This is a genomic window from Bradyrhizobium icense (assembly GCF_001693385.1).
Classification (GTDB): Bacteria; Pseudomonadota; Alphaproteobacteria; order Rhizobiales; family Xanthobacteraceae; genus Bradyrhizobium; species Bradyrhizobium icense.
The window spans coordinates 2,207,037-2,262,434 of the sequence record NZ_CP016428.1; the positions used below are offsets into that span (position 1 = coordinate 2,207,037).

General features: G+C 62.2%; 54 protein-coding genes and 2 pseudogenes (2 of these 56 running past the window's edge). 31 read left to right on the forward strand and 25 right to left on the reverse strand.

Translation table 11 applies throughout. The features are described 5' to 3' along the window. Positions 1-65, forward strand: the end of a protein-coding gene (locus tag LMTR13_RS10400) for a phosphodiesterase (protein WP_065727788.1). It extends 775 nt beyond the left edge of the window; the window shows 65 of its 840 coding nt (coding positions 776-840); its start codon lies beyond the left edge, outside the window; it ends in the stop codon at positions 63-65. 223 nt (positions 66-288) lie between these two features. Here LMTR13_RS10400 and LMTR13_RS10405 read toward each other — a convergent pair whose 3' ends face one another. After that, positions 289-561, reverse strand: a complete 273-nt coding sequence (locus tag LMTR13_RS10405; RefSeq protein WP_065727789.1) for a hypothetical protein — start codon at positions 559-561, stop codon at positions 289-291. Between the two features lie 678 nt (positions 562-1,239). On the opposite strand from LMTR13_RS10405, the gene LMTR13_RS10410 reads away from it, so the two are divergent. After that, positions 1,240-1,974 (forward strand): Crp/Fnr family transcriptional regulator, encoded by a 735-nt coding sequence (locus LMTR13_RS10410; RefSeq protein WP_065727790.1) that lies wholly within the window; start codon positions 1,240-1,242, stop codon positions 1,972-1,974. A gap of 15 nt (positions 1,975-1,989) precedes the next feature. Here LMTR13_RS10410 and LMTR13_RS40535 read toward each other — a convergent pair whose 3' ends face one another. The 10 genes and pseudogenes from LMTR13_RS40535 to LMTR13_RS10460 form a co-directional block, all read right to left on the reverse strand. After that, positions 1,990-2,160 (reverse strand): cyclase family protein, encoded by a 171-nt coding sequence (locus tag LMTR13_RS40535; RefSeq protein WP_156795545.1) that lies wholly within the window; start codon positions 2,158-2,160, stop codon positions 1,990-1,992. Positions 2,161-2,245: 85 nt separating this feature from the next. Next, positions 2,246-2,608, reverse strand: a pseudogene (locus LMTR13_RS43640) (cyclase family protein); the annotation flags it as partial. A gap of 104 nt (positions 2,609-2,712) precedes the next feature. Next, positions 2,713-4,002 (reverse strand): TRAP transporter large permease, encoded by a 1,290-nt coding sequence (locus LMTR13_RS10425; RefSeq protein WP_065727793.1) that lies wholly within the window; start codon positions 4,000-4,002, stop codon positions 2,713-2,715. A gap of 5 nt (positions 4,003-4,007) precedes the next feature. After that, positions 4,008-4,529, reverse strand: coding sequence for a TRAP transporter small permease (locus tag LMTR13_RS10430; protein ID WP_065727794.1), 522 nt, complete (start codon positions 4,527-4,529; stop codon positions 4,008-4,010). Between the two features lie 94 nt (positions 4,530-4,623). Further along, complete coding sequence (locus LMTR13_RS10435) at positions 4,624-5,625, reverse strand: TRAP transporter substrate-binding protein (protein WP_065727795.1); 1,002 nt, start codon at positions 5,623-5,625, stop codon at positions 4,624-4,626. Positions 5,626-5,670: 45 nt separating this feature from the next. Next, entirely contained in the window at positions 5,671-6,414 is a 744-nt protein-coding gene (locus LMTR13_RS10440; RefSeq protein WP_065727796.1) for a GntR family transcriptional regulator, read from the reverse strand. A gap of 125 nt (positions 6,415-6,539) precedes the next feature. Continuing rightward, on the reverse strand, positions 6,540-7,247 hold the full coding sequence (locus tag LMTR13_RS10445) for a molybdate ABC transporter substrate-binding protein (RefSeq protein ID WP_065727797.1): 708 nt from the start codon (positions 7,245-7,247) through the stop codon (positions 6,540-6,542). Beyond that, a complete protein-coding gene (locus tag LMTR13_RS10450; protein WP_065727798.1) occupies positions 7,247-9,385 on the reverse strand; it encodes a xanthine dehydrogenase family protein molybdopterin-binding subunit in 2,139 nt (712 codons plus the stop codon). Before LMTR13_RS10450 ends, LMTR13_RS10445 begins: the two co-directional genes overlap by 1 nt. Further along, positions 9,382-9,852 carry a (2Fe-2S)-binding protein gene (locus tag LMTR13_RS10455; protein WP_065727799.1) on the reverse strand — a complete coding sequence of 157 codons (471 nt, stop codon included), beginning with the start codon at positions 9,850-9,852 and terminating at the stop codon, positions 9,382-9,384. The genes LMTR13_RS10450 and LMTR13_RS10455 overlap by 4 nt, the downstream gene beginning before the upstream one ends. Positions 9,853-9,879: 27 nt before the next feature. Beyond that, positions 9,880-10,857: a Bug family tripartite tricarboxylate transporter substrate binding protein gene (locus tag LMTR13_RS10460; RefSeq protein WP_065727800.1), complete on the reverse strand. Its 978-nt coding sequence runs from the start codon at positions 10,855-10,857 to the stop codon at positions 9,880-9,882. 148 nt (positions 10,858-11,005) lie between these two features. Here LMTR13_RS10460 and LMTR13_RS10465 point away from each other — a divergent pair, with 148 nt between their 5' ends. From LMTR13_RS10465 to LMTR13_RS10480, 4 genes are read left to right on the forward strand one after another with little or no spacing between them, the layout of a single operon-like run. Beyond that, on the forward strand, positions 11,006-12,094 hold the full coding sequence (locus LMTR13_RS10465) for a hypothetical protein (RefSeq protein ID WP_065727801.1): 1,089 nt from the start codon (positions 11,006-11,008) through the stop codon (positions 12,092-12,094). Between the two features lie 22 nt (positions 12,095-12,116). Further along, positions 12,117-14,891, forward strand: a complete 2,775-nt coding sequence (locus tag LMTR13_RS10470) for a xanthine dehydrogenase family protein molybdopterin-binding subunit (RefSeq protein WP_065727802.1) — start codon at positions 12,117-12,119, stop codon at positions 14,889-14,891. Further along, positions 14,888-15,412: a (2Fe-2S)-binding protein gene (locus tag LMTR13_RS10475; RefSeq protein ID WP_065727803.1), complete on the forward strand. Its 525-nt coding sequence runs from the start codon at positions 14,888-14,890 to the stop codon at positions 15,410-15,412. The genes LMTR13_RS10470 and LMTR13_RS10475 overlap by 4 nt, the downstream gene beginning before the upstream one ends. Positions 15,413-15,431: 19 nt before the next feature. Beyond that, the gene (locus tag LMTR13_RS10480) at positions 15,432-16,052 is read left to right on the forward strand and encodes an Isoquinoline 1-oxidoreductase subunit (RefSeq protein WP_065727804.1); all 621 of its coding nucleotides are present in this window, start codon (positions 15,432-15,434) and stop codon (positions 16,050-16,052) included. A 296-nt stretch (positions 16,053-16,348) separates the two neighbouring features. On the opposite strand, the gene LMTR13_RS42340 is transcribed toward LMTR13_RS10480, so the two are convergent. Then, complete coding sequence (locus LMTR13_RS42340) at positions 16,349-16,555, reverse strand: hypothetical protein (RefSeq protein WP_236843340.1); 207 nt, start codon at positions 16,553-16,555, stop codon at positions 16,349-16,351. A gap of 31 nt (positions 16,556-16,586) precedes the next feature. On the opposite strand from LMTR13_RS42340, the gene LMTR13_RS43085 reads away from it, so the two are divergent. The 4 genes from LMTR13_RS43085 (at position 16,587) to LMTR13_RS10500 (ending at position 20,166) form a co-directional block, all read left to right on the forward strand. Then, the gene (locus LMTR13_RS43085) at positions 16,587-16,967 is read left to right on the forward strand and encodes an SDR family NAD(P)-dependent oxidoreductase (protein ID WP_250637232.1); all 381 of its coding nucleotides are present in this window, start codon (positions 16,587-16,589) and stop codon (positions 16,965-16,967) included. After that, entirely contained in the window at positions 16,873-17,208 is a 336-nt protein-coding gene (locus LMTR13_RS43090) for an SDR family oxidoreductase (RefSeq protein ID WP_250637233.1), read from the forward strand. The genes LMTR13_RS43085 and LMTR13_RS43090 overlap by 95 nt, the downstream gene beginning before the upstream one ends. After that, on the forward strand, positions 17,205-19,313 hold the full coding sequence (locus LMTR13_RS10495; protein ID WP_065727806.1) for a molybdopterin oxidoreductase family protein: 2,109 nt from the start codon (positions 17,205-17,207) through the stop codon (positions 19,311-19,313). The genes LMTR13_RS43090 and LMTR13_RS10495 overlap by 4 nt, the downstream gene beginning before the upstream one ends. 70 nt (positions 19,314-19,383) lie before the next feature. Then, positions 19,384-20,166, forward strand: a complete 783-nt coding sequence (locus LMTR13_RS10500; RefSeq protein WP_065727807.1) for an enoyl-CoA hydratase/isomerase family protein — start codon at positions 19,384-19,386, stop codon at positions 20,164-20,166. A gap of 42 nt (positions 20,167-20,208) precedes the next feature. Here the strand turns inward: LMTR13_RS10500 and LMTR13_RS10505 are convergent, their stop codons facing one another. Beyond that, positions 20,209-21,309: a hypothetical protein gene (locus tag LMTR13_RS10505; protein ID WP_156795546.1), complete on the reverse strand. Its 1,101-nt coding sequence runs from the start codon at positions 21,307-21,309 to the stop codon at positions 20,209-20,211. 1,544 nt (positions 21,310-22,853) lie between these two features. On the opposite strand from LMTR13_RS10505, the gene LMTR13_RS10510 reads away from it, so the two are divergent. The 6 genes from LMTR13_RS10510 (at position 22,854) to LMTR13_RS10535 (ending at position 29,963) form a co-directional block, all read left to right on the forward strand. Next, positions 22,854-23,900, forward strand: a complete 1,047-nt coding sequence (locus LMTR13_RS10510) for a DUF7146 domain-containing protein (protein ID WP_065727809.1) — start codon at positions 22,854-22,856, stop codon at positions 23,898-23,900. Between the two features lie 376 nt (positions 23,901-24,276). Beyond that, positions 24,277-25,215: a DUF2493 domain-containing protein gene (locus LMTR13_RS10515; RefSeq protein ID WP_236843341.1), complete on the forward strand. Its 939-nt coding sequence runs from the start codon at positions 24,277-24,279 to the stop codon at positions 25,213-25,215. A gap of 624 nt (positions 25,216-25,839) precedes the next feature. After that, positions 25,840-26,283 carry a DUF2384 domain-containing protein gene (locus LMTR13_RS42345; protein WP_065727810.1) on the forward strand — a complete coding sequence of 148 codons (444 nt, stop codon included), beginning with the start codon at positions 25,840-25,842 and terminating at the stop codon, positions 26,281-26,283. Next, positions 26,284-26,979 (forward strand): RES family NAD+ phosphorylase, encoded by a 696-nt coding sequence (locus LMTR13_RS39035; RefSeq protein WP_083218973.1) that lies wholly within the window; start codon positions 26,284-26,286, stop codon positions 26,977-26,979. Between the two features lie 1,108 nt (positions 26,980-28,087). Further along, positions 28,088-28,399 (forward strand): DUF736 domain-containing protein, encoded by a 312-nt coding sequence (locus LMTR13_RS10530; RefSeq protein ID WP_065727812.1) that lies wholly within the window; start codon positions 28,088-28,090, stop codon positions 28,397-28,399. 367 nt (positions 28,400-28,766) lie between these two features. Then, complete coding sequence (locus tag LMTR13_RS10535) at positions 28,767-29,963, forward strand: DUF932 domain-containing protein (RefSeq protein WP_065727813.1); 1,197 nt, start codon at positions 28,767-28,769, stop codon at positions 29,961-29,963. Positions 29,964-30,206: 243 nt separating this feature from the next. On the opposite strand, the pseudogene LMTR13_RS43310 reads toward LMTR13_RS10535, so the two are convergent. Further along, positions 30,207-30,311, reverse strand: a pseudogene (locus tag LMTR13_RS43310) (hypothetical protein); the annotation flags it as partial. Between the two features lie 300 nt (positions 30,312-30,611). On the opposite strand from LMTR13_RS43310, the gene LMTR13_RS10540 reads away from it, so the two are divergent. From LMTR13_RS10540 to LMTR13_RS42355, 4 genes are all read left to right on the forward strand, one after another. Beyond that, the gene (locus LMTR13_RS10540; RefSeq protein WP_065727814.1) at positions 30,612-30,893 is read left to right on the forward strand and encodes a helix-turn-helix transcriptional regulator; all 282 of its coding nucleotides are present in this window, start codon (positions 30,612-30,614) and stop codon (positions 30,891-30,893) included. A gap of 264 nt (positions 30,894-31,157) precedes the next feature. Further along, a complete protein-coding gene (locus LMTR13_RS10545; protein WP_065727815.1) occupies positions 31,158-31,622 on the forward strand; it encodes a DUF2840 domain-containing protein in 465 nt (154 codons plus the stop codon). Further along, complete coding sequence (locus tag LMTR13_RS10550) at positions 31,619-32,131, forward strand: S26 family signal peptidase (protein WP_065727816.1); 513 nt, start codon at positions 31,619-31,621, stop codon at positions 32,129-32,131. Before LMTR13_RS10545 ends, LMTR13_RS10550 begins: the two co-directional genes overlap by 4 nt. A 339-nt stretch (positions 32,132-32,470) precedes the next feature. Beyond that, positions 32,471-32,884 carry a lytic transglycosylase domain-containing protein gene (locus LMTR13_RS42355; protein WP_065727817.1) on the forward strand — a complete coding sequence of 138 codons (414 nt, stop codon included), beginning with the start codon at positions 32,471-32,473 and terminating at the stop codon, positions 32,882-32,884. A 157-nt stretch (positions 32,885-33,041) separates the two neighbouring features. Here the strand turns inward: LMTR13_RS42355 and LMTR13_RS42360 are convergent, their stop codons facing one another. After that, on the reverse strand, positions 33,042-33,752 hold the full coding sequence (locus tag LMTR13_RS42360) for a hypothetical protein (protein ID WP_236843342.1): 711 nt from the start codon (positions 33,750-33,752) through the stop codon (positions 33,042-33,044). On the opposite strand from LMTR13_RS42360, the gene LMTR13_RS10560 reads away from it, so the two are divergent. Beyond that, positions 33,741-35,471, forward strand: a complete 1,731-nt coding sequence (locus LMTR13_RS10560; RefSeq protein ID WP_236843343.1) for a DUF3363 domain-containing protein — start codon at positions 33,741-33,743, stop codon at positions 35,469-35,471. The genes LMTR13_RS42360 and LMTR13_RS10560 overlap by 12 nt on opposite strands. Before the next feature lie 203 nt (positions 35,472-35,674). On the opposite strand, the gene LMTR13_RS10565 is transcribed toward LMTR13_RS10560, so the two are convergent. Further along, positions 35,675-36,172 carry a hypothetical protein gene (locus tag LMTR13_RS10565; protein ID WP_236843344.1) on the reverse strand — a complete coding sequence of 166 codons (498 nt, stop codon included), beginning with the start codon at positions 36,170-36,172 and terminating at the stop codon, positions 35,675-35,677. Positions 36,173-36,350: 178 nt separating this feature from the next. On the opposite strand from LMTR13_RS10565, the gene LMTR13_RS10570 reads away from it, so the two are divergent. Further along, positions 36,351-36,587: a helix-turn-helix domain-containing protein gene (locus tag LMTR13_RS10570; protein WP_065727819.1), complete on the forward strand. Its 237-nt coding sequence runs from the start codon at positions 36,351-36,353 to the stop codon at positions 36,585-36,587. Between the two features lie 214 nt (positions 36,588-36,801). Here the strand turns inward: LMTR13_RS10570 and LMTR13_RS10575 are convergent, their stop codons facing one another. The 3 genes from LMTR13_RS10575 to LMTR13_RS10585 form a co-directional block, all read right to left on the reverse strand. Further along, positions 36,802-37,230 (reverse strand): GlcG/HbpS family heme-binding protein, encoded by a 429-nt coding sequence (locus LMTR13_RS10575; RefSeq protein WP_065727820.1) that lies wholly within the window; start codon positions 37,228-37,230, stop codon positions 36,802-36,804. Positions 37,231-37,258: 28 nt separating this feature from the next. Then, the gene (locus tag LMTR13_RS10580) at positions 37,259-40,201 is read right to left on the reverse strand and encodes an FAD-binding and (Fe-S)-binding domain-containing protein (protein ID WP_065727821.1); all 2,943 of its coding nucleotides are present in this window, start codon (positions 40,199-40,201) and stop codon (positions 37,259-37,261) included. A gap of 99 nt (positions 40,202-40,300) precedes the next feature. After that, positions 40,301-41,050, reverse strand: coding sequence for a GntR family transcriptional regulator (locus LMTR13_RS10585; RefSeq protein ID WP_065727822.1), 750 nt, complete (start codon positions 41,048-41,050; stop codon positions 40,301-40,303). A 134-nt stretch (positions 41,051-41,184) separates the two neighbouring features. Between LMTR13_RS10585 and LMTR13_RS10590 the strand changes: the two genes are divergently transcribed. From LMTR13_RS10590 to LMTR13_RS10600, 3 genes are all read left to right on the forward strand, one after another. After that, on the forward strand, positions 41,185-42,387 hold the full coding sequence (locus LMTR13_RS10590) for a pyridoxal-phosphate-dependent aminotransferase family protein (RefSeq protein ID WP_065727823.1): 1,203 nt from the start codon (positions 41,185-41,187) through the stop codon (positions 42,385-42,387). Positions 42,388-42,528: 141 nt separating this feature from the next. After that, positions 42,529-43,728 carry a pyridoxal-phosphate-dependent aminotransferase family protein gene (locus tag LMTR13_RS10595; protein ID WP_065727824.1) on the forward strand — a complete coding sequence of 400 codons (1,200 nt, stop codon included), beginning with the start codon at positions 42,529-42,531 and terminating at the stop codon, positions 43,726-43,728. A gap of 36 nt (positions 43,729-43,764) precedes the next feature. Beyond that, positions 43,765-44,562, forward strand: coding sequence for an enoyl-CoA hydratase/isomerase family protein (locus LMTR13_RS10600; protein ID WP_057844561.1), 798 nt, complete (start codon positions 43,765-43,767; stop codon positions 44,560-44,562). 26 nt (positions 44,563-44,588) lie between these two features. On the opposite strand, the gene LMTR13_RS10605 is transcribed toward LMTR13_RS10600, so the two are convergent. Next, positions 44,589-44,939: a hypothetical protein gene (locus tag LMTR13_RS10605; protein WP_236843345.1), complete on the reverse strand. Its 351-nt coding sequence runs from the start codon at positions 44,937-44,939 to the stop codon at positions 44,589-44,591. Between the two features lie 27 nt (positions 44,940-44,966). Continuing rightward, a complete protein-coding gene (locus LMTR13_RS41625) occupies positions 44,967-45,338 on the reverse strand; it encodes a hypothetical protein (protein WP_083218974.1) in 372 nt (123 codons plus the stop codon). Positions 45,339-45,644: 306 nt separating this feature from the next. On the opposite strand from LMTR13_RS41625, the gene LMTR13_RS10610 reads away from it, so the two are divergent. Then, the gene (locus tag LMTR13_RS10610; protein WP_418219790.1) at positions 45,645-46,592 is read left to right on the forward strand and encodes a Bug family tripartite tricarboxylate transporter substrate binding protein; all 948 of its coding nucleotides are present in this window, start codon (positions 45,645-45,647) and stop codon (positions 46,590-46,592) included. 8 nt (positions 46,593-46,600) lie between these two features. On the opposite strand, the gene LMTR13_RS10615 is transcribed toward LMTR13_RS10610, so the two are convergent. Then, complete coding sequence (locus tag LMTR13_RS10615) at positions 46,601-47,251, reverse strand: class II aldolase/adducin family protein (protein WP_065727826.1); 651 nt, start codon at positions 47,249-47,251, stop codon at positions 46,601-46,603. Positions 47,252-47,342: 91 nt separating this feature from the next. Here LMTR13_RS10615 and LMTR13_RS10620 point away from each other — a divergent pair, with 91 nt between their 5' ends. From LMTR13_RS10620 to LMTR13_RS10635, 4 genes are read left to right on the forward strand one after another with little or no spacing between them, the layout of a single operon-like run. Then, a complete protein-coding gene (locus LMTR13_RS10620; protein WP_065727827.1) occupies positions 47,343-48,218 on the forward strand; it encodes an S-methyl-5'-thioadenosine phosphorylase in 876 nt (291 codons plus the stop codon). Continuing rightward, positions 48,215-49,318: an S-methyl-5-thioribose-1-phosphate isomerase gene (gene mtnA / locus LMTR13_RS10625; protein WP_065727828.1), complete on the forward strand. Its 1,104-nt coding sequence runs from the start codon at positions 48,215-48,217 to the stop codon at positions 49,316-49,318. Before LMTR13_RS10620 ends, mtnA begins: the two co-directional genes overlap by 4 nt. Positions 49,319-49,378: 60 nt before the next feature. Beyond that, positions 49,379-49,921: a tripartite tricarboxylate transporter TctB family protein gene (locus LMTR13_RS10630; protein WP_065727829.1), complete on the forward strand. Its 543-nt coding sequence runs from the start codon at positions 49,379-49,381 to the stop codon at positions 49,919-49,921. 36 nt (positions 49,922-49,957) lie between these two features. Beyond that, complete coding sequence (locus LMTR13_RS10635; RefSeq protein WP_065727830.1) at positions 49,958-51,469, forward strand: tripartite tricarboxylate transporter permease; 1,512 nt, start codon at positions 49,958-49,960, stop codon at positions 51,467-51,469. A 131-nt stretch (positions 51,470-51,600) separates the two neighbouring features. Here the strand turns inward: LMTR13_RS10635 and LMTR13_RS10640 are convergent, their stop codons facing one another. From LMTR13_RS10640 to LMTR13_RS10650, 3 genes are all read right to left on the reverse strand, one after another. After that, complete coding sequence (locus LMTR13_RS10640; protein WP_065732590.1) at positions 51,601-52,260, reverse strand: hypothetical protein; 660 nt, start codon at positions 52,258-52,260, stop codon at positions 51,601-51,603. A 15-nt stretch (positions 52,261-52,275) separates the two neighbouring features. Beyond that, positions 52,276-52,752 (reverse strand): type II 3-dehydroquinate dehydratase, encoded by a 477-nt coding sequence (locus LMTR13_RS10645; protein WP_065727831.1) that lies wholly within the window; start codon positions 52,750-52,752, stop codon positions 52,276-52,278. 83 nt (positions 52,753-52,835) lie between these two features. Then, entirely contained in the window at positions 52,836-54,029 is a 1,194-nt protein-coding gene (locus tag LMTR13_RS10650) for a CaiB/BaiF CoA transferase family protein (protein WP_065727832.1), read from the reverse strand. Positions 54,030-54,359: 330 nt separating this feature from the next. Between LMTR13_RS10650 and LMTR13_RS10655 the strand changes: the two genes are divergently transcribed. Next, a protein-coding gene (locus tag LMTR13_RS10655; RefSeq protein ID WP_065727833.1) for a M10 family metallopeptidase C-terminal domain-containing protein crosses the window boundary here: on the forward strand, positions 54,360-55,398 show its start. Its footprint extends 1,349 nt past the window's final position; the window shows 1,039 of its 2,388 coding nt (coding positions 1-1,039); its start codon is at positions 54,360-54,362; its stop codon lies beyond the right edge, outside the window.

Here is a 55,398-nt window from a genome sequence, read left to right on the forward strand (position 1 = left end):
AAGTCCCGATAGGCACTTTCGACGGCCCGCACCCGTTTTTTGGACCGGACGGGAAGCTGTTATAGCCGCTCGGCATTCCTCGGCCGGACCGATTGCATAAGCTGAAGATCGGGCGCCGTCTTCCCCAAATGACGGCTGCAATCCCGGCGGCAGTTCAACGGAAGAGCTGCGCGCCATGACGGGCGATCGGCTCGCGAAGTATGAGCGCGTGATCAGGGAAACGGGAATCGCCAAGGAATAGTTGCCGACCGATGCGCCACGGCGCCAGCGCCGGCAGCCTATTCGTAATCAATAGCAGGCGTAACGGCGGCCGTTGCGGCCGACATAGTAGTCTGCGCCCATTGCACAGGGACCGGCTCCCCACGCATAAGCTCCGCGAATCTGGTTACGCATCTGGTAGTCGCCCGTGTAGGGACTGTTAGGTCCCTTGTTCTGGCAATTTGCGTTCGGATAGAATTGTGCACAGTAGCCGGGATTGTAGATCACCTCCTGTGCGGCTGCCGGCGCTGCGGCCGCCGCGGAAAGCAGGGCTGCCGCGCCCAGTAACGCCAATTTCTTCATGAGTATTCTCCTCAAGGGCTGATCAAATCGCGCCGGCTCGAGCGTGTTCGGGCCGGTGCGCAGCTTGGTTCTCGACAGTTAGTTCGAGCCGTTAGTGCGACGTGTGCGAGGAAAGGTTCATCAGGGGATAAGCGCTGTGCCCCACGGCTAGGCTTGCGCGCTCGTTAGTTGCCTGCCGGCTCGCTAGGCTGCTTGCGTCGAGCTTCATAAGCTTCTTATTTCTTCTATGGTACTCGCCCTCGGCGTAGGCACGACGACAAAATGGTCGGAACATGCATTGGCGCTGGCCTAGAAGGCACGCGCACGTCGTGTAAACGTTTGTTTCTTGTTTGCTGGGGGCGACTATTTTTTGCTGCGATCGGACTCGGAGTGGCGTTTTCGAAGATCGATCGCAGGTCTCTTTCACACATGTCGAAAAAGTTGTCTCGGCGCCATCCGGCTATTTCTACGCGACGGGTTGCTATCGTATTCGCCGGCGGATGCTGCAGCAGCAGCGCCGAGACTCGACTTTTTATACTATCTTGTTGCAGGTTCCACGGTTATTGGAGCGTTAACGCTCGGCATCGTCTTCGCCTTCCGGCCGCCAAATCGACGCGTTTTGATGCTTTCCGGTTGAAAAGCTGGCCCGCGTTGATTACGGAAGGGCTGCAATCCCGTGTTCCCTGGAGTTTGACTGTCGTGCCTCAACGAAGGACGGGTGAAGCTCACGAATTTTCGAACGGCAAACTGTCGGTGCTGCGCAAGCATCCTTTTTTTGCCGACCTCGAGCCCGAGGCGTTCGAGCAGCTCTGCCGCTATGCCAAACATTCCACGTTGAAGCGGGGCGCCACGCTGTTCTCCAAGGGGGACCCCGGCAACAGCCTTTACGCGGTGATTTCGGGTACGGTGAAGATGAGTATTTCCTCGCCCGATGGTCGCAGCGCGATCCTGAACATTATCGAGCCTGGAGAAATCTTCGGCGAAATCGCACTGCTCGACGGCGGGGCTCGCTCGGCCGACGCCATCGCAAACTCCAATTGCGAGCTGTTCGTCATCGACAGGCGCGAATTCATCCCCTTCGTAAAGGAGCAGCCGGGGCTGGCGATGAAGTTCATCGAGTTGCTCTGCGGGCGGTTGCGGTGGACCAGCGATCAGGTCGAGCAGATTATCCTGCAGAATTTGCCCGGGCGGCTCGCCAGCGCATTGCTGCGCCTGTCCGAAAAACACAAACCTGCACAGCAGGGTCGAACCATCGCGATCACCCAGCAGGAGATCAGCGAGATGGTTGGCATGACCCGGGAGAGCATCAACAAGCAGTTGCGCGCCTGGGCGACCCGCGATTGGGTACGCCTCGAGCATGGTGCCATCGTTGTGTTGAATGCCGAGATGCTTCGTGAGCTGGCCGAAGCGGGATCCGGAAGCGAGGGCGAATAGGCCTTTCATTTTCCTTTACAGGTTGAACACCGCAACCGCGCGGATCGGCGACGCTGTCCCGCCGCGCCACTTCATCGGCAGGCCGATGAAGGTGAACTGGCCAAGCCCCAACAGCACTTCGAGATTGCACAGGCTCTCGATGTGGGTGATGTCGAGGTCGAGGCAGGGCCTTGTGGACGAGGGCATTCACCTTGCCCTCGGGTCCCGGCCGCATCGAGTCTATGCCGAAATGAACGACGCCTTGCTCAGCTAGCCACTCGGTGGCGGCGACGTTCACGCCGGAATTGTCGGTCGAATATTCCTTGTGGGGGAATGTCCGTTCGTGGTGACCGGTGCAGAGCAGGACGGTGCCGCCCCTCGGCACCGGCACGCCGGCCTTCGCCACCGCCGCCTTGAGATCGGCAGGCGTAATTTCGGCGCGCGGTGCAATGTGGCGCAGGTCGACGCAGATGCCCGGCACGATGCATTTCTCCAGCGGATATTCATCGATTGATATGCTGCTCGTGCCGAAATGCCGGGGCGCGTCGATGTGGGTGCCGGCGTGATCCACCATGGAGATGAACATCGAAGCCAGCCCGTGCACATTGCCCGATTCGGCGAAGGATTCTTCGTGGGTCTTCCAGACGCCATGCATGACGGAAGGGTGGCCCGGATAGCTTGGCGTGCGGTGATAGAGCTCTCGGCTGAGGTCGACGATCTTCACGTAAAAACTCCCCGCCGCGAGCTGCGGCGCCTGAACTAGAACCCGAACATCCTCGGCAGCGCCAGCGACAGCCAGGGCACATAGGTCACGATCATCAGCACCGCAAACATCACGTAGTAGAACGGCCAGATGCCGCGCATCACCTCATCGACCGAAACCTTGCCGATGGCGCACCCGACGAACAGCGTCGTCCCTACCGGCGGCGTCAGCAGGCCAATGCCGAGATTAAGCAGCATGACGATGCCGAAATGCACGGGATCGATGCCGAAGCTCTTCACCACCGGCAGCAGGATAGGGGTGCAGATCAGCACCAGTGGCGCAAGATCAAGCGCCGTTCCCAGGACCAGCAGCATGATGTTCAACCACATCAGCAACACGTATTTGTTGCTGGAGATTGCGACAAAGAACTCTGTCATTTTCGCTGGCATCTGCATCAGGGCGGCGACATAGCCGAAGCACGATGCGGTTGCGACCAGCGTCAGAACCATCGCCACGGTTTGCAGCGTCTTGTAGACCAGTAGCGGCAGTTCAGACCATTTGTAGTCGCGATAGATGAACATGGTGACGAAGAATGCCCAGACGCACGCGATCGCGCCCGCCTCGATCGGCGTGAAGACGCCGGTCAGGATGCCGCCCAGTACGATGGCCAGAGTTACGATTCCCCACATGGCATCGCCGAGCATCTTCACGGCCTGGCGGATCGGCACAGGCTCCCCCTTGGGATGCTTGTCGCGATAGGCGTAGAAGAGGCAGAGCACCATCAGCGAAAAGCCGAGCAGTAGGCCAGGGAGCACGCCGGCAAGGAAAAGGCTGGTAATCGACACCACACCGCCTGTCGCCAGCGAATAAATCACGGAATTATGGCTCGGCGGGACGATGATCGCCTGTAGCGAAGCACTGATGGTCACGTTGGTTGCGAAGACCCGCGGATAGCCCTTCGCCGCCATTTGCGGGATCATCACCGATCCGATTGCGGAGGTATCGGCGACCGACGATCCGGAGATGCCGCTCATGATCGTGGTCGCAAGGATATTAACCTGAGAAAGTCCGCCCCGTATGCGGGTAAACCCGACAACCACGGCTGCAAAATCGACCAGCCGTCTGGCCATGCCGCCTTCGGCCATGATGGCGCCGGCCAGCACGAAGAAGGGGATGGTCAGCATCGAGACCTTGCCGACGCCGCTGGCCAACTGCTGCATGACTGCGCCAATCGGCAAATCGATCCAGAGCGCGCCGACCAGCGATGATAGCGCCATCGCATAGGCGATGGGCATGCCGATCGCGAAGAAGAAGCACATGCTGAGAAGCAGAACGGCGATATCCATGGCAATCACTCGACCGGTACGTGGGCGTCAGCGCCATCCCGCGGCGGCGGGCCAATTGTTAGACGTTCGATGACGAACAGGAGCATCATGGCGCCGCTGACCACGATCGGAAGATAGGTGATCCCGACCGAGAGCCATGGAAACTCATCCACCGAATTATCCCAGGTGGTTCGAACGAGCCGCAGGCCCCAAATGACCATGAAGATTGCAATCACGCCCATCAATATTTCGCTGAGGAATAGGGAGGCGCGGCGCAGCAGTGGCGGCAGCAGATTGGTACCAACGGTCATGTTCATGTGGATGCGCTGGCGATAGCAGTTGGCCGAGCCGATGAAGGTGATGCCGACGGTGAGCAGCACGGCCGTCGGCTCGGGCCATGATGAAGCGCTGTTGAGAACGTAGCGGGTGTAGACGGCCCACGGGATCACCGCCGAGACCAGCACGAGCGCCACGCACGCGACCACGGCGCCGGTCCAGTAAACCGCATCGTTCAGACGCCGGAAAATTCCGGCCGCAGAATTGGACATTTTGACCTCGGAGAGTAGCGGCGTCCCAAATCGCCTCTAGCTCGGAGGGGGCCGCAACGGACGCCGTCCGGCCAGCCTCCGCTCGCGAGCGTGCCTATTGGACCGCTTCGATTCGCTTAACCATCGCGGCGTACTTCGCGCCGTACTTATTCCAGACCGGCTTGACCGCATCCTGGAACGGCTTCTTGTCGACGTCGGTGATGATCTCGGTGCCGGCCGCTTTCATTTTTTCGATTGCGGCATTCTCCGCTTCATACCAGAGCACGCGCTGTTCTTGCTGCGCTTCCTTCGAAAGTTTCTTCATCAAGGCCTGATCTTCCGGCGACAGCTTCTGCCAGGAGATGCGCGAGAAGACCAGGAGTTCCGGAATGATCAGGTGCTCGGTCATCGTGAAATACTTGGCCACCTGATAATGGTTCTGCGCTATGAACGACGGCGGATTGTTCTCCGCGCCGTCGACTACGCCTGTCTGCATCGAGCTGAACACCTGATCGAAGCCCAGCGCGACGCCGTTGCCGCCGAGCGCATTCATGGTGTCGACGAAGAGCGGATTGCCCATCATGCGGACCTTGAGGCCCTTGAGGTCGGCAATGGTCCGGATCGGCCGCTTGTTGTTGTAGACGTTGCGCGAGCCGGCGTTCATCCAGCACAGCGCGATCAGGCCGGTCTTTTCGTTCGCGGAAATCTTCGCCAGCAATTCGTCGCCAATCTCGCCGTCGATGACCTTCTCCATATGTTTGGAGTTACGGAAGACGAACGGCATGTTGAAGACGTTGACGTCGTCCACGACGGGGCCGACTGCGCCGACCGAAATACGGGCGATCTGCAGCGCGCCGAGTTGGGCCTGCTCGATCATTTCCTTTTCGCCGCCAAGCTGCATGGACGGGAACATCTGGATCGTCAGCCTGCCATTGGTGGCGGTTTCCAGCTTCTTACCCATTCGGACGACGGCTTCGACCGTCGGATAGCCCAACGGATGCACGTCCGATGCTTTCAGCACCATTTTGGCTTGGGCAGATGCCGATGACAGCGGCGTCGCGGCCGCCATGGTGGCCCCGAGCCCTGCGCTCAACTTGATGAAGTCGCGGCGTTTCATGTTGTCCCTCCTGACGTTTGTTATCGTTTGTGGACTTTCCAGACTCTACGGTCGCTCGTCGAAGTACTCCGGATTGATATGTTGAGTAGCCGAGATGTTCTCGAGAAGGTTTTCGAGGTGGATTTCCATTGCCCGCCTTGCGCCCTCCGAGTCATGTGCCTCGATGGCGGTCAGGACGGCCTCGTGTTCGACTATGACCTTTGCGATCCGCCCGCGTTGGGGCAGGGTCAGGCGTCGATAGCGATCGACGTGAACCTTCACTTGCTGGATATATTTCCAGATACCAGGATAGCCGGCGACATCGGCCACTGCAGCATGAAACATTTCATCGGCCTGATGGAACGTGTCGCTGTCTCCTGCGGCGCTCGCCTCGCGCTGACGTTCCAGGATCGACTGCAATGCCAGTATCTGGCTCGATGTGGCGCGTTCCGCGGCGAGCCGCGCGGTGGTTTCCTCCAACGCCTTGCGGATGATGATGGCCTCGGGGAGTGCTGCCACCGGAATGCGCGAAACGAAGATGCCGGACTGGGGATAGATCTCCAGCAGGCCTTCATCCGATAGCTTGAGGATGGCCTCGCGCACGGGAGTGCGGCTTACCCCGTAGGAGAGCGCGATCTGCGCCTCAGAGACCGCTTCGCCGGGGCGGCGCTGCAGCGATACCAGTTCGGCCCGAAGATCGGAATAGATCCTGGACGCTGCCGTCGCCGCGCGCGGCCTGCCGCTGCGGCGCGTGCCGGCGGCAATTCGGCGAACCTTTGCATCCGTCTTCTTCGATGCGCGAGCGGGCATGGCTGCTTTCTCGATTGATATATTAGTATATGAATTGGCATTGACAACTAAAAACTGTGCAGCGCCGGTTTGGCGCTGCGTACGGCTGCACAGGATCACCCAGAGATTGGACCGGTGAGGAGCGGCTAATTGGGGCCGCCGAGGAAGCCGGCGCGTGTCCGCTGTTCGTGTTGGTCCACACCGATCAACAGCTCGATCAGATGCTCGGCTTGTTGCGGATGGGCGGCGGCGATGGCGATGCCTGCCGTGTACATCGTTGCAAGCTCGCAGCCCGCTGGCAGCGAGCCGGACAAGGTTACGCCTTTGGTGCTGATGATCTCGGTCGATTGCGTGCACCCGATCGGCCGCCGTGCCTTGGACGCCGCCAGTTCGCGCATCGCTGTCGCGCCATTCGGGAAAATCCTGAGCCGGGCGGCGACCTCATCGGCGATACCGAGTTGCTGAAGCACATTTGCAACGTGAATTCCGGCTGTCGAAGCTTGGGTGTCCGGCACGAAGATCGCATCGGAGGCCAGCAAAACCTCGCGCAAGCCGGCGGCATCCTTGGCGACAGCCTGGGGATCGCCGGCGCGAACGGCGAGGGTAGTTTCGACCAGGCCGACATCGGCTATCGAGGCGGCAACAACCAGCTTCTCCCGCGCCAGTTTGGCGAGGAGTGCTGCGGTCAGGATAACGATGTCAGCCGGCGTGCCCTTGCGCAATTTGTCGGCCATGACGCCGACCGCGCCAAACTCGCCCGCGATATCGAGTCCAGTGCGGGCCTTGAAAGCAGGCGCCAGGCTTCCGACCAGGCCCTGTGCCGCGCCGCCGCTCAGGATGTTCAGGTTGCTCATCAGCTCAATTCCATCGCTGCGATGATCCTGTCACGCGTGATGGGCAAATCACGCACCCGCACGCCGAGCGCGTCGAACACCGCGTTGGCAATGGCCGCTGTAACCGGGCCGTGGGCAGCCTCGCCGGCGCCGACTGGATCCATATCAGGCCGCTGGATGATCTCCACCTCGACATCGGGCACTTCACTGAAGCGCAGGATGGGATATTCCGTCCAGCTCGTGCTGGTGATGCGCTCTCGGTCAAAGCGCATGCGCTCTTTCAATACCCAGCTCGTCGCTTGAATGGCGCCGCCCTCGATCTGGTTGATGACGCCGTCAGGATTGATCGCTTCGCCGACATCGACCGCCAGCGTCAGCTTCCTGACGCTGATCTCCTCGGCGCTCTCGATCTCGGCGATCGCAGCGCAATAGGCGCCGGTGTTCTTGTAGCGGCCAAAGCCTACACCGTGCCCAATGCCGGGCTGCTTGTCGGGCTTCCACCTCGCGCGCGTGGCCGCGGCGCGTATGACGTCCTTGGCCCGATCATCCCGCAAGTGGCGCAGCCGGAACGCGACCGCATCCTCGCCACGCTCGGTTGCGATTTCATCGAGGATGGATTCAATTGCAAACACATTGCCCTGCCCACCAAGCGTCCGCAGTGCGGAGGTCCGGATCGGCATTGTTGTCAGGCGGTGGCTTTCGATGTGCCAGGATGGAAAATCATAGAGCGGGATCGAGTTGCGATCGCCACCCCCGCCGTTGGCCTGCGGCGGATTGGTCGCGACCATGCGTGGAAATGGTTTCTCCAGTTCGAATGCTGCCAGCAAGGCGGGCTGCGCCGCGCGCCCCGGCCGCGCCGCATGCCCGTTGCTCCAGATTGAATGTCGCCAGTCGACAATTTCACCCCGCGCATCAAGATCCGCTTCAATCTCGATTGCCATGGCCGCCCCAAAGGGGGCGTCCGACATCTCGCCCTGGCGCGACCATTGGACCCGGACCGGCCGGCGGCCGGCTGATTTGGCGAGCAGTACGGCATCGAGCGCGACGTCGTCGGCGGCGTTGTGGCCGTAGCAGCCCGCGCCTTCCAGATGCTCAACGGTGATGTTCTCGACCGGCAGCTTGAGAACCAGCGCCAGATCGGCGCGCAGGAGATAGACGCCCTGGCTGTGCGTCCAGACATGAACGCGATCGCCGTCCCACTGCGCCATGGCACAGGAGGGTGCGATCGAGGCGTGCGCAATATAGGGGCGGGTATACTGCCGCCGGATGGTCCGCGCCACCGCGCCGGGTGCTGCGGCAGTTTTCTTGCCGATAACGGTGGATTCGGACGGTTGCGCTTTGAGAAAATTTGCCAGGTCGTTTTCGTCCGGCAGCGGCTCGCCGGCGGACCAGATCGCGCTCTTGCGCAACGCATTGAGGGCCGTTTCCGCACCATGCTCGGTTTCGGCGACGACCCCTGCAAAACTGCCGTGGCGCACGATGGCAACGAGACCGGCCACCGCACGGGCGCCATCCTCGTTCAATACCCTAAGCTTCGCTCGGGCACGCTCCGGACGCAGCACACGCCCGTGCAGCATTCCTGCCAACGCGCGGTCGTGGATGAATCGCGGCCGACCAAGAACCTTATCCGGAATGTCGATCCGCTGGACCGAATGGCCGGCCAGCGTCCGGCTAGTTGCGATCTTGGGCGTTACGCCCGGCGTGGCGTCGCGATCGAGCGAGACCTCATCGGCGAGCTCCCAGTAGCTGGTCCTGACATTGCCGGGGCCGGAAATCGTACCGTCTTCGATGTGGAGGGCGTCGATACCGACACCCAATCGTTCGGCGGCCTGCTGAAGAAAGATCTGCCGGACCTCGGCACAGGCGTGACGCAGTGCGCGGCCGGATTGCTGGATGGAAAGGCTGCCCGAGGTGACGCCCTCGTTGGGGCTGACGGCGGTCGATGCGCGGATCATCGTCACGCGAGATAGATCGACGTCGAGTTCGTCGGCGGCGATCTGCGCCAGCGCCGTCACGATGCCCTGTCCGATCTCCACCTTTCCGGGCGAGATCGCTACCTGTCCGGTGCTTGAGAATTTCAGCCACGACGAGAGTTTCGGGTTCGCTGCAAGGCTTGCCGGCAATGCGGGCGGGGAAGGAGCGGGCGCCGGCCGGTTCATCCTGCCGCCATTTCTTCCGCCGCGCGCAGCACCGCCCGCACCATGCGATTATGCGACCCGCAGCGGCAGAGGTTGCGATCGAGCGCTTCCTTCACCTCGCGGCTTGTCGGCGATGGATTTCGCTTCAGCAGCGCCGCCGCGCTCATCAGGATGCCGGAGACGCAATAGCCGCATTGCAGCGCCTGCTCAGCGATGAAGGCGCGCTGCACCGGGTGTGGCCGCTCGCTCGTTCCCAGGCCTTCGATGGTTGTGACATCCTTATCCGCCACCGACCAGAGCGGCGTATCGCAGGCTGACACCGCCCGATCGCCGATAATGACGTTGCAGGCGCCACACTCGCCGGCGCCGCAGCCGAAATGCGGCCCGGTCACGCCGAGCTGCCCGCGCAGAATATCCAGCAGTGAGCGGTCGGGATCGGCGTCAATTTCCAGCTCGAAGCCATTGAGGCGAAATCGAACGCTTGGCATCGAGGGCAGGCCTTCTCTGGTGGTATCTTATTGCGGCGGCTTGTCGAACTTCTTGACCACCTCCGCCCATTTCACGATATCGCCGCGGAGGAATTTGTCGAATTCGGCTGCAGTCATTGACATAGGGACGACGCCCTGCCGCATCCATAGTTTTACGATGTCAGGTCGCTTCACAATGTCGTTCACGGCCGCATTGAGTTTGTCGATGATCGGCTTTGGCGTACCCCCCGGCGCCATCAAGCCGAGCCAGATCGTGGCCTCATAGCCAGGAATGCCGGCCTCGATCGCCGTCGGCGCGTTGGGCAGCACGGTCGAGCGCGCCTTGCCGGTCGTAGCCAACGCGCGCACCTGATTTTCGGCGACGTTAGGGGCCATCGCCGGCACCGCGTCGATCATCATCTGAACCTGGCCGCCAATCACGCCGCTGCGCGCTTCGCCGCTGTTGCGATAGGGCACATGGACAAGGTCGATGCCGGCCATGGCTTTGAACAGCTCGCCGGCCATGTGGTAGGGCGTGCCCTGGCCGGAGGAAGCGTAGTTCAGTTTGCCGGGCTGCGATTTGGCGAGCGCGATGAATTCCTGCAGCGTCTTCGCCTGCACGGAAGGGTGAACCACGATCACGAGGTCGGAATAGTTGACCGGCGCGATCGGGGCGAGATCGCGCATCAGTTCGTATTTGCGCTGCGGCACCAGCGATTCATTCGCCGTTTGAGTGTTCGACATCATCAGCAACGTATAGCCGTCGGGCGGCGACTTGACGGCTTCCTGCGTGCCGATCACGCCGCCGGCGCCGGTGCGGTTCTCGATCACGAAGGGCTGGCCAAAGCTTTCCTGCAGGATGCTGCCGATCTGCCGGGCGGTGACGTCGGCAGGCCCACCGGCGCCGAAGGGAACGATGACCTTCACCGGCCGCGAGGGATAGTCCTGCGCCAGACCGGGCGTAGCCAGAAGCGGCGGCGCCGCAACAATTGCTGTCAGCACGAGCGCCGTTCTCAAGCGCATCATATCGACCTCCCAACTTGGTCTTCTTTGCAACGGTCCGTTTACCGGCCTTGTGCCAAGTCTAGCTATCCGTGCACCGACCGCTAGTCCCCAGAATCAGATATTCGTCGGCGCTCGGCCCATACAATTTCAGGGTGACAAGGAACGCGACATGAGAATTGGCCCCGGTCTGGCCGTTGCTGCAATCATGTTTTCGGGCGGAAGCGTCGCCAGTGCCCAGACCCTTCCGGCCTATATGGCGCCGATTGCGGGCAAAGCCGCCGCTACGCCCTCTGAGATCGCGACCAAGGATATGCTGGCGCTCAACACCGGCATGTTCGAACTCTACGGCGATGCAGCAAAGATTTTCCAGAAGAACATTCTGAGCAAGCATCCAGTGATCCTCGGCCTGTTCTCGGGCGCGGGTGGTCGGATGATCCTTTACCGTCCGGGTATGGCGCCGATCGACGCGCCGCAAGTGCCTGTCGTATATCAATTGCTCAAGTCAGTCAGCCATAGCACGATGGCGCTGGTGCAGGTCGTCGGCCCCTATGTCGATAACCTCGACAACAAGTCCTGGCGTGGCGCGATGCTGGCCTATCGCAGCCGCATGCAATCGGCGCTGGACGGTCTCGATGCGACGCCGATGGAGCCGGGCTGGCGCGACAACAACCGCACCATCCTGCAGAACAATCTGGCCTTCATGGACGAATGTATCGCCAAGGGCGTCATTACTTTCAGCACGCTCGAGGCCTTCGGCAAGAAGCAGGCGCCGTACTTGGCCAAGAACGTCGCTTGGGCGGCCCAGACGCAGGTCGCGCACTGGATGACAGTGCTGGCCGAGTGGAAGGCGCAGCTCGGCGCCGACTGGGACAAGACCTATGCCGCAAGCAACACGATCTATGTCGCACGCCAGAACAACGTGCTGTTCAGCGTGCTGGTGCAATTCTTCGGTCCCGACGCCATCAATAGCCGCCTGCTGTTGATCGAGACGATTTCCTTCACGACCACGCCGGCCGACATGCTGGAGTCGCTCACCCGCATCATCGCCGACCGCTCAGTCGGGGCGTTGTTCTTCGGCAATTACCATTTGATGGATTACGAGCTGATGGGCGGCGATGCACGCGCCGCCATCATCGCCGAGACTGGCAAGCGCGGCATGACGCCGTTCCTGCCGCCCGCTGTTCCCTTCGGCTCGAAGCAATGGCCGACATTGGTTACGCCGGGGCAGGGACCCGCGACCATCGCCGATCTGAAGTAGTTCAAGCAAAAAGGCTGAGAGCATGCGACCCTCGCGGCGCGAGTTTCTGAATTGGGTGTCGGCGAGCGGCATCGCACTCAGCCTGTCGCGTCTGGGAGTGGCGGAAGCCGCCGGCTTGCCGCCGCGCACGTCGCTTCCGGGTCGCACGAACTGGAATCCGGCGGCCAATGGCGCGGGCCGGATCGACGGCGTTGCCAAAGTTACCGGCGCGAAGCTGTACGCTTCCGATTTTCGGGCTGCGGACCTTCCGGGTTGGCCAGCGACCACGTCGCATGCGATGCTCATCCGCACTTCGGATGCCACGCACGTCTACACCGGAATGGATCTCTCGCGGCTCAGCGGTTCGCTCAAGCCATCGGTGGTGGTGACCGCCGCCGATCTCGAAAGGATCGGCACGCGCGTTCCCGAATTCTACAAAGGCGACCTGTTCTGCCCAGTCGGCAAGACACCGCTCTATCTGGGACAGCCGGTCGGGCTGTTGATCTTCGAAACCTTCGATGCGTTCGATCAGGCGCGCCTCGCCTTGCGCGACGGTACTTTTGTGCGGTTCGGCGAGGAGACCGGCCCCGTCGCGATGCCGGCCTACGGCGCCTATCGGTTTACGCGCGTAGCCGGCGCAACGCCGGAGGCACCCGACGTCTATTCGCCGGTCCAGGCGGGCTGGGTCAGCCCGGGACGCTCACAGAACTCGCCGCTTCCGATTTGGTCGCCGGCCGCCAGAGACACCGAAGCTTCGTATGCCAAGGCAGCGGTCCATGGCGAAAAGATCCGTGACGAGCTTGCCGCCAAAAATCCAAAGCTGCTGGTGCTGGACCGCGAGTTCGAGACGCAGTCGGTCGATCCGATGTTTCTCGAGCCGGAATCCGGTCTCGCGTGGTACGACAGGAAGAGCGGCAGCCTCGAACTGGTGCTTGGCGTGCAGTCGCCCTACGAGGCGGCGGACTCGATCGCGCATCTGCTCGGCAACGCGCGCGCACCGTTCAAGCCGGCGCGGATCAACACCCAGTTCACCTATGTCGGTGGCGGGTTCGGCGGACGCGATCACACGCCGTTCGTGCTGTACGTCGCGCTGGCGGCGATGTTCTTCCCTGGCCGTCCGGTCCGGCTGGCGCATGATCGCTACCAGCAGTTTCAGGGCGGCATCAAGCGCCACGCCTTCAAGATGCGGTCGCGGATCGGCGTCGAGCGCTCGACCGGCAAGATCCAGGCCTTCGCCGCGGACCACGTCCTCGACGGCGGGGGCCTCGCGAATTTTTCACCCAACGTGGCTACCGTCGGCGCGACCGCCGCGATCGGCATCTATGATGTGCCGAAAGTCGACGTGACTACGGTCGCGCTGCATTCGCGCGGCGTGACCGCGGGCTCGATGCGCGGCTACGGCACGCTGCAGACCATGACGGCGCTGGAAGTGCTGGTCGACGAGGTGGCGACCGCCTTGCCTCTCGACCCCATTGAATTCCGACGGCGCAATGCGCTCGCGCCCAAGGGCCGGACCATGACCGGCAATCCCTACAACGTTTCGGTCCGCACGCCGGAAATTCTCGACAAGCTCGAGAAGCATCCGATCTGGCAGCAGCGCGCGCGGCACAAATCGGCCGCGCCACAGGGGATGCTCGTCGGCACCGGCGTTGCGTGTGTGACCAAGGATTACGGCTCAGGGGCCGATTGCTCGTTGGGGCGTGTCGAGCTTACTGCCGACGGCAAAATCACGATCTATTGCGACCACGTCGAGATGGGCAACGGCATCGGCACGGCGCTTGCGAACCGCGTCGCCACCCATCTCGGCGCAATTTCCGATGAAGTGTCGGTGGCGCGGGTCGATAGCTATGATGCGCTGGGGCTGGTCACATCAGGCGATCCCTACACCATGGACCAGAAGACGCAGGACGCCGCGGAGAGAAATCCGCGCTGGGTGCCGGCCATCAGTTCGGCGACCAGCGCGTCGATCGGTGCACATGTCGGCACCCAATCGGCTGCCGAGGCAGCGCGCGTCATCTTCCGTTTCGGTCTGTGGCCGGCCGCGCTGGACATCTGGCGTCTTTCGCCGAACGATTCTCGTGCCAAGGATTGGGCGAAAGCGCAGTGGAAGGACGGGCAACTCGTCATGCCCGGTCTTGCGCCGTTGCCGCTATCGGCACTGGCCGCGAAAGCGCATGCGCGGAATTTCGTCACTGGCGCGGTGGCGCACAGCTTCTCCCGCTGGGAATGGTCGCGTGCCCGCTTTCCCCTTTTTGGCGAACAATACCGCGCCGAGATCGATGCCCTGGCGCTGCGCAGGGGCAACGGCAAGTTCGAGCGCATCAACCGGGTCGGTGTCAAATTTCCGCCGACCGCCAACAACCGGATCGGTACCACCTATACCTCGATGTGCGGTACGCTGGTCCGTGTCGAGATCGAGCGTGCCACCAGTGCGCTGCGCATCGCAAAGGCCTACAGCGTGTTCGAATGCGGCAAGGCACTGGTGCCCGAGGTGGTGATGGGGCAGGCGCAGGGCGGTTTTGCGATGGGCGTCGGCTATGCCTTGCTCGAGACTTTGCCGCCCCTCGAAGGCGGTCCTGGCAACGGCCGGTGGAATCTAGGGCAGTATCTTGTCGCGCGCGGATCGGATCTGCCGCTGCATAACCTCGAAATCGAGATGCTGCCGCCGCTGACACCGGACGAGCCGCCAAAGGGCATGGCGGAAGTCGTCATGATTCCGGTGGTGCCTGCGATCCTGAATGCGATCTTCGACGCCACCGGCCGCCGCTTCCAATCCCTGCCGGTAACGACAAGCCTGCTCAAGGGAGTTCTGGCGTGACCAAATTGAACCTGACGATCAACGGCCGCGCGTATGGACCGGTTGACGTCCGCGACGAGCTTTCGATGAACGATTTTCTGCGCGAGTATCTCGGCATGACCGGCACCAAGTTCGGCTGCGGTGCCGCGCAGTGCCTGAGTTGCGCTGTGATCGTCGATGATCCCGATGGCACGAGTTACACCAGCCCGACCTGTGTCGCCTCGGCAGTAAGCTTTGACGGCAAGACCATCCGTACGGTCGAAGGACATGCCAAGGACGGCGAACTCTCGGCGCTGCAGAAGGCGTTCATCGCGCACTTCGCCTTCCAGTGCGGCTACTGCACCGCGGGCTTCCTCAATGAGGGACAGGTCTTGCTGGAGCGTCTGGCCAAGGCTCCTGTGAAACGCGCCGAGCTGGAGACGACCATAGCCGAGGCGCTCGATGGTCACATCTGCCGCTGCACCGGCTACATCAAGTATCACGAGGCCGTACGCGACGTGATCCTGGCGGATTCCAAACGCTATCTCGCAGCGAACCAGTGACCGGCCGGGAGAACGCGACATGAAATCCGAACTGCGGTTTCAGCTTGCAGCCGCCGTGGTCGCGGTCGCGACGAGCATGTTCGCGGGCTATGCCGTTTCCCAAACCGCGCCGCCGCACACGCTTGCAAGCCCGGAAAGCTTCGCCTCAATTACCGATCCCAACGTGCGGTCGGCGGCGATGTTTACCGAGCTGGGTAAAGTGCTCACTCATCCGCGTTGCACCAATTGCCATCCCGCAACCGATCGGCCGCGGCAAGGTGACGAGGGTCGGTTGCATCAGCCGCCGGTGACGCGCGGTCCGGATGGCCACGGCCTTGCTGCGATGCGCTGCTCGATTTGCCACAAGCATGCGAACTTCGAACCCGCCCGCATGCCGGGCCATCCGGAATGGCACCTCGCGCCGCGCGAAATGGCGTGGGAAGGCAAGACGATTGCCGAAATCTGCGCGCAACTCAAAGACCCCGCACGCAACGGCGGGCGCAAGCTCGAGGAACTCATCCATCATATCGGCGAAGACACGCTGGTTGGTTGGGCTTGGGCCCCGGGCGGAGGCCGCAGCCCCGTGCCGGGCACGCAGAAGCAGGCCGGTGCGCTGGTCGATGCCTGGGTGAAAACCGGCGCTGCCTGTCCCGGGCAGTAACACTTGGGCGTAGCTCCGCGCTGTCAACGAGGGACAGCGGGCCATCCATAGGAATAATGCACGGGCTCAGGGGTGCCAAACTTCGCCAACAAGCGCGGGGAACGAAAACATGAGACGCCCGGGGATTTCACGCCGCCATGTGCTGGCCGGCACCGGTGCCGCAGGCGCAGCATTTTCCACGCGCGTCATGGCTGCTGCGCCGCCGCCGGAAGCGGTCATACCCGCGCTGATCGAAGCGGCGAAGAAGAAAGGCGAGGTCATCTACGACACCTCGACCGACTTGCCGGTCGGAGAAGCTAGCCAAGGCGTTCGAGGCGAAACATCCGCGCATTGCGGTGCGTGTCGAGCGCACCGGCGCAGGTCGCAATATCGGCCGCGCGATCGCACAGACGCTGGCGGGGGGGGGGTGTGCATCTATCGTCGTGAACGCGCGCGGTAATCGCGCCGAGGCGGACGCCGTCGCGCGCGAGATCGAGGCCGGCCGCCGGCAGCAAGGCCCTCATTCATATCGGCGACGTTGCCGACACCGGTGAGGTGCAGGCGATGGCGGATGCCGCCATGCAGCAATTCGGCTGTATCGATATCCTCGTCAACAACGCCGCGTTGCGCCGCGAAAAGCCATTCGCCGAGATGGACTATGCAGCGTGGCGCGAAATCCTCGATGTGACCCTCGATGGCGCGTTCCACTGCGTGAAGGCCTGTCTGCCCGCGCTGCGGAAATCCGCCGCGGGAACCATCGTCAATATCGGCGGCCTCAGCGCACACACAGGGGCGAAAAATCGTGCGCAATGTGGTGACGGCGAAGGCGGGCATCATCGGTTTGACCCGCGCGCTGGCGCACGACCTCGCTGCCGACGGCATCACCGTGAACTGCGTGGTTCCCGGCCTGATCGGCACGCCCCGGCCGAAAGATAAGCCGGAGCCGGCGCATCACTTGACCCATCAGACCATCACCGGCAATCGGGGACTGCCGGAAGACGTCGCCGCAACCGTGCGGCTCCTGTGCGGACCCGGCGCTCGCTACGTCAGGCGATCCACGCCAATGGCGGCGCCTATTTGGGCGGCTGATGCATGGCTAAAGGCCGTTTTTGCAGACGTACTGCCGGAAAAAGCCCCTCGGCGACCGCGGCGTTTGATGTTACCTAGAAACGCATGAACCAGCATGCCAAGGTCGACATCCGCCACTCCACCTGTCCGCACGATTGCCCGTCAGCCTGTGCGCTCGACATCGAAGTGATCGACGATCGCTCGATCGGCCGGGTCCGCGGCTCCAAGCAGCAGACCTATACGGCGGGCGTGGTCTGCGCCAAGGTCGCGCGCTACGCCGAGCGCATTCACCATCCCGACCGGCTGCTCTACCCGATGCGCCGCACCGGACCGAAAGGCTCCGGCCAGTTTGCGCGGATTTCCTGGGATGAAGCGCTGGACGAAATCGCTGCGCGCTTCGATCAGGCAGAACGCGAATTCGGCGCTGAATCGGTCTGGCCCTATTACTATGCCGGCACCATGGGGCTCGTCATGCGCGACGGCATCAATCGCCTGGCGCATGTAAAAAAATATTCGCGCTACTACTCGACGATCTGCGCCAACATCGCGCGCGTCGGCTTCGCCATCGGCACCGGCAAAATCGCCGGCGTCGATCCGCGCGAGATGGGCGTCTCCGATCTCGTCGTGATCTGGGGCACCAATCCGGTGAACACCCAGGTCAACGTCATGACCCATGCCTCGCGCGCCCGCAAGGAGCGTGGTGCCAAGATTGCGGCGATCGACGTCTACAACAACGACACCATGAAGCAGGCGGATATCAAGATCCTGCTGCGACCGGGGACCGACGGCGCGTTCGCCTGCGGCGTCATGCACGTGCTGTTCCGCGAGGGCTACGCGGATCGCGCTTATATGGATCGTTATACCGACTGCCCGGACGAACTGGAGACGCATCTGGCGACACGCACGCCGGAATGGGCTTCGAAGATCTCGGGCGTCCCGGTCGAAGAGATCGAGGCTTTCGCGCGGCTGGTCGGCCAGACCAAGCGTACGTTCTTTCGCCTCGGCTATGGCTTCACCCGCAGCCGCAACGGTGCAACGCAGATGCATGCGGCGTTGTGTATCCCGGCGGTGACCGGTGCATGGCAGTATGAAGGCGGCGGCGCATTCTTCAACAATGCTTCGATGTGGCAGTTCAACGAATCCATCATCGAGGGCCACGATGCGATCGACCCTACGACACGCTGGCTCGACCAGTCCCAGATCGGGCGCATCCTGACCGGCGATTCCGAAGCCTTGAAAGGCGGTCCACCGGTCAAGGCAATGCTGATCCAGAACACCAATCCGGTGACGGTTGCCCCCGAACAGGCGCTGGTGCGCCAGGGTTTTGCGCGCGAGGACCTGTTCGTCGCGGTGCACGAGCAGTTCATGACCGAGACGGCTGCGGTGGCCGACATCGTGCTCCCCGCCACCATGTTCATGGAACATGACGATCTCTATTACGGCGGCGGCCACCAGCATATTTCGGTGGGCGCGAAGCTGATCGATTCGCCCGGCGAGTGCCGTTCGAACCACGAAGTACTGCAAGGCCTCGGTCGCCGCCTCAATGCCGTGCATCCCGGATTTGAGATGACGCCGCGCGAACTGATCGATGCGACGCTGAAGAAGAGCGGCCACGGCGATATCGAGACGCTGGAGGCTGATCTGTGGCGCGATATTCAGCCGGATTTTCGTACCTCCCACTACCTCGACGGTTTCGCGCACCTGGACAAGAAGTTCCACTTCAAGGCCGACTGGGCGAATCCTCCATGGGGTAAGCCCGGACTCGGTCCATGGGAGCAGATGCCGTCGCTGCCGGATCACTGGACGGTCATCGAGGAGGCGGATGAGGCGCATCCGTTCCGGCTCGCCACCAGTCCGTCGCGCAGCTTCCTCAATACCAGCTTCAACGAAACGCCATCGTCGATCGCGCGCGAGGGCAGTCCGACCGTCATGATCCATCCCGAGGATGCGGCGTCGCTCGGGATTGCCGACGGCGATGCTGTCACGCTCGGCAACATGCGCGGCGAAACGACATTGACCGCGCGGCTATTCCACGGCCTGCGCCGCGGCGTGCTGATCGCGGAATCCATTCATCCCAACAAGGCCCATATCGGCGGCCGCGGCATCAACATGCTAACCGGTGCCGAAATCGTCGCTCCGGTCGGCGGCGCCGCGTTTCATGACAACAAGGTCTGGGTGAAAAAGGTGATGTCAGCCAGTGGGCGCAAGAGTTAGATCGCTCTTGCAGTTTACCGTCATCCTGCCGCAAATGCTTGTCAGCATTTGACCAAGAGGCGAGTGGGACATGACTGACACGAACAGCGTGATACGCGAGAAGCGCGGGCAGGCGCTCTGGATTACCATCAACCGGCCGGACAAGCGCAACGCCATCAATGCCGACGTGGTCGCCGGCATCGCCCGCGGCTATCGTGACGCGCATGACGACAAGGACGTCCGAGTTATCGTGCTGACGGGAGCGGGCGATAAGGCGTTTTGCGCCGGCGCCGACCTGCAGAACAGCGGCGCCGCCTTTGCGATGGATTATTCGCGACCGAATGTGGATTACGCCGATCTGTTGCGGCTGTCGCAAAATGCCACCAAGCCTGCGGTTGCGCGGGTGGGGGGCGTCTGCATGGCCGGCGGCATGGGCTTGTTATGCATGACGGACATGGCAGTCGCCGCCGATAACGTTATCTTCGGTTTGCCGGAAGTGAAGGTTGGCGTGTTTCCGATGCAGGTGCTGAGCCTGCTGCAGTCGATCGCGCCAAAACGGCTGGTCAGCGAGTGGTCGCTGACCGGTGAGCCGTTTGATGCGCACGCAGCGCAGGCCGCCGGGCTCCTGAACTACGTGGTGCCGGCGGCCGAACTGGACGCCAAGGTCGACTGGCTGATCAACCGCATCGTCGACAAGTCGCCGACCGCGATCCGCCGCGGCAAGTATGCGATGCGCGCGATCGCCTCGATGTCGTTCGAGGAGAGCATCGCCTATACCGAAAGTCAGATTGCGCTGTTGGCGATGACGGAAGACGCCAAGGAAGGCCTCAAGGCTTTTGGGGAGAAGCGCAAGCCTTCCTGGACAGGCAAATAGCTCGCTTGCAGACAACGTGAGCTGCTCCAGATTCGACGCCCATTAAGTGTCATTCCAAGTCGAGATGACGGCAACTTTTGTTCGTTCCTCACGACGCTTCTTGGAGCCCGAGATCAACTGTTTCCGGGTGCGCTTGGCGTAGGTAGGTAACTGGCGTGTTGATCGATGGCGGGATGCCGCGCGTAACTCTGCATCTGTGAGGTCGCTATCGGCACCTTCCGTAAAGCCGCCATGACGGAATGAGGTAAATGAGAGTTCAGTTCGAATTCCAGCCGCGACAACAATCTTTCTTACAACGCGTCGGAGATATCGCAGATCCTTGCGCGCCGTAATCCATGGGAGCGGCGTACGTGACCTGCGATGCTCATGGTCGCGCCGAAACATCAGTCCCGAGACGATCGCTTCCTTGATCGCGTCGAGCTCTGCCATCAATTCGGGGAAAAGAGGCTCACCGGTTTCGTCAAATAGCGGCCACCATGCTTCCTCGCCATTCTTCGGATGAACAATTTTCACGCTATTCGGCCGCTCTTTGGGGCGATAGTGCGAAATTTCAAAGGCGCCGAACACGTGTTCCTCACGCTGCAACCATTCCCAAGTCAGCAGTGCCGCCGTTCCCACTGAGTTATATCCGAGCTTCTTTGCGGACATTCTAAAGGCAACGAGCTCGTCCCAAGTCGCTGTCGGTGTTTCACGCGCAGGCCGACCGGGCGCGTGTGCTTTTAGACCCATCCGAGAGAATGGGTTGATCGCCGGCACTTTCGTTTCTTGGGCCCGCTGGCCAACAAACCAAGCGCGCCGGCAAGCGGTCATAGCTGCATTTGCATAGCGGCGCCGCTCCCGCTTGACGATGTTGCCATGCGCGTCTTCGGCTTCGACGATTAGCAGTTTCGCGTAAATTGCGTCGACGAATGCCTTCGTGAAGTCAGAAATCTGCTTCGAGCCCGCGCGGCTACCATCCTTCAGGATGTGGTTAGCAAAAAGTGCCAATCCTTGCTCGTACAAGCGCTGCGTCTTGTGATCGATCTCTTTCCATTTTTGGTGAGCCCTGAATATGCTGACCAGCCAATCAAAGGTGCCCGGCACAGGAGAAGGTGGAACCATATCGGTCAATCCTCTTGAGCGCCAGCTGTCGAATGCGGGCAACAGAACATTCTTGGTTCGGTCGACGGCGGCTAGGTGTTCCCGCCCTAGTGCTTCAGCTTTGACGTGGCAGCCCTGTTTGCGAGCCCAAGTCGGCGGCTCAAAGAAGTATGCCCATTGACCACTCTTCAATGGTTTTCGTCGGAAGTAGCGAGGAAATGTCATTGCCGTGACAGGTGGCTTCATACTAGAGAGGCCAAATCTCTTGTGGCCGTTCTATCTAGATCGGTAGCTTTGGCTGGTGTCGTGAGATCATCGATAACGGCTTTCGACCATACTGGCTCTCGAGAGCGCCCACTTCCGTGATAGCCGGTTGGCGGTGGTGCCTCCCCACGCGCCACGGCGCGTGCGAGTTCACCTGTGTCGCGGTAATCCAGGTAGGCGGCGGCCATGTCGGCGCGCATCAGTGCAGGCCATGTGCCAATGGGTGGGTAACGCGCAGGAAGGGCAGACCGTGGTGACATGAGCGGTTTGTTTGTGCGTGTGCGTCACGCGAGATGTAGGACTAATGGCAGTGACGAATCCCTTCGATGAGACGCTGCCTTAGGCTAGAAAAACACTGACCGAGATAGTTCAGCTCGCGAATACCCATTTCATGCATACTCTCACCTTCACCTAACTGCAAAATATGGAACGGGAAGGTTTTATAGAAAAGCGGAGCCGAGACCTGATGGGGAAATCGGCTGGCATAGAGTGCAAATTGGTAGGTGATCCCAATCACAGGAGCGTGGTGCAACTCGCAACGGCAAACCTGGAAAGCGAGGTGAGCGCGGAAGATAGCACCGCTTCGGATGGCGAAAGATGATCGCAAGCAAGACTAGTAGATCGTAACGCGAGCGAGCAGTCGCCACCGGCACATTTGCATTGTGGCTATATACCGCTGGTCGAGAGGCATAGGATTCCAGTGGGTTATCAGCACTCAATCCGACAAGTCTGTCGCCGACGTTACATTGAACCGGCGATAATTCCTCCCTTTGTCGGAATTATAGGTCTCGCAGCAGATCGCGGCCACGGTTGGTACACGAGAATGCCGCTCCTGCTTTGCGAGTGGCAGATGATGGCGTGGCGTGCCCCGGCTATGGCATTTGGCGCGTCCGCTAGCCGCGGACCGGGCTCTCGTGCACCGAGCCGCAAGGCGTCTCGGCCATCCGGCTTCGAATCCCTCGCGCAATCATGAGTCGCTCGCCGGAGGCACTCGCCTTCGGAGCCCGCCGTCATTTCACTCCGGCGTCGCTATCACTGCCCCTCGGCGGGTGCCTTCTTAACCGGTCTCGCGACTGCAGTCGGTCCCGCGTCCCGCCGCGGCTTCCGCCGCGCCGGCGCTATGCTGACGCTCCTGCGGCTGCCTCTTTCTCCTGCCTGGCGATTGCTCCTGTTGTGGACGACAAGCTCTTCGGCCCGCCTTAGCCGCGGCGCGCCAGAGAGTGAGAGGAGGACGGCGCAATTCGTGGCGGGTTGGAGGTCGAGAGAGAGGCTCTCGGGCCAGCCGCTACGGAGAGTCCGATATGGCAAGCGCAGTTCAGAGTTCTATCGGGGGGCAGCCTGACATGCCCCACGATGCAGCGGAATTAACACAGTGCCTGGCACGGGAGGCCGAGGCGGTGTGCCGTCGCTATCTTTCCAATGGGCGACGGGTAGGAAACTACTGGCAGGTGGGCGACGTCAGAAACACGGCCGGCCGCTCAATGTTCGTACGTCTGAGAGGCGATGAATCCGGCAAACGCGTCGCCGGCAAATGGACTGATGCCGCCACCGGCGAGCATGGAGATTTACTCGACGTTATCCGCGAAAGCTGCGGCCTCGCCGATTTCCGCCAAGTCGCCGCCGAAGCACGACGATTCCTCAACCTGCCAAGACCTGAGCCAGACTCTAAACGGCAGCCACGTGCTTCAACGCCAACCGGCTCGCACGAGTCGGCACGGCGGCTGTTCGCGATGTCGCGTCCGATCAAAGGAACGATAGCAGAGAAATATCTACATGCCCGCGCCATCACAGTCCTTCCCGGCAGCGGAAGCCTTCGGTTCCACCCGCGGTGCTATTATCGTCCTGTTTCTTCTGAACCAGCCGAGACCTACCCTGCGATGATCGCTGCTGTGACCGATCTCGACGGTCGGATTACTGGCGTGCATCGAACTTACCTCGATCCCGAAGGGTTCGATCGTTCGGCCGGCGGCAAGGCCCCAATCGATACGCCACGCCGCGCAATGGGCCGTCTCCTCGGAAACGCCGTTCGCTTCGGTGTCGCTGACGACGTGATGGCAGCCGGGGAAGGGATCGAAACCATGCTGTCCCTCCGTTGCGTCTTACCTGAGATGCCGATGGCGGCAGCGCTTTCAGCGGCGCACTTGAGAGCCATTCTACTGCCGCCCAAATTGCGCCGCCTTTACATCGTTTGCGACGACGATCTCGCTGGCCGTAGCGCGATGGAGAGCTTGGGTGCACGCGCGCACACTAATGGTATCGAGGCGATCCCGCTGTCACCGCGCTGCGGCGATTTCAACGAGGACCTTCGCAGTTTTGGCGTGGATGCGCTTCGAGCTGCCGTGCGGGTCCAGCTCGCTCCGATGGATGTGGCGCGCTTCATGAAGTCGTGACACCACGCCGGTCGCGGGGAAGGAAATACTAGTCTTCGGCGTCCCTTGAGCCGGATCGCAGGCGTTTCCACGTGTTGTCGAAGAGGGCCGCACCCGGCCTTCTGAGAGGGCGACGCTGCGGCAAGCGGCTCGGCCACGCAATGGCGTTAGCCGGCTATTTTCCGTCGCGCCCGAGCTCACTCACCCATCGCGCGGAGCGCGAAGGGGACGTCGAGTGCGCGCTTTACATCGCGAAACAAAATTGCCTGCTCCCGCCATCCTCCGCTCTGCTCCGGCCGCATCGCTGCGCACCGCGGTGCAGGTCCGGTCCGCCCGCCGCCTTTTGGTCGCCATGAAGGCTGCGATGGGCGCGGCCGATCCAACAGAGGAAAACGCTATGACGACCAATCGCGACGAACAAATCTTCGATCGGCTGATCGGTACTTCTCCGACCGATCACGTACTCACCGAACTGCAGCTCCACGGCTATCGTCCCTTTCAGGACGAACCCGACCCGCGACCGCTGCCCGAAGCACGCACCATCGCCAATGCCGTTGCTGATATTTTCGACGCCCTCATTGCGACGCTCGGCGAGACCCGCCTCGAGCCCGATCTTGAGAATCTTTTGTGGTCGAGCGTCAACCTCTTTCATCGCGCCACCGAGCGGATCGAACACGACCTCGACGGCAACGAACTGGCGCAAAAGCGCGCCCAGAAGGATCAGGATGGCTCGGAAGTCCGCTCCGTCGAATTGGAACGCCTGATTGCCGAAGGCATGACCCTGATCGAACGCCGCAGCACCCTGGAGTTGTTCCGCGACCAGGCCGCCGAGCAGTTCGAGCGCCACACCGGATCAGCCTGGCGACCGCGCTCGGGATCTCTGGTGAACCACCGCACGCTGACCTCGGCCGTCATTGACAGCCGTGACTTCCTCGCCGCTACACGCCGCGTCGCCTTGGAGCCGCTGATGCCCAGAGGCACCAAGATCGCCTTTACCGGTGGGATCGACTGCAACGATCACCGCCTGATTTGGGACGCGCTCGACAAGGTCCGCACCAAATATCCCGACATGGTCTTGCTGCATGGCGGATCGCCGAAGGGCGCCGAACGCATCGCTGCCCGATGGGCCGATCACCGCAAGGTAATACAGATCGCTTTCAAGCCGGACTGGGTGCGGCATGCCAAGGCGGCACCGTTCAAGCGCAACGACCAGATGCTCGACGTTTTGCCCGTTGGGGTCATGGTTTTCCCCGGTACCGGTATCCAGGACAATCTCGCCGACAAGGCGCGAAAGCTCGGTATTCCCGTCTGGAGTTTCGGTCACGGCGGCGCGTAAGCGCCGCCACTTCCCGGCAACAGGCACATTTCCGTCAAGGCCGTGCCGAGACACTCGGCAAATTTCCAACGCGGCGAAGTGCGCTGACGGCGAGATTACTCCGATCAACTCGCGCCCTCGGCTAGACCGGACTGCGCCGTGGTGGTGGCGCGACCCCTTGCAACACCTGTCATGGGATCCATGGCCATGATCATCGGCATTCTTAATCTCGCTGGGCTACGTGCCGTCAGCTGGGCTTCGTTTGCGCTTGCGATCTAGGGGTGCCGTTCTTCCTCGGCAGGACCGCGGCGATGTAGACGTATTGAGTTGGAATGGGTCTGGTCGGTGCCATTGGCCTTGACTTCGTGGTCGGCGGGCTCGTTTGGCCGGGAAGTTTATCTTCTCTGTCGCGTTCTCCCGATGCGCTGCGGCTCTTGCGTAGGTCTGACGATCTTGCTGTTTCGCAGGACGGATAAGGGATCGTCGCAGCCTGGTCGACAGAGTGTTTTCGCTGCAGCCTTGTCCCGGCGCGATCCATCGTTGATTTTCTTAATTATCAATGACTTAACGTCTTTCCATCCTGGCGCCCTTGAAAATCTGCCAAATGGCAGTATATTTTCTGCCAAGTGGCGGAGGCCTGCTTCGATGAATCAAACAGCTCTTAGACCGGCGATAGACCCGTGGATGACGCAGTCAGCGCCAAACCTCTCGGATGTCTCTACGCGTGAACGACTGACGCCGTCTGCGGTCGACGGCATGGTTCGGCTTGCCGAAATCTGGCGTCTAACAGGGCCCGAGGTCTGCGCACTGCTCGGCGATGTGTCGGAACGGACTTGGTTCCGAATGAAGAAAGGTGAGTGGTCTGGCACGCTGTCGCAGGACACGCTGACCAGGATCAGTGCGCTTATCGGCATCTTCAAAGGGCTTCGTTTGTTGTTTTCTGAGCCGCTGTCGGACGAATGGGTGCGGCTACACAACAAGGGGCGGCCCTATGGCGGCCGACGTCCACTTGATACGATGATAGAAGGCGGCATTCCGAAGATGCTGGAAGTGCGCCGGCATATCGACGCACTACGCGGCGGTTTATGAATGCCCTTGCCACCAACGGTGAACCTGACACGGCACGACACCGTGCGGCTGATCTCAACCGGTCGGCTCAAAGACCCGGTGTTGCTTCCGCTTGCTGCCAATCATGGTGCGCTTGAAGATCTAGCCGCGCTCGAGAACGCTACAAACGGCCGCTTGGCCGCGCAGGAGACAGGGCTTCCGCAGCTCGATCCGCGCGAGCTCGTATTTGGTCGGGCCGGCTTTACGTTCATCAACGCTGCATTCACGCATACGCGCCCGGGTGGCAATCGTTTCAATGACGACGATCGAGGGGCCTGGTATTGCGCCTTCGATGCCGACACCGCGATTGGCGAGGTCTCCTATCACCTGACGCGCGAGCTCGAGGCCGTCGGCCGCTTTGAAAACGTCACCGACTATGCCGAACTCATTGCCGACTTCTTCGGCCCCTTTCACGATTTGCGCGAGGCCGGCGTCGACGTCGATCTCCTCCTGCATAAAGACCCGGCAATTGCTTATCCGGCTGGTCAGAGCCTGGCCCGACAGTTGCGGATCGATCACTCAAGCAATGGAATCATCTATCCATCAATTCGGCACGCTGGAGGTACTTGTCTTGTCTGCTTTCGACCCGACCTAGTCCAGAATTTGCGTCAAGGCTCTATATGGCGGCTTGAATGGCAAGGGACTCCCAAGCCAGCTGTGACGCGCCAAGGTCAATAGGCATTCTGAAAACTTGCGCCATGCTTGCCACGGTAACCCTCCGGGTTCGATAGCCGCGTGGCCTTGTTCGCCCATTGTGTCGCCCTGACCGTCAATACTGTCAAACTGCGGTGGGAGCGGCGGTCGCGCGCCTTGGCAACAGCCAACCTGCTCACAGAAGCCGTCTCACTCGACATGACCGGCGGTAGGCGTTATCTCGGTCGCGCCGCCAAGGCATATCCTGGAGGCAGTCTGCGAACGCGTGAGTGGCGAAACTGCCGAGCGAATGCGGATATGAAGAAGGGCGACGACTGGCCGCCTTCCTTGCCGGGGACGGCTAAAGCAGCAGGATCGGGCCGATCGCCGAACGAGGCACAAGGCAATGGTCCCTGTTCGCAGGCTTCGGAATGAGTTTTTGAGCCCGAGGTGGCGCGAGCGGCCCCGGCAAGTTCCAATCGAATCGCCTGCGCGCCTGAACGGCGCGCGGCCGATTCGATTGATGCAAGACAGCGTTTGGCCCATGGAAGCCCAGTTCGGATGAGGACCACGGTCCCTCCGATCTATACCGTCTGCGCGCAGCCAAGGGATTATTGTGTCGCATTGGGTTCGACCAAGGACGACGCGGTTACAGGCCGGACGCTTTGATCGTGCGATGATCGCGAGTTCTGTGGTCGGCTTCTGGCGGTTGGTTCCGGCCAGCCCTCGATCTGGCACGCAAAAACTGCGATTAGCACCCCTAGCGCTTCCCTGGAGTGCGTCTTCCCTACCGTTGATGCGCAAGCGTCAGATTGTGCCCGATCGATCCAGCTGTGTCCTTGTGCTGCGTCGTTGTCGGCCGCATGGTTGTCGCCGTCAGTTCGTTCATGGCGCGCGTCTAACGCAACCTCGAATGGGCTGATCAGGCCCAAGGGCCGGCCAAAGCCTCGATCGTCTTCCCGCAATGGCTATGCCTGCTTTTTTCCCCTGCCGCGAAGTGGCGGCATTCCTCGCGCGGAAGTCAAAAAAGCAGGCTTGTCGCCGTCCTCCGCTGGCGCTGCGGGCCTGAAGGCTGCGGGCCGATCGCTCCCCGGGCCAAGGATCGCCATCGAGGCTGCGATAGGCGCGGCCCGAGCAACAAAAGGAGACTACCATGGCTACCATCGGCACCTTCACCGCTTCGGACAACGGCTACACCGGCTGGCTCAAGACGCTGACGCTGAATATCAAGGCAAGGTTCGCCGCATCCGAGAAGGACAACGACAAGGCGCCCGATTACCGCATCTTCAACGGTGTGACTGAGTTCGGGGCGGCCTGGAAGAAAACCGCACGCGACAGCGATCGCGAATACCTCTCGGTCAAGCTCGATGATCCGAGCTTCCCGGCCCCGATCTACGCCTCCCTGGTGAAGGTCGAAGGCGATGAGGGCTTTGCCCTGATCTGGTCCCGCCGCAACGGCGACTGATCGCTCGCGATCTTCGGCCCCGCCTCCTCGGAGGCGGGGCTTTTTTGCGCTTCTTGCGCCGCTTTGCAAGGAAGCAAAGAAGCATTTTCCTTTGGAGAGATTGCTAAGGGCTCCGCCCTCGCGCGGGCAAGGGTGAAGCACGGCGCGCCGTGCCGGCCGGAGCGGTATCCCCGGTCTTCCGCGCAAGCATCTTCATGACGACATCGTTGCCAGGCGCGTGCAGACGCGCCGCCTCCGGCGCGCCCTTGTCAGGCGGGCGATCCCCCTCCGCCTCCGGCCGCCCTTGCCTTTGCTACCCCAGGTCTCGCCGACGGGCAGGGTTGCAGCGCAGCGCTGCGCTTCAACCTTAGCCCATAGGAGAATGACCATGAACGTGATGACCCTCTCTCAGAGCGAACAGCCTGCTTCCGGCGATTTTCGCGTGGATGTATCGCGCGGCCAGCGGATCGGCCGCGTGTCATCCGAGTGGTTTGCGCGACCGGATGACGAGCGTTACTTGAGTTTGCCGGACCTCTATGAGGCAGTTCGAGGTCGCGCCGAGCGCGCGCACGCGCGAACAGTAGAAAGCCGGGGTATCCGGGTGGAAGCGAACCGGGACAATTTGGAGCGGCTGGCCCTGAGGGTGCCGGGACGTGACGAGCCGGTGGCGCCGACGCATTGGAGCTTTGGCCAGTTGTGCACGCTCGTGGGCGCGCCCACCTCTTATCTGCGGCAACTGCCTGCGGCGTTGTCAGCTATCAACCTGCAACACGGCTTGCTCTCACATCGCGCTGAACTCGTGAAAACGTTGGAGACCAATAATGGACGTGTCGAGCTTCGTGCTGCTACCGGGCCGAACTATGGCCGCATCTGGGATCATGAGTTGGTCGCCGCCGTCATGAAGATTGCGGGCAATGGTACCGGCGACACGCGATGGAAGGTCCCGGGGGTGATGGATTGGTCGACCATGACCCACAATCCCTTTGTGGACGTGACCAAGGACACGACGACGCTTTATGCCAGTGACCGCGACGTGTTTCTGTTTCTCGTCGACGACGCAAACCCAATCGAGGCTGGGCGCCTGGCAGATGGATCGCCGGATTTGTACTTCCGCGGATTTTACTGCTGGAATAGCGAGGTCGGGAGCAAGACGCTCGGGATTGCCAGCTTCTACCTCCGCGCTGTCTGCATGAACCGCAATCTCTGGGGTGTAGAGAATTTCGAAGAGATCACCATCCGGCATTCTAGATTCGCAGCCCAGCGGTTTGCGCACGAGGCGGCACCCGCACTAACCAGCTTCGCCAATTCTTCGCCAGCTCCGTTCGTTGCCGGCGTCAAGGCAGCCCGGGCGAAGATTGTTGCCCGCACCGACGAGGACCGAGCGAGCTTCTTGCGCAAGGGCGGGTTTTCAAAGTCCGAGACGTCGAAAATCATTGAAACCGTTCTCGGTGAGGAAAACCGTAAGCCGGAGAGCATCTTTGATTTCGTGCAGGGCATCACGGCGTTCGCCCGCGGCAAAGCCCATCAGGATACGAGGCTTGAACTTGAAGGCAAAGCGAAGCGTCTGATGGAGCGCGCAATGTGAGAGTGGGCCGCGCATTCGGCAACGGTTGCACGGCTTCACTCGACCGCTTGGTACGCCGCCGCCGATCCGGCAAGCCGGATCGGCGGCGGTGACGCGTAGCCGCGTCCGGCGCTCGCCGGGCCTTCGGCCCGGCTCGCGGAAGGTCAGGACGAACCTTGGACACTTTTTCATCAAGCCGATCCGCAGGCCGCACCCCAACGCCTGGGCAATCTGCCAGATTGTGAGCAACGTTGCGTTTTGCAGCCCTCGCTCCATGCTGCTTACGAAGGCCCGATCGACGCCCATGCGCTTCGCAACTGCCTCCTGGCCCAAGCCAATCGAAATCAACGCGCGCGCTCGACGCCGCATAGCGCCGGTGGCAGCTATCGCATCATCGCCGAAGCATGATTGGTAAGAAGCGCATCCCCGATCGCGCCTGCAAGCGCACGCAATCGAATCATTCGTCTCGTACAAGCGGCCGCGCGCTAATGCGCGGCGGCTGTCGCAAGCTTCTACGGCCCGAGCGCAGGCCGAGTAGGTCCTCCGCCCTGGGGTATCGAAAATCCTTCGTCAATCTTCGGCATCCCCTCCGACATCACGTTTCTCCATGATGACCGCACACACGCCGGCGCCGCCATCCGCAGCGCGCTGTCACCTTGGAGCTCTTAAATGCCCGATCAAATGGCCGGCCTACCCCCGCGCTTCCTGCGTACACCCGAGGCCGCGCGTTATCTCGGCCTGTCCGGCCGCACGCTTGAGAAGCACCGCACGTACGGCACCGGGCCGACGTATCGAAAGATCGGAGGCCGTGTCGTCTACGCGCTGGATGACCTAAAGGCCTGGGCCGATCTCGGCGCCAAAACATCGACGTCAGATCCGGGCAAGGGCACGGTGCTGCCGGCCAAGAAACATCCGGTCCTGCGCCCGTACGCGGGCCAGGAACGTCGCTGATCACGGCCCGAGAGCAGTGACTATGCAGTGCACACAGCATTCCGAGCGCGACCAGCTCGCGGCCCTTTCCGGCCGCTGTAACTTTACTAACCAGAAATCCTTCGGATTTCTTCCAAAGGACCCCGCCACAAGCCGCGTTGGGGACGACCGACAACAGCGACCCGTCGATCGATCCGCCTACCTCCACAATCCCGTTCGACGACCGCACCCGTTACTCGTCGAAGTCCAAGCTCGCTCCGAGATTCAGCTTCAAGGGGCGAGGGCATGAGCGATCTCACCGAAGTGGAAATCCTGTGGTTGGAAAAGCGCATCGAAAACCGCATTCGGTTTGGTCGCGTCGTCGAGGAGAGAAGGCTCGATGGTCACCGCCGCGTCCTGTCATTTGCGCCAGCGAGCATTCTTGCCTTCGTCCGCTGGACATCCAGCGACTTTGGAACCGTCATCTCGCGGATCGATATTCTGCGCGCGGTTGCAACGGGAAAGCGCTGCACGACCATACCGTATGTGAAGCCCGGCGGAGAGATTTTGCTGCGGCTCTCAGGCTGGCCGAAGGTAGAGCGGGTGCTGCAGATGATCGACGCCGTTGAGGCGCTCGGCATCGATCCGGCCGACGTTGCCCCCGATTATTGGCATCACGTTCATAACCGCCTTTCCGTAAACGAAAACCCGCGTCCCTACACAAAGACGCGCCACCAGGCCTGGCTACATCGTCAAAGAGTGATGCGATGACGAGCCGCCTCAAGCCGCTGACCGCGGTGTATGGCTTTGTCACGGCGCTGGTCGCGACAATCGCGCTCGAGCCGATCCCGCTCTACATCTGGAATGCATCAGCGAGCGTGCCGATAGGCCTCTACCGTCTGCGACAGACGGAAAGCTTCCATGTCACTGAGCTGCTCGTCGTTCAGCCTCCAGAACCACTTGCGACCTTTCTCGACTTGAACGGCTATCTGCCGGCCGGCGTCCCCATGCTCAAGCGGGTCCTGGCGTTGCCAGGGCAGACGATCTGCAGAAGCGGGTTCACAATTTCGGTCGATGACATTGCAATGGGCGAGGCGCGGGACCGCGACGCTCGTGGTCGGCCACTGCCGAAATGGCAGGGCTGCCATGTCGTCGGCGAGGGAGAACTCTTCCTCATGAATTGGCAATCTGAAGACTCCCTGGACGGCCGATACTTTGGGCTTCTGCCGGCGTCGGCCGTCATCGGCAGTGCGCTCCCCGTGTGGACGTGGGAGGAATGATCGTGCGCGTTCCGCGCTTCTTCCCCGCAATTCCTCTGTTCAATCAATTGCGGGAGCATTCCTCCGTCCCGACCAACGCTTGCGAGGCCGGTGCGCGCAGCTGCGGTCCAGGGCGGCCGAACGGCCGGCGCGAAGCAGCTTTACCCTGGACGGCTGCGAGCACGACGGAGTGTTTGATCCGATCGGGAGCGCGTGCCTGGGCTGCCGTGCCGCTGCTGCTGTTTTCACCGCGTCGCATAGTGCTGCCCTGGCTGAGAATGGATCGGCTGCGGCTTGAGTGGTCAATCAGGCGAGCGACGGTTTACGGCTATTATCGACGACGTCTGAAATGGCTTTGCAATGCCTATCGACTGGATTGGTTCAGTCCTCAACAGGGAAAGCGCCGGTGACGTGCACGCCAAATCGCCCAAGGGTGCGATCGGCCTGATGCAAATTATGCCGGCGACTTGGGCCAAACTGCGCCAACGCTATGATCTGGGAAACGATCCGATTGATCCGCGTGACGACATTCTGGCAGGTACCGCATGTGTGGGTGGATTGCTCGACCGCTACGCCTCGCCTGGCGTGTGTGTCCCGCACAGCGCGGACCAGCTCGTCACAAAGAGTATCTCGCGGGGTGGGCCTTTGCCAGACGAGACGCGAGCCTATGTGACAAGGCTTGCAAATTTGCTTGGCATTGAACTGTCACCGACGTGGATCCCGACCGGCGGTCATCGGCAGCTGCAACGCTGTTCGTTCAGCGAGCTGATCTGATGAAGAGGCGAGCGGCCGCTGGTGTTCGTGCCTTCGAGGCGCACAACGACAGCAATCTCGCTGCGAGTGTTTCGCACCCAGTGGCGTGTTTGTCGCTCGATCGGATTCACGAGCATCGCGATGACGAGGCGCGCAGGTTCGCAAGCAAACGCGTGCTTCAGCGATCAATTAGCGGATGCGCAAGGGCAGTGGGCAGGCACGACGGCAAGCGGGCAAGATAAAGCGAACTCGCGTTCGCTTCTCCCTTCGGTCGAAAAGCCTGCCTGCACATTGGGTTAGTAAGACGGCGGCGTTTTTCGTGGAGGCTGGCAGCGGCGTCGCCGACGTTGGTTTCCTGTTTAGCTTCAACGGGTGCAGCGCCAGCCGTCTCGAGGTTTGCTTCAGTTGACGTCGCCGCTTGCGCGCCAGCACACGCATGTTTGCGCGATCGTGCGATCATCGCCGGGAGGCCATTGCGGGTGTTGAATCCGAGCCAGACTGTCTCGTGATGGCGCGCGACGACATCGACGAGTTTCGGATCCGATCGGGGCGATCTCGCGATCGTGGAACGCGGGTCGGCACGCCCGTGCGATCCTTTGTGGCACAGGTACAGATCGCGGTTCGCCGGGCCGGCGGCAATCCTGGTCGAATCGGCCGTGGGTCGGGCGAGCGAACCGGAAAGGCGAACGGCCGGTTCAATGCCCGCGGCCGCGGTGCCGAGGTCGCGGCTTCGTTGCCGAAGCATGGGGGTGAGTGGCACCGAGATGGTGCTGGCCGCTTCCGCTCGCGCCGTGTTGTCGTCAAGGGCCGGGTGGTGAAGCTCAATCCCCAGCGCGGGCCGCGCGGCGTGAGAAGGTTTGGCGTAGCAAGCAAGGCGGTGGACGCGCATCTGCGATATCTCGAGCGGGACAGCGCGACCCGCGATGGCGAGACGGGCAGGGTCTACTCCACCCTTGAGGATCACGCGGACGGCAAGGCCTTTGTCGAGCGGGGGCGGGGAGATCGCCACCAGTTCCGCTTCATTGTCGCCCCCGAAGATTCAGCCGAGATGGCAGACCTGCGCGGCTTCACCCGCGAGTTGATGCGACAGGCGCAGATCGATCTTCGGACCCGGCTCGACTGGATCGCGGTCGATCACCACAACACCGGCCATCCCCATACGCATATCGTAGTCCGGGGTGTCACAGACGATGGCAAGACCCTCAACATTGCCGGCGACTATATTGCCCATGGCATCCGGCATCGAGCGAGCGAATTGGTCACCCGGGAATTGGGCCACCAGAGCGAGATCGAGCTTCAGGCCAAGCTCCAGAGCGAGGTGGACGCCGAGCGGCTGACCCGGCTCGACCAGGCGTTGCTGGCCGAGCAGCGCGAGCAGGGCGCCGTCGACCTGCGCCCGGGCGAAGGCACAGGCTCTCTCGTCCGGGAGTACCGCACGCTGATGGCTAGCAGGGCGAGGCGGCTGGAGCGCTATGGCTTGGCCACCGAGATCGAGCCCGGGCGGTGGGATTTAGCGGATAGGACCGAGGCCACGTTGCGGCAGCTCGGCGAGCGCAACGACGTCATCAAGACCATGCACCGGGCGCTCGCCGACTACGGGCTCGCCGAGGCGCGTGGGGTTGGCCAATACGTCCGCCATGGCGGCTCGATTGACCAGAGCGTCGTCGGTCGCGTGCTGTCCAGGGGCTTGGCCGGCGACGAGATGGGCGAGCGGGTTTACCTTGTGATCGATGGCGTCGACGGGCGCGTCCACCACGTGGAGTTCGCTGACCCCTCGTGCATTGAGGAGGTCGGGCGCGGCATGATCGTCGAAGCGGTTCCTCCCGTCTCCGGCCCAAGGTCGGCTGACCGCAATATTGCGATCAATGCCCAGGAGGAAGGCGGGGTCTACCGGCCGAGCCGGCATCTGGCACGCATCAACCTCAGCTTTGCGCGACAGGATAAGGATCCCGAAGCCTTCATCCGCTTCCATGTCCGCCGCCTGGAGGCTCTGCGCCGGGCTGGCCATGTCGAGCGGATCGATGCGGACCGCTGGCTGGTGCCCAACGATATCGTCGAGCGGGGACAGGCTTACGACTTGAGCCAGGGTACCAACCGTCCCCAGCTTCGCGTCCTCTCCAGCTTCGGCCTTGAGCGACAGATCGCAAGCGACGGGGCAACCTGGCTCGACCGGGAACTGGCTGCCCGCGGTCCGATCCCGCTGACAGACTCTGGCTTCGGCAGGCAGGTGAACGACGCGCTCGCCCGCCGCGCGCAGCGGCTTGTCGAGACGGGACACGCCACGGCCAAGGACGGACAGATTTCCGTCCCGAGAAGGGCCATCGCCGCCCTGGATCGTCAGGAAATCGCGCGGGCAGGGGGAGCGATGGCTTCGGCCCGAATCGAGCCAGGTGAATTTGTCAGCGGCACCCTCGTTGGCTCGACCTATCTCGCCAGCGCACGGTATGCCATGCTCGAAACCTTGAGCGGCGACGGTGGCCTTGGCTTCACGCTGGTCCCTTGGCAGCCGGTCCTCGACAATCGCATTGGCCAGCACATCGCAGGCGTCATGCGCGACACCGGCAACATGGACTGGAGCTTCGGCAGGAAACGCGGACTAGGGCTGTAGGCCCGGTCGAGGGGCTGCTCCGCTTGCCGTGATGGGGCCGGACCGGCGCCACCTGGTAAGGCCGATGCTCTCGCGCCCCCACTCGGCGGCCTGTGGACTTGACCCTGACCCCGTGCGGCAGGTGCTAAGCAGCCGGCAAGGGGAGTTACGCCCGCTGCCTTCGTGTGAATCCGTGAACACGTCAAGACAAGGTAGCGGTGCCACTACCGCTCGGCATCAGGAGCCCCATGCAGCGGCAACGGCGTGCCTGCGCTTTCGCATACCGCCTCTATCAGAAGCCGCACTGCTCGCGCGTCCCAGTCGATCCGGTCGATCGGTCCATTCCAGTATTCGGACATGACATAGGCTGCATGGCGAGCTTTCACGCCAAGGCCTGCGACAGTACGCGCTGGCATCGCCATAATCGCCGTTTCGACAGGGTGCAAGCGGCCGAGCGTTGCCTCGATTTGCTCGAGATGACCGTGACTCGACGCCGAATTGTACAATTTTTGGATTTCCGCTGCGATCTCCTCGAATTGTTTGCCCAACGCCAGCAGAGCTGCATCATCCGTTGCCTCTGCAGGGCAATCGAGAGGGCTTGCAGTGGAGCGTTGAGCACCGGCCCCACATTCGCGGTCGCTAGTGACGTCTGAGGCGGTCGGGAATTTGGTCTGGGAAACGTTAGCTTCGGTGGTAGGCGATCGGAACGAAGCGGATTTCATTGCTGAGCAGCCTCCTCTTTGCACTGCGTATGCGCGCAGAAACGGTGGGGAGAGGGCACCGCCGCATCCCGAGCTATCCACAGACAGACTCTTTCACGAAAGAGATTATAACACCCTTATAGGGTGTATTTATACCCTTATAGTGGCATTTCTTCTAGGGCCATCGAAGGTGATCAGCATGATCACCTCTCGACAAATCCGGGCCGCCAGGGCGTTGCTGGGCTGGTCTCAACAGCAACTTGCGGACAGGGCAATCGTGTCGCTAAATGCCGTCGCGAGACTCGAAAACGGCATGGTGGATTCTCGGATCAGCACTTTGCAGGCGATTCAAAAAGCGCTCATCAAGGCGGGCATAGAATTCCTCGATGCAGACCAAAAAGGCGAAGGGGTAAGGCTCAAGAGTCCGAAGTCCTAGCCAACTTCTCAAAGCAAGTCACAGACGTGTTCTTCGGTCTGAGTTTTATCTAGCCTAGACTATTGACTATCCCTTCCAAACGAAGCGCTGCATCGCGCTCGGGATTGACACCGCAACCGCCCGGAGCGTTGCTGTCCGGCTATGGTGGCCCACGGCTCTGCCAACAATGCGCGAGGCTGCTAGTCTACGTTCGGCCGGCGACGTTGCCGTTTGTTTACCCCGCATTCGCCTTCAGTCCGACGGCCTCGATGCCGGCGACGGCGCAAATCTCGTCATTGTCCGACGTGTCGCCGCTGACGCCGACTGCGCCCAGCAACGTCGTGCCGTCCATAATCAGCACGCCGCCGGGCACCGGCACCAATCGCCCCTGGGCCAGCGCGTTCACCGCGCTGACAAAGTAGGCCTGCTCCTGGGCCCGCTGGAACAACGCCCGCGATCCCATGCCCATCGCCAGTGCGCCATAGGCCTTGCCGTGCGCGATCTCGGCCCGCATCAGGCTGGTGCCGTCCTGGGCGGCCGTGACCTTCACGCAGCCGCGGGCGTCCAGAATGGTGATGACCAGCGGCTTCAGTTTCTTCTCGACGCCTTTTGCTAAGGCGGCATCGAGAATCTTGCGGGCGACGTCGAGGGTGAGCTCAGCCATAAATGAATTCCTTTGCGATTAGGCGGGATTAGCGGTTGGATTGCGTGCTGTCGAGGCTCATCGCAAGCACACGGGCGACGTGAAGCGGTGCACGGCCTGTGCCATCCTTGATCTGATGGCGGCATGAAGTGCCGTCGGCAACGATGAGCGTGGCGATATCGGCGCGGCGCACCGCCGGTAGCAGGGAAAGTTCGGCCATTTCCATCGACGCTTGATAAGTGTCGGCGCCGTAACCGAAGGCACCGGCCATGCCGCAGCAGCTCGACTCGATGATTTCGACGCTGAGATCGGGAACGAGGCGCAGCACCTTCTCGACCGGCTTGAACGCGCCGAACGATTTTTGGTGGCAGTGGCCGTGAACCAGCGCTTTCGCTGGCATGGCGCCAAGTGGCAGCTTGAGGCGGCCGGCCTCCCCCTCGCGAACAAGGAATTCCTCGAACAGCAATGCGTGCGTGCTGATGCTCTTGGCGTCATCGTCCGAGCGTAGCGAGAGCAATTCGTCGCGCAGCGTCAGGAGACAGCTCGGCTCCAGCCCCACAATTGGCACACCCCGCGCGGCGAATGGCGCGTAGCTGGCGACCAGCCGGTTCAATTCGTTACGCGCCTGATCGACCAAGCCCGCCGAAAGGAAGGTCCGTCCGCAGCACAGCGGCCGAGTGTGATCCGTCGGCCTCGGCAAGTGGACACGGTATCCGGCTTCGACCAGAACGCGCAGCGCGGCATCGAGATTCTCCCGCTCGTAGGCGCGATTAAATGTGTCGGCGAACAGCACGACCTCGCGCCCATCTGCCGGACCGAAGGTTTCGGCTTCTGGCCTGAATACGTCGCGACGGAACGCGGGTAGGGCGCGCTTCGCGCTGATCCCCGCAAATTTCTCGAACAGGGCACGCAACAGCGGACTGCTGTTGCGCCAGTTGGCGAGCGGAGCAAAGCGGGAGGCGAGATCCGCATAACGCGGCAGATAACCGACCAGCCGGTCGCGCAGGGAGAGGCCGTGTTTGGCCGCGCGTGCGGCCAGCACCTCGATCTTCATCTTGGCCATATCGACGCCGGTCGGACACTCATGCCGGCAGGCCTTGCAGGAGACGCAGAGTTTCAGCGTCTCCATCATTTCATCTGAAGCCAGCGCGTCGGGACCCAACTGCCCCGAGATCGCCAGCCGCAGCGTGTTGGCGCGGCCGCGTGTGACGTCCTTCTCGTTGCGTGTCGCGCGATAGGACGGGCACATCACGCCGCCTTCGAGCTTTCGGCAGGCGCCGTTGTTGTTGCACATCTCGACCGCGCCCTGAAAGCCGCCGCCGGCGCCGGGATAGGCCGACCAGTCGAGCACGGTCTTCAGCTCATTGACGCGATAGTCCGGCCGATAGCGAAACAGCGAGCGGTCGTCCATCTTCGGCGGATCGACGATCTTGCCGGGATTGAGCATGTTTTCCGGATCGAAACACCGCTTCACTTCCCTGAAATCGGCAACGATGCGCGAGCCGAACATCGCCTCATGGAATTCGGAGCGAACCAGCCCGTCGCCATGCTCGCCGGAGTGCGAGCCCTTGTACTCGCGCACCATCTCGAACGTCTCTTCGGCGATGGCGCGCATTGCCTTGACGTCCTTCTCAAGCTTCAAATTGAGGACGGGCCGCACATGCAGGCAGCCTTCAGACGCGTGCGCATACATAGTGCCCCGCGTGCCATGCTTGGCGAAGATGGCATTGAGCCGCTCGGTGTAGTCGGCGAGGTGCGGTAGTGGCACGGCGCAATCCTCGACGAAGGAGACCGGTTTGCCCTCCTGCTTCATCGACATCATCACGTTGAGGCCGGCGGCGCGGAAATCGGCGATGCCGGTCTGCAAGCCTGGTTCGGTGATCTCGACCACGCCGCCCCATTTGCGCTGCGGCCTGTCCCAGCCGAAACCAAGATCGGCCATCAGTTCGCCGAGTTGCTTCAGCCGATGCAAATTCTCGGCCTGATCTTCCTCGGCGAATTCGACGACCAGCACCGCATCGGGATCGCCGCGCACGGCCGTGGCGATGATCGGCTGGAACATCGCGATCTCGCGGCCGAGCGCAATCATGGTGCGATCAACCAACTCCACCGCGATCGGCCGCAGCTTCACCAGATGCTGAGCTGCATCCATCGCCTCATAGAAGCTGCCGAAATGGCAGACGCCGAGCACCTTGTTGCGGATCACAGGCCACAGCTTGAGCTCGACCTGCGTGGTGAAGGCCAGCGTGCCCTCGGAGCCGACCAGCAGATGCGCCATGTTGTTGGGCGCATTGCGCGGCACCAGCGCATCGAGATTGTAGCCGCCGACGCGGCGCTGCACCTTTGGAAACCGCGCGGATATCTCGGTAGCCTCGCGCTCGCCGAGATCGAGCATGTCGCGGAACAGCGCAAGCCCGCTCTGGGGCGAATTCACCCGCGCCAGATCCCGCGGCACCTCGCCGAAATGCAAAAGCGTGCCGTCGGCCAGCGCCGCATCCATCGACAGTGTGTTGTCGCGCATGGTGCCGTAACGCAGCGAACGGCCGCCGCAGGAATTGTTGCCGGCCATACCGCCGATGGTGGCGCGCGAGGCAGTGGAGACGTCGACCGGAAACCAGAGCCCGTGCTTTTTGAGCTGGCGGTTGAGATCATCGAGTACGATGCCGGGCTCGACCACGCAAATGCGGTTTTCGACATCGAGCGACAGGATGCGGTTCAGGTGTTTGGAAAAATCGACAACAATCCCGTTGTTGACCGTCTGGCCGCATTGCGACGTGCCGCCCCCGCGCGGCGTGACGATCCGGCCCTCATCCCTTGCGATGGCAAGCGCCCGCAACGCCTCGTCCATGGTCCGGGGCACCACCACGCCGAGCGGCAGGATTTGATAGAAGGAGGCGTCAGTCGCGTAGCGGCCGCGGTTGAAGGCGTCGAACAGGACGTCGCCCGTCATGTTCGACCGCAGGCGCCGCTCGAGCGTTGAGGCGTTTTTCATCCCAAATCCAAAGTGATCCAAGAGGGCTGTCCCGACCCTTCGATATGATTATGCACTTTTCGTCGGATGAACTAGCTTATGAATTCATAATCGGCAAGGCTAGCCCTCCGCAGCCGTGGCCGCGGTGGCGTCCCGTGCTTCAGCCAAGTGCTCGATAGCGGCGGTCCGCTTGTTGCGCAAATGCTGGAACAGGATGTCGCTCAACTCGCTTCCAGCGCGGCGACGCAGCGCATCCAGGATCGCTTCGTGCTCGCGCATGGCCTCCGCCCAGCGCTGCCGCTTGCGGGCAAAGTTGGCGGAGTAGCGGACACGGCGAATCCGGCCGGCGAAGTTGGCATAGGCCGTGCGCAGGGTCTCGTTGCGCGCAGCGGCGACGATGCTCTCGTGGATGCGCTGGTTGATCTGAAAATAGCCGTGCATGTCGCGGTGCAGGTAGTGGCCGTACATCTTGTAGTGCAGCCGCTCGATTTCTGCGATTTCCTCGTCCGTGATGGCCTCGCAGGCAAGGCGCCCGGCCAGGCTTTCCAGGCCGGCCATCACGTCGAAAAGTTCCTCCAGGTCGCGCTGGCTGAGTTGACGTATCCGCGCGCCGCGGTTGGGCAGGAGCTCGATCAGGCCCTCTGCGGCCAGAACTTTCAGCGCCTCGCGCAGCGGTGTTCTTGAAATGCCAAGCATTTCACAAAGCTGCCGCTCCGGAACCCGCGCCCCTTCCGGAATGTTGCCCTCAACGACATAGTCGCGAAGGCGCAGCAAAATTTCCCCGTGCAGTGACGCTTCCTGCCGGTCGGTGCCGTTGCCGGACGCGGATTGGGCGATCGGCGCCCCACCTTCGGGAATCATGGATTTCATTTGCATAACGGTAGTTTGCCAAAACTGCAGCGTCGACGTTCAAAATCGAATTCCAAATTAGCATTGAAAAGATAAAAAATGAATGCAAAATGAGGTTGGCATTATCAAGAGATGGGGCCTAGCGGGAGGTTTTCATGCAGCAAGGACGGCATTTTCTTCAAATCCCGGGGCCGAGTCCGGTTCCGGATCGCGTTCTTCGCGCGATGGACATGCCTGTGATCGATCACCGCAGCGCCCAGTTCGCCGAACTCGGGCGGGCCGTGCTCGACGGTAGCCAGAAGATTTTCCAGACTTCGGGCCCGGTGGTGATCTTCCCGTCGTCGGGGACAGGGGCCTGGGAAGCCGCCATCGTCAACACGCTGTCGCCCGGCGACAAGGTTCTGATGGTGGAGACAGGCCATTTCGCGACCCTGTGGCGCCAGATGGCGGGACGCTGGGGAATTGAGGTCGACTTCTTGCCCGGCGACTGGCGCCGTGGCGCAGACCCGGCGGTCATCGAAGAAAGGCTGGCGCGCGACACATCGCATGCGCTCAAGGCCGTGATGGTCGTCCACAACGAAACGTCGACCGGTGCGACCAGCCGGATCGGCGAAATCCGCGCCGCGATGGACCGGGTCGGTCATCCGGCTTTGCTGATGGTCGACACCATCTCCTCGCTGGGATCGGTCGAATACCGGCACGACGAATGGAAGGTCGACGTCAGCGTCAGTTGCTCGCAGAAAGGGTTCATGTTGCCGCCCGGTTTGGGCTTCAACGCAATCTCGGACAAGGCCCGCGCTGCAGCCAAGACCAACAAAATGCCGCGGTCGTATTGGGATTGGGAGGAAATGCTGAAGCCGAATGTGAATGGCTTCTTTCCCTATACCCCGGCGACCAACCTGCTCTATGGCCTGCGCGAGGCCATTGCGATGTTGCTTGAGGAGGGGCTCGACAAGGTCTTCGCGCGCCATCAGCGGCTCGCCGCTGCTACGCGCGCCGCCGTCAATCACTGGGGACTGGAGGTGCTCTGCCAGGAGCCGAAGGATTTTTCCCCGGTGCTCACCGCCGTGCTGATGCCGCCGGGGCATGACGCGGACCAGTTCCGCAAGGTGGTGCTCGACAACTTCAACATGTCGCTCGGCTCCGGACTGTCGAAGGTGGCCGGCAAGGTGTTTCGCATCGGTCACCTCGGCGAATGCAATGAGCTGACCTTGCTCGCTGCGCTGACGGGCGTGGAGATGGGATTGTCAGTCGCCGGCATTCCGTACCGCGCCGGCGGTGTCGATGCCGCGATGAAGTATCTGGAGCAGCGTCCCCAAGGCAATTCCCCGGCGCATCTCAAGGTCGTCGGCAGCTAGCCGGCAGCTCGCGCCGGCCGGCGACGCCGCTCCAGCCCTGCTCTTTGCGCATTGACGTGCTGCGTCCGGCGGGCGACAAGCCCGCCAAATGGTGATATTCGAGCGGCTCGAAACGCCAAGGCAATACCGGGAAGGACGCCCATGACCGTGCATACTGGAAGGCATTTTCTGCAGATTCCGGGACCGACCAACGTGCCGGACCGGGTGCTGCGTGCCATGGACATGCCGACCATGGACCACCGGGGTCCCGAGTTCGCCGAGGTTGGTCATGCCGTGCTGGCGGCCATGCAGCGGGTGTTCCGCACCAAACAGCCGGTGATCATCTATCCGTCGTCCGGCACGGGCGCATGGGAGGCGGCACTCGTCAATACGCTGCAGCCAGGCGACAAGGTGCTGATGGCGGAGACCGGGCAATTTGCCGTGCTGTGGCACGGCATAGCCGACAAGTTCAAGCTCGACGTGGATTTCATTCCCGGTGACTGGCGCCACGGCGCGGAGCTTGAGCAGATCGAGGCGCGGCTGTTGGCCGACAAGGCGCACAAGATCAAGGCCGTGTGCGTGGTCCATAACGAGACTTCGACCGGCTGCGTCACCCATCCGCAGGACGTCCGCAAGATTCTCGACCGCGTCAACCATCCCGCACTGCTGATGGTCGACACCATCTCTGGCCTGGGCTCGCTGGAATATGAGCACGACGCCTGGGGCATCGACGTGTCGGTCGCCGGATCGCAAAAGGGGCTGATGCTGCCGCCGGGTCTCGGCTTCAACGCCATCTCGGAAAAGGCGCTCGCGGTGGCGAAGGCCAATCCCGCGATGCGCTCTTATTGGGACTGGCAGGAAGTCATCGCGATCAACAAGGCGGGCACCTGGCCCTACACGCCGGCAACGAACCTGCTGTTCGGGCTGCGCGAAGCGGTCAAGATGCTCGAGGAAGAGGGCCTTGAGAATGTCTTCGCCCGCCACAAGCGCCACAGCGCCGCGACGCGTGCGGCGATCAGGGTGTGGGGACTCGAAACCCAATGCCAGGAGCAGGGCGCGCATTCGCCCGCGCTGACCGGCGTCGTCATGCCCGAGGGGCATGACGCCGACAACTTCCGCAAGGTCGTGCTGGAAAACTTCGACATGTCGCTCGGCACCGGCCTGAACAAGATCAAGGGCAAGGTGTTCCGGATCGGGCATATCGGACATTTCAACGATCTCATGATGATGGGCACGCTGTCGGGCGTCGAGATGGGTCTCGATCTCGCCAAGGTGCCGCATCGCGGCGGTGGCGTGCTGGCGGCGATGGAAGTGCTCAAGGGACGCGATGTCGTGGCGATGCCGAAGGCGGCCGTCGCCTGAGCCTGCTTGACCGAAACAACAATAGAGAGAGCTGCGATGAACGCTCCGGTAGCTTCGACCGAAGACCTGATCTATTCCGTCGAGGACGGCATCGCCCGGCTGACGTTCAACCGTCCGCAGGCGCGCAACGCGCTGACCTTTGCCATGTACGAGCAGATGGCGGCGATCTGCGAGACCATCAACAACGATCGCTCGATCAAGGCGATGATCCTGACCGGCGCGGGCGACAAGGCGTTCGCATCGGGCACCGACATTTCGCAGTTCCGCGCGTTCAAGACCGCACAGGACGCGCTCGATTATGAGGCGCGGATCGACCGCGTGCTCGGTGCGCTGGAGGCGTGCCGCGTGCCGACCATTGCGGCGATTGCCGGCGCTTGCACCGGCGGTGGCGCCGGCATTGCGGCGTGCTGCGATATCCGGATCGGTACCGAAACAACGCGGATGGGCTTTCCGATCGCGCGTACGCTCGGCAACTGCCTGTCGATGTCCAATATTTCCAGGCTGGTTTCGCTGGTCGGCCCGGCACGGACCAAAGACCTGATCTTCAAGGCGCGGCTGGTCGAGGCGCCGGAAGCGCTGGCGCTCGGGCTGCTCAATGAAGTGGTTCCCGATGTCGCAACGCTGCAGCGCCGCGCCGACGAGACCGCGAAACTCGTTGCCAGCCATGCGCCGATTACGCTGGAAGTCACCAAGGAAGCGGTGCGCCGCATCCGGCGGACATTGACGCGCGACGAGGGCGAGGACCTGATTCTGCGCGCCTATATGAGCGAGGATTTCCGCGAGGGAATGGACGCGTTCCTCAACAAGCGCTCGCCGAACTGGAAGGGCAAATAGGTTACCCAAGCGTTCAGAACCGCCCACTATGGTTTGGCGGCCTTTTTTGCCAATTCCATACCGAGGTCGAGCGCCGCGATACCTATTCTGTCTGAGGGCGTGGTGAGGCAACGGTGATCCATCCACGCGATGATCGCGTCGAAGTCTCCGCCGCCCACGATGTCCCGCTCGCCGCTGACATTCAGGCCGCTGATAAATCCGACCAGCCAGGATTCAAAGCTTCCTTTGACGACCGCATTCTTCTTGCGGTTGGTCCAGGCCGTGCAGGTTTGAGAGCCCGCGCCAATTATTGAGGAACCGGCGTCCGCGGCGGTGGCAACACAAGCCAGGAGAAAACCAATCGCGAACGCTTTCATGTTTTTTTCGCCGACCATCATTCGTCGGATCGTAGCGCAGCAGGGCGGCTACTTCTTGAGACAAAGACCAACGGCCGGACCGGTGCCGCACTTGGCGCCATCGGGAGCACCGCCGGACGGACAGAACACCGAGACCAGGTTTTCATTTGCATCGCAGCCGACCTCGCCGCTGGCCTGAACCGATCTGATGGAAGTGCCAGCCGGTCCGGGATCGCCTTTCGGGCCGGGCACACCCTGCGGTCCCTGTGGCCCTTGGGGACCCTGTTGCCCCTGAGGGCCGGGCACGCCTTGCAAGCCCTGAACGCCCTGCGGCCCGGCCGGTCCTTGTGGGCCGGTGTCCCCTTTCGGTCCTGGATCCCGCCCGCACCCCGCGAGTGTCAGCGCGGTACCCATGAGGGCGGTCATCAAAATCCGTCTCATTCAGCCTCTCCTCCTGATGCTTCTTGTAGCGTGCATTAAACGGGCTCGCTCGCCGCCGCACAACGGAAAAGCGGCGAGATTGAATTCGGCTGTTCGTAGCCGCACGTCCCCTTGCTGGAAGGATTTGCACCTGATGCCAAGGTCATGATGCGAACGTCTGGGCGGCACATTGCGGTGCAGCTTGAACTCTGATCGGTTCGCTCGCAAGATGTGGCAACCAGACAGATCTGATTTTCCAGATCTTGCAAATACATGGGGAAGAAACTCGTGGGACAGATCCTCAAAGCTGCGGCCGCCTTGACGGCTATGATCGCAACCACCCCTGCGTTTGCCGCTTGGGAGCCGACCAAGCCGGTGGAAATCGTGGTCGCGGCCGGTGCCGGTGGTGCCTCCGACCAGATGGCGCGGATGATGCAAGCGGCCATCCAGAAGAACAATCTGATGAAGCAGCCGATGGTTGTGTCGCTCAAGGGCGGGGCGTCCGGCGCCGAGGCGCTGATGTACATGAAGTCCAACGACGGCGACGCCAACAAGGTGCTGATCGCCTATTCGCTGATCTACATGCTGCCGCTGTCGGCGAAGATTCCGTTCAACTGGCGCGACCTGACGCCGGTGTCGGTGGTCGCCCTCGATCAGTTCGTGCTGTGGGACAATGCTGAGGGTCCGAAGACGGTGAAGGACTTCATTGCGGCCGCCAAGGCGGCGAGCTCGCCGTTCAAGATGGGCGGCACCGGCTCCAAGCGCGAGGATCACGTGCTCACCGTATTCATGGAGCAGAGGACCGGCGCGAAATTCTCCTATCTGCCGTACAAGTCCGGCGGCGAGGCTGCGACGCAACTGGTCGGCAAGCATACCGATGCCAATGTCAATAACCCTTCCGAAAACCTCGAAGTCTGGCGCGCCGGTCAGGTCCGTGCGCTGTGCGTGTTCGACAAGGAGCGCATTTCCTACAAGACCAAGGTGACGGAGACGCAGTCCTGGAACGACGTTCCGACCTGCAAGGAGGAAGGGCTCGACGTGCAGTACTTGATGCTGCGCGCGATGTTCCTGCCCGGTAAGGTGACGCCCGAACAGCAGGCGTTCTATGTCGACCTGTTCCAGAAGGTGACGCAGACGCCGGAGTATAAGGAATATATGGAGAAGCAGGCGTTGAAGCCGATCTTCCTCACCGGCAAGGATATGCTGAAATTCCTCGAGGAGGACGACAAGCTGAATGCCTCGCTCATGAAGGAAGCGGGCTTCGTCGCGAAGTAACCTACCTGTTACTCCTCCGCGTGGCCGTATCCGGCCATGCGGAGGCGGACTTTCTCGATTTCCTCCTTGGACAGTAGCGGCGGCGTGCCGATCTGCAGGCAGCCGTGATATTGCCGCGCCAGCGTCTCGACCTCGACCGCAAGCCACATCGCCTTTGCCAGCGATACGCCCATCGCGATCATGCCGTGATGTTCGAGCAGGCAGGCCAGCCGTCCCTCCAGCGCGCGCACCGCGTGCTCCGAGAGCTCCTGGGTGCCAAAGGTCGCATACGGCGCGCAGCGGATGGTGTCGCCACCGGCAACGGCCACCATGTAGTGCACCGGCGGAATCTCCATGCCCATGATCGCCAGCATGGTCGAGTAGGGCGGATGGGCGTGGACGATCGCTTGCACCTCCGGGCGGGCCTTGAGGATGTCGCGGTGAAAGCGCCACTCGCTCGAAGGGCGCTGAGCGGGATCGTGGTTGCCGTCGAGGTGCATATAGACGATCTGCTCGGGCTTCATCGCCTCGTAGGGCGTGCTGGTCGGGGTGATCAGCATGCCATCGCCATGGCGCAGGCTGATATTGCCCGACGTCCCCTGGTTGATGCCGAGCGCATTCATGCGCAGGCAGGCATCGATGATGGATTGACGTTTTCCCCGGTCGTTCCTGGTCGGCATTTTGAGGCCTCTTGCAACCATGCGACAATGCTTGATTATTGCGGCGCAGTATAGTCGAACATCTTCCGTGAAATCGTAAGTGGGAGAAGTCATGACGCGTGCCGTGCTTGGCATCATCGGCGGATCCGGCATCTACGACCTGCCGGGGCTGGAGGACGTCCGCGAGGAAACCATCGAGAGCCCCTGGGGCGAGCCCTCCGCGCCGCTGATGCGCGGCATCATCGCAGGGCTGCCCGTCGCGTTCCTGCCCCGGCATGGCAAGGGACATGCGCTCTCGCCGTCCGACATCAACTACCGCGCCAATATCGACGTCCTGAAGCGGGCGGGGGTTACCGACTTGGTTTCGCTGTCGGCCTGCGGCTCGTACAAGGAGGAACTGCCGCCCGGCACGTTTGTGCTGGTTGATCAGTTCGTCGACCGCACCTACCGCCGCGAGAGCTCGTTCTTCGGCAAGGGCTGCGTCGCCCATGTCTCGATGGCCCATCCGGTTTCGCCGCGGCTGCACGTGCATCTGGCGGCAGCCGCCGAGGCCGAGGGGATCGCGGCGGTGCGGGGCGGCACCTATGTCTGCATGGAGGGGCCGCAGTTCTCCAGCCTCGCGGAGAGTCTGATGTATAAGGCGCAGGGTCATTCGGTGATCGGCATGACCAACATGCCCGAGGCAAAACTCGCCCGTGAGGCCGAGATCTGCTACGCCAGCGTGGCGATGGTCACTGATTACGATTGCTGGCATCCTCACCACGAAGCGGTCACCGTGCAGGATATCATTCGCGTGCTGAACTCGAATGCCGGCAAGGCCAAGGCGCTGGTTGCGCGTCTCGCCCGGGACTTCCCGCGCGAGCATGAGCCCTGTCCGATCGGTTCGGACAAGGCGCTCGACACTGCCCTGATCACGGCACCGGAAGCGCGTGATGCAAAATTGCTCGCCAGGCTCGATGCGGTGGCGGGAAGGGTGTTGAACTCATGAAGGTCGACGGCCGGCATTTCCGCAGTATCTGGCTCGAGGACGACGGCTGGACGGTCGGCGCGATCGACCAGCGCCGGCTGCCGCATGAATTCGTGGTGGCGCGTATCGCAAGCGCCGCGGATGCGACCGAGGCGATCCACTCCATGCTGGTGCGGGGCGCGCCGCTGATCGGCGCGACCGCGGCTTACGGCATGGCGCTCGCCATGCGCACTGACGCTTCCGATGCGGCGCTCGATCGCGCCTATGCCATGCTGCTGGCGGCACGGCCGACGGCAATCAACCTGAAATGGGCGCTCGACGAGATGGCGCGCTTGCTTCGGCCGCTGCCGGCGTCGGAACGCGTCGCGGCAGCCTACCAGCGCGCCAGCGAAATCGCCGAGGAGGATGTCGCAATCAACCAGGGGATCGGCCGGCATGGTCTGGCCTTGATCGAACAGATCGCGGCAACGAAGCAGCCGGGCGAGCCGATCAATATCCTGACTCATTGCAATGCCGGCTGGCTCGCGACGGTGGACTGGGGCACGGCCACGGCGCCGATCTACCTTGCCCATGATAGCGGCCTGAAGGTCCATGTCTGGGTCGACGAGACCCGGCCGCGCAACCAGGGCGCTTCGCTGACGGCCTGGGAACTCGGGCACCACGGCGTGCCGCACACGGTGATCTCCGACAACACCGGCGGTCATCTGATGCAGCACCGCATGGTCGATCTTGCGATCGTCGGCACCGACCGGGTGGCCGCCAATGGCGACGTTTGCAACAAGATCGGCACCTATCTGAAGGCGCTCGCTGCCCATGACAATGGCGTGCCGTTCTATGTTGCACTGCCGTCGCCCACCATCGACTTCAGCATCGACGACGGCATCCGGCAGATTCCGATCGAACAGCGCAGCACCGAGGAGGTGGCGACCATGACCGGCCGTACCGCCGATGGGCGCGTCGAGACCGTGCGCGTGGTTCCCGACGGTTCGCCGGTGGCGAACTACGCCTTCGATGTCACGCCGGCGCGGCTGGTGACGGGCTTGATCACTGAACGCGGCCTGCTGCGGCCCGAGCGTGCTGCGCTTGCGAGCGCATTCCCGGAGCGCGGTGCTGGACATTGACGCCGGCGATGTCGGCACGTATCCCCGTTTAGGACTGTCGTACCGGGGGTCACCGTCTCCATGTCCAAGACCGACATCGAAATCGTCGTCGAGGATCCGACCGCGCCGGAGGCGGACTCGCCTCAAATGGCGAGCGTTCGGGTGGTCGACGTGGTCGTCTCGCTCCTGCTGCTTGCGCTGGCGCTGACGCTCGGTTTTGACAACTGGCGAACGGGGGCCGGCTGGGAATCCACCGGTCCGCAGCCCGGCTATTTTCCGTTCTACCTCTCGATCATCCTCGGTGGCGCCAGCCTCTACGGCCTGGTTGCGGCGTTCCTGTCGCGCCGGGAAGCCTCCGAATCCTTCGCGACGCAAGCGCAGCTTCGCCGCGTGATGGCAGTGTTCGTGCCGACGGTTCTGTTCTGCCTCGCCACGCAATTTCTCGGACTCTATGTCGCAAGCTTCCTTTTGATCTCCTGCTTCATGCGTCTGGTCGGCAAGATCGCATTGTGGAAGTCGCTGCTCACCGCCCTCGTGTTCACCGCTGCGATGTTCGTTACCTTCGATGTCGCCTTCAACGTCATCATGCCAAAGGGCCCGCTCGAAGCGGCGCTCGGCCGCTAACCGGTCGGTGGGACACACACCATGGAAGCCCCGTAAATGGAAGCTTTGGGCCTCTTGATGCACGGCTTCGCCGTGCTGCTGACCTGGAAGACGCTGCTCCTGATGATGACCGGGCTGGTGCTCGGCATCTTTGTCGGCGTGCTGCCCGGCCTCGGCGGCCCGAACGGGGTTGCGATCCTGCTGCCGCTGACGTTCACGATGGACCCGACCTCGGCGATCGTGATGCTGTCCTGCATCTACTGGGGTGCGCTGTTCGGCGGCGCCATCACTTCGATCCTCTTCAATATCCCCGGCGAAGCATGGTCGGTCGCAACCACCTTCGACGGTTACCCGATGGCGCAGCAGGGTAGAGCGGCGGAAGCGCTGACGGCGGCCTTCACTTCGTCGTTCATCGGCTCGCTGGTCGCGGTGATGCTGATCACGTTCCTGGCGCCGATGATCTCGTCGTTCGCGCTGAGATTCGGGCCACCCGAATTCTTCGCGGTCTATCTGCTCACCTTCTGCTCCTTTGTCGGGCTCGGTCGTGAGGCCAAGCACAAGACCGTCATTTCGATGTCGCTCGGTCTCCTGCTCGCGGGCATCGGCATGGACACCGTTTCCGGCCAGTTGCGCATGACCTTCGATTCGGCGGAGCTGCTGCGCGGCGTCAACTTCCTGGTCGCGGTGATCGGCCTGTTCGGCATCAGCGAAATCCTGCTCACGATGGAGGAACGCCTTGCGCTGCGCGGCCACGCCGCCGGCATCTCCTTGCGCGTCGTGCTGTCGGTGTGGAAGGACCTGCCGAAATACTGGGTGACGCTGTTTCGCTCTTCCTTCATCGGTTGCTGGCTCGGCATTACCCCGGGCGGCGCGATCGCCGCGTCCTTCATGGGCTACAATCTCGCCAAGCGTTTTTCCAAGGATCAGGACAGTTTTGGCAAGGGTCGCATCGAGGGTGTGTTCGCGCCGGAGACCGCTGCGCACGCCTCCGGTACCGCGGCGCTGTTGCCGATGCTCGCGCTCGGCATCCCGGGCTCCGGCACCGCGGCGATCCTGCTCGGCGGGCTGATGGTGTGGGGGCTCAATCCCGGGCCGCTGCTATTCGTCGAGCACAAGGACTTCGTCTGGGGGCTGATCGCGTCGATGTATCTTGGCAACGTCGTCGGCCTCGTGCTGGTGCTGACGACGGTGCCGATCTTCGCCTCCATCCTGCGCGTGCCGTTCGCCGCAGTCGCACCCATGATCGTGGTGTCCTGCGCGATCGGTGCCTTCGCGATCCAGAACGCGATCTTCGACATCTGGCTGATGCTGGGCTTCGGCGTCGTCGGTTACGTCTTCAAGAAGATCGGCATTCCGCTCGCGCCATTCACGCTGGCGCTGGTGCTCGGCAACCGCGCCGAGGATGCGTTCCGCCTGTCGATGATCGGCGCCGGCGGCGATTTGAAGGTGTTCTGGTCGAACGGCCTGGTCGGTTCGATCACGACGCTTGCGATCGTGTTGCTGTTCTGGCCCGTCATCGACAAGGCGTTCGGCAGCGTTACGCGCATGTTGCGGCCGGCGAAGGCGTAGCGTTTCACCGTCATTGTCTGCGACAAACTCGAAGCGTTTGCGCTAGTCTAGATCTGGTGTTTTCGGATGGAGCGGGCCCCATTTCTACTTTGCATGGGGTTGTTTCGCAATTTTGCTGACCGTCGACTCTCCTAGCCCGGCAGCAGTCGCTTCGGCAGGCTGAATACGAGCCGGTAGAGCGGCAGGCTGTCGATGGCGCCGTGGTCCGCGGCGGCAATCGTCTTGCGCGAATGATGAAGGGCGTCGCGGACGGCGGCTTCATCCAGTCCCTCGATCAGCAGCAAGGCGGCGAAGGAGCCGTCGTTGCTTCGCATGCCCTTTTCGCGGGTCTTGATCGAGGTCTGCGCGATGTCCGTGAGCAGGACGCGCGCGGCGATGATGCGGTCGAGGCGGGCGAGCTCGGCGACAAGTGTGGCTATGTCCCAGGAAGGCGCGGTGTCGAGGCGGAGGGGCGCGAGGATGCCGGCCTGGCCGGTGCCGGCTGACGCTGCGACGCGGCCGCCGCCGCGCGCGAAATTGCCGAGCCGGGGCATGATGCGTTGCGACCATGGCGTCGGCGCGTTCAGCCGCGCCAGATAGTCCGGACCGCCGACGACGCGCTCGTCCTCGAGCTCGTAGAGGATGAAGTAGCGGTTCACCGAGACGCCCAGCGCGCGAAAAATGCGGCACGCCAGGAAGCCATTGATGCCGACGCGCTCGGCGGCGTGTTCGCGCGTGATCCAGTGCGCCCAGTCGGTTTCGTCCTGTGGCGCAAGATCGCTCCAGATCGCGAGATAGCCGGCTCCCTGCATGTCAGTCTCCATCCGTCATTTCGGGCCAACGCGGACGGCCGCCGGTAGCGACGGCGGCAACTGACCGGCGCCCTGCAGCGCGGCCTGCATGGCGACGATGTAGCCATAGGGGCCGAGGCCCGCGATCACGCCTTTGACGGCGGCCGAAAGCTTGGAGTGGCGGTGCAACTCGTCGCGGGCATGGATGTTGGAGATGTGCACCTCGTAGATCGGCCCTTCGAAGATCTTCATGGCGTCGAACATCGCAATCGAGGTGAAGGAGTAGGCGGCCGGATTGATGATGAGGGCGTCCGCCGAGGTCCGCGCGGACTGGATGAGATCAACCAGCACGCCCTCATGGTTCGACTGGTGAAACGCGAGCTCCGCGCCGGCGAAAGCGGCGAACTCCTCGCAGGAAGCCTTGATGGCGTCGAGCGTGGTCGAGCCGTAGATATGCGGCTCGCGGATGCCGAGCATGTTCAGGTTCGGGCCATTGAGGATCATGATGCGCATGGAATGCCTTTCACGGGATGATGACAAGGCAGTGTAGCCGATCGCGGCTGCATGTCAGCCGTTGGGCCTACGCTTCAGTCGGCTCACACCACCTTGCGCTGCCTCAAATCGGCTATCTCGTCCTTGCCGAAGCCGAACTCGGTGAGCACTTCCTCGGTCTGCTCGCCGAATTCCGGCGGTCGTGCGGCCATCCGGCTTGGCGTGCGCGACAGCGTCACCGGCTGGCCGACGAGCTGGATGTGGCGGTTCTCGTCGTTCGGCACGTGTTGGGCGATACCGAGGTGCTTGACCTGCGCGTCCTCGAACATCTGGTCGATCGAGTAGATCGGGCCGCAGGGCACGCCGGCCTCGTTCAATTCCTTGACCCAGGTTTCCGTCGATTTCTTCTCGGTGAGCTTGCCGATCGCTTCATTCAGCGCATCGCGGTTCTTCGAGCGGGCGGGCGCGGTGGCGTAATCGGGGTTGGTGATCAGTTCGGGCGCGCCGATCGCTTGCGCGCAGCGTTCCCAGATCCGCCCGCCCGTGGTCGCGATGTTGATATAGCCGTCGGAGGTCTTGAAGACGCCGGTCGGGATCGAGGTCGGATGGTTGTTGCCGGCCTGCTTGGCTACTTCCTTATCCATCAGCCAGCGCGAGGCCTGGAAATCCAGCATGAAGATCTGCGCCTGCAACAGCGAGGTCTGCACCCACTGACCCTCGCCGGAAACGTCTCGTTCCAGCAGTGCCGTGAGGATACCGAGGGCGCAAAACAGCCCGGCGGTGAGGTCGGCGACGGGGATGCCGACCCGCATCGGACCCTGGCCCGGCGCGCCGGTGACCGACATCAGCCCGCCCATGCCTTGCGCGATCTGATCGAAGCCCGGCCGCTTGTGATAGGGGCCGTCCTGGCCGAAGCCGGAAATGCTGCCATAGACGATGCGCGGGTTGATCTGGCGCAGGCTCTCATAGTCGACGCCGAGTTTTGCCTTCACGTCGGGCCGGAAATTTTCGACCACCACGTCGGCCTTGGCGGCGAGCCGCTTGAATACTTCGAGGCCCTTCGGGTCCTTCAGGTTCAGCGTCATGGCCCGCTTGTTGCGGTGCAAATTCTGAAAATCAGAGCCATGGCGCGGACCACCCGGCTGCTCGCCGCCGCCATCTTCCAGCAGCGCGTCGATCTTGATGACGTTGGCGCCCCAGTCCGCCAGTTGCCGCACACAGGTCGGCCCGGAGCGAACGCGGGTCAGATCGAGCACGGTGAAGCGGGAAAGGGCCTGCGAAGCGCGTGGGAAAGGCATTGAGAAACCTTTGTTTTTGGATTTTCGCGGTGGGAGGAGCAGCCCGACCTGACTTAAACAAATCTGGCGCTGATTTCCAACTGCTTGTTCACCGCCCAGCGAGGGCAGTCGCCGGGGCAGGGCGAGGCAACATTTCGGATCGGAAGCCGTCTGCCCGGCACGGCCCCGCAAGACTACGGAGTGGCGCTGTGGATTCTGCTTTTTTGTCGTAATGCACCGTAAAGGAGGCGCGTGACAAAGCCCGCTGGTAAACAACCGTTAATCAAGGCGATTCTAGCGTGGGTTTTTGCGATTCCCTGCAACCGAACGACCTGCTGACAGGCCTGATCGATGAAGAAGAACGATCTGCTTTCCGATGAGATCTGGGCCTTCCAGCGGTTCGCGTCCGGGATGGGCGACGGCGCGCTTCCGCCTGACGGGACGCACGAAGAGTTTGGCGATGACGGCGATCCTTTCCCGCTGGCGCTAGAGGCCGCCAGTGTGTCCAGCGGCGAGGCATATGCGGCGAAGCCGGTCGCGTCGATCGCGACGCTCGCCGACTACCTGGTCAATGGTTTTTGGCAATACAACAGTAACATCGCCCATCGCTTTGCTTCCAACACCATTACCTTCAACATTGAGGGACTGAACTCGGCTGAGAAGTTCCTGGCGCTGTCGGCGCTGCAGGCATGGTCCGACGTTGCCAACATCAGCTTCGTCCAGACCTCCGGCTCCGCGAACATCACGTTCACCCACAATGGCACGATGCAGGCCTATAGCAGTGGTAGCTGGCCCGGGGGCTGGATCTCATCTGCAATCGTCAACATCAGCACCGACTGGGTCACCACCGACGGCGGCGCCAACGATGGCAAGACCGGCATCGATAGCTACGCTTACCAGACCTACCTTCACGAAATCGGCCATGCGCTCGGCCTCGGTCACCAGGGACCGTACAACGGCAGCGCGTCGTATTCGACCAATGCGATCTATGCCAACGACACCTGGCAATACTCGATCATGTCGTATTTCGGCGAGCACAACTATTCCGGGAGCTCGTACCGCTACGTGGTCACGCCGCAGATGGCCGACATCTACGCCATAGCTTTGATCTACGGGGCGGCGACATCGACCAGAACCGGCGATACCGTCTACGGCTTCAACAGCAATGCGGGAGCGGTATTCAACTTCGGCAACTACACCTCGGCACCGGCGCTGACGATCTACGACAGCGGCGGCAACGACACGCTCGATTGCTCCGGCTATTCCAACGCGCAAACTATCGATCTGCGTGCTGGGGCGTATTCCTCGGTCGGCGGTCTCGTCAACAATATCGGGATCGCGCTCAGCGCAGTCATCGAGAAAGCCATCGGCGGCAGCGGCAACGATAGGC

What these genes read in the sequence shown, in the direction of transcription:
- LMTR13_RS42340 (WP_236843340.1), bottom strand. Translation starts at nt 16,555, where the DNA reads ATGAGGGCCTTGCTGCCGGCGGCCGGCCTCGATCTCGCGCGCGACGGC.
- LMTR13_RS10530 (WP_065727812.1), top strand. Translation starts at nt 28,088, where the DNA reads ATGGCTACCATCGGCACCTTCACCGCTTCGGACAACGGCTACACCGGC.
- LMTR13_RS10540 (WP_065727814.1), top strand. Translation starts at nt 30,612, where the DNA reads ATGCCCGATCAAATGGCCGGCCTACCCCCGCGCTTCCTGCGTACACCC.
- LMTR13_RS10465 (WP_065727801.1), top strand. Translation starts at nt 11,006, where the DNA reads ATGAGAATTGGCCCCGGTCTGGCCGTTGCTGCAATCATGTTTTCGGGC.
- LMTR13_RS10605 (WP_236843345.1), bottom strand. Translation starts at nt 44,939, where the DNA reads ATGATGGTCGGCGAAAAAAACATGAAAGCGTTCGCGATTGGTTTTCTC.
- LMTR13_RS10440 (WP_065727796.1), bottom strand. Translation starts at nt 6,414, where the DNA reads ATGCCCGCTCGCGCATCGAAGAAGACGGATGCAAAGGTTCGCCGAATT.
- LMTR13_RS10620 (WP_065727827.1), top strand. Translation starts at nt 47,343, where the DNA reads ATGACGCGTGCCGTGCTTGGCATCATCGGCGGATCCGGCATCTACGAC.
- LMTR13_RS10455 (WP_065727799.1), bottom strand. Translation starts at nt 9,852, where the DNA reads ATGCCAAGCGTTCGATTTCGCCTCAATGGCTTCGAGCTGGAAATTGAC.
- LMTR13_RS42360 (WP_236843342.1), bottom strand. Translation starts at nt 33,752, where the DNA reads ATGCGCGTCCACCGCCTTGCTTGCTACGCCAAACCTTCTCACGCCGCG.
- LMTR13_RS10610 (WP_418219790.1), top strand. Translation starts at nt 45,645, where the DNA reads ATGATCGCAACCACCCCTGCGTTTGCCGCTTGGGAGCCGACCAAGCCG.
- LMTR13_RS10445 (WP_065727797.1), bottom strand. Translation starts at nt 7,247, where the DNA reads ATGAGCAACCTGAACATCCTGAGCGGCGGCGCGGCACAGGGCCTGGTC.
- LMTR13_RS10425 (WP_065727793.1), bottom strand. Translation starts at nt 4,002, where the DNA reads ATGGATATCGCCGTTCTGCTTCTCAGCATGTGCTTCTTCTTCGCGATC.
- LMTR13_RS10580 (WP_065727821.1), bottom strand. Translation starts at nt 40,201, where the DNA reads ATGAAAAACGCCTCAACGCTCGAGCGGCGCCTGCGGTCGAACATGACG.
- LMTR13_RS10535 (WP_065727813.1), top strand. Translation starts at nt 28,767, where the DNA reads ATGAACGTGATGACCCTCTCTCAGAGCGAACAGCCTGCTTCCGGCGAT.
- LMTR13_RS10545 (WP_065727815.1), top strand. Translation starts at nt 31,158, where the DNA reads ATGAGCGATCTCACCGAAGTGGAAATCCTGTGGTTGGAAAAGCGCATC.
- LMTR13_RS10470 (WP_065727802.1), top strand. Translation starts at nt 12,117, where the DNA reads ATGCGACCCTCGCGGCGCGAGTTTCTGAATTGGGTGTCGGCGAGCGGC.
- LMTR13_RS10650 (WP_065727832.1), bottom strand. Translation starts at nt 54,029, where the DNA reads ATGCCTTTCCCACGCGCTTCGCAGGCCCTTTCCCGCTTCACCGTGCTC.
- LMTR13_RS10510 (WP_065727809.1), top strand. Translation starts at nt 22,854, where the DNA reads ATGCCCCACGATGCAGCGGAATTAACACAGTGCCTGGCACGGGAGGCC.
- LMTR13_RS10495 (WP_065727806.1), top strand. Translation starts at nt 17,205, where the DNA reads ATGAACCAGCATGCCAAGGTCGACATCCGCCACTCCACCTGTCCGCAC.
- LMTR13_RS10615 (WP_065727826.1), bottom strand. Translation starts at nt 47,251, where the DNA reads ATGCCGACCAGGAACGACCGGGGAAAACGTCAATCCATCATCGATGCC.
- LMTR13_RS10635 (WP_065727830.1), top strand. Translation starts at nt 49,958, where the DNA reads ATGGAAGCTTTGGGCCTCTTGATGCACGGCTTCGCCGTGCTGCTGACC.
- LMTR13_RS10565 (WP_236843344.1), bottom strand. Translation starts at nt 36,172, where the DNA reads ATGAAATCCGCTTCGTTCCGATCGCCTACCACCGAAGCTAACGTTTCC.
- LMTR13_RS10435 (WP_065727795.1), bottom strand. Translation starts at nt 5,625, where the DNA reads ATGAAACGCCGCGACTTCATCAAGTTGAGCGCAGGGCTCGGGGCCACC.
- LMTR13_RS10630 (WP_065727829.1), top strand. Translation starts at nt 49,379, where the DNA reads ATGTCCAAGACCGACATCGAAATCGTCGTCGAGGATCCGACCGCGCCG.
- LMTR13_RS10570 (WP_065727819.1), top strand. Translation starts at nt 36,351, where the DNA reads ATGATCACCTCTCGACAAATCCGGGCCGCCAGGGCGTTGCTGGGCTGG.
- LMTR13_RS10450 (WP_065727798.1), bottom strand. Translation starts at nt 9,385, where the DNA reads ATGAACCGGCCGGCGCCCGCTCCTTCCCCGCCCGCATTGCCGGCAAGC.
- LMTR13_RS10480 (WP_065727804.1), top strand. Translation starts at nt 15,432, where the DNA reads ATGAAATCCGAACTGCGGTTTCAGCTTGCAGCCGCCGTGGTCGCGGTC.
- LMTR13_RS10640 (WP_065732590.1), bottom strand. Translation starts at nt 52,260, where the DNA reads ATGCAGGGAGCCGGCTATCTCGCGATCTGGAGCGATCTTGCGCCACAG.
- LMTR13_RS10550 (WP_065727816.1), top strand. Translation starts at nt 31,619, where the DNA reads ATGACGAGCCGCCTCAAGCCGCTGACCGCGGTGTATGGCTTTGTCACG.
- LMTR13_RS10405 (WP_065727789.1), bottom strand. Translation starts at nt 561, where the DNA reads ATGAAGAAATTGGCGTTACTGGGCGCGGCAGCCCTGCTTTCCGCGGCG.
- LMTR13_RS41625 (WP_083218974.1), bottom strand. Translation starts at nt 45,338, where the DNA reads ATGAGACGGATTTTGATGACCGCCCTCATGGGTACCGCGCTGACACTC.
- LMTR13_RS10585 (WP_065727822.1), bottom strand. Translation starts at nt 41,050, where the DNA reads ATGAAATCCATGATTCCCGAAGGTGGGGCGCCGATCGCCCAATCCGCG.
- LMTR13_RS10515 (WP_236843341.1), top strand. Translation starts at nt 24,277, where the DNA reads ATGACGACCAATCGCGACGAACAAATCTTCGATCGGCTGATCGGTACT.
- LMTR13_RS10645 (WP_065727831.1), bottom strand. Translation starts at nt 52,752, where the DNA reads ATGCGCATCATGATCCTCAATGGCCCGAACCTGAACATGCTCGGCATC.
- LMTR13_RS42355 (WP_065727817.1), top strand. Translation starts at nt 32,471, where the DNA reads ATGCCTATCGACTGGATTGGTTCAGTCCTCAACAGGGAAAGCGCCGGT.
- LMTR13_RS42345 (WP_065727810.1), top strand. Translation starts at nt 25,840, where the DNA reads ATGAATCAAACAGCTCTTAGACCGGCGATAGACCCGTGGATGACGCAG.
- LMTR13_RS39035 (WP_083218973.1), top strand. Translation starts at nt 26,284, where the DNA reads ATGCCCTTGCCACCAACGGTGAACCTGACACGGCACGACACCGTGCGG.
- LMTR13_RS10460 (WP_065727800.1), bottom strand. Translation starts at nt 10,857, where the DNA reads ATGATGCGCTTGAGAACGGCGCTCGTGCTGACAGCAATTGTTGCGGCG.
- mtnA (WP_065727828.1), top strand. Translation starts at nt 48,215, where the DNA reads ATGAAGGTCGACGGCCGGCATTTCCGCAGTATCTGGCTCGAGGACGAC.
- LMTR13_RS40535 (WP_156795545.1), bottom strand. Translation starts at nt 2,160, where the DNA reads ATGCCCTCGTCCACAAGGCCCTGCCTCGACCTCGACATCACCCACATC.
- LMTR13_RS10500 (WP_065727807.1), top strand. Translation starts at nt 19,384, where the DNA reads ATGACTGACACGAACAGCGTGATACGCGAGAAGCGCGGGCAGGCGCTC.
- LMTR13_RS10595 (WP_065727824.1), top strand. Translation starts at nt 42,529, where the DNA reads ATGACCGTGCATACTGGAAGGCATTTTCTGCAGATTCCGGGACCGACC.
- LMTR13_RS10575 (WP_065727820.1), bottom strand. Translation starts at nt 37,230, where the DNA reads ATGGCTGAGCTCACCCTCGACGTCGCCCGCAAGATTCTCGATGCCGCC.
- LMTR13_RS10590 (WP_065727823.1), top strand. Translation starts at nt 41,185, where the DNA reads ATGCAGCAAGGACGGCATTTTCTTCAAATCCCGGGGCCGAGTCCGGTT.
- LMTR13_RS10430 (WP_065727794.1), bottom strand. Translation starts at nt 4,529, where the DNA reads ATGTCCAATTCTGCGGCCGGAATTTTCCGGCGTCTGAACGATGCGGTT.
- LMTR13_RS10600 (WP_057844561.1), top strand. Translation starts at nt 43,765, where the DNA reads ATGAACGCTCCGGTAGCTTCGACCGAAGACCTGATCTATTCCGTCGAG.